The sequence below is a fragment of the Paenibacillus sp. RS8 genome (assembly GCF_041956825.1).
Classification (GTDB): Bacteria; Bacillota; Bacilli; order Paenibacillales; family Paenibacillaceae; genus Paenibacillus_AQ.
The window spans coordinates 6044416-6102086 of record NZ_CP168131.1 but is presented as its reverse complement, the minus strand read 5'-3'; the positions used below and the strand labels follow the sequence as shown (position 1 = coordinate 6102086).

General features: G+C 41.6%; 60 protein-coding genes (2 of these 60 only partly in view). 47 read left to right on the top strand and 13 right to left on the bottom strand.

Annotated features, from left to right (window positions below):
* The 5 genes from ACDZ28_RS28765 to ACDZ28_RS28745 form a co-directional block, all read left to right on the top strand.
* Nucleotides 1-1516, top strand: the 3' portion of a protein-coding gene (locus ACDZ28_RS28765; protein WP_339287362.1) for a methyl-accepting chemotaxis protein. 593 nt of this gene lie to the left of the window's left edge; the window shows 1516 of its 2109 coding nt (coding positions 594-2109); its start codon lies beyond the left edge, outside the window; the stop codon is at nt 1514-1516.
* Between the two features lie 286 nt (nt 1517-1802).
* Nucleotides 1803-2003, top strand: a complete 201-nt coding sequence (locus tag ACDZ28_RS28760; RefSeq protein WP_036685790.1) for a cold-shock protein — start codon at nt 1803-1805, stop codon at nt 2001-2003.
* Nucleotides 2004-2124: 121 nt separating this feature from the next.
* Nucleotides 2125-2352, top strand: coding sequence for a helix-turn-helix domain-containing protein (locus ACDZ28_RS28755; RefSeq protein WP_042129374.1), 228 nt, complete (start codon nt 2125-2127; stop codon nt 2350-2352).
* 201 nt (nt 2353-2553) lie between these two features.
* Entirely contained in the window at nt 2554-3645 is a 1092-nt protein-coding gene (locus tag ACDZ28_RS28750; RefSeq protein WP_339287361.1) for an LCP family protein, read from the top strand.
* 44 nt (nt 3646-3689) lie between these two features.
* Entirely contained in the window at nt 3690-4175 is a 486-nt protein-coding gene (locus tag ACDZ28_RS28745; protein WP_339287360.1) for a DinB family protein, read from the top strand.
* Between the two features lie 18 nt (nt 4176-4193).
* On the opposite strand, the gene ACDZ28_RS28740 is transcribed toward ACDZ28_RS28745, so the two are convergent.
* The gene (locus ACDZ28_RS28740) at nt 4194-4403 is read right to left on the bottom strand and encodes a hypothetical protein (protein ID WP_339287359.1); all 210 of its coding nucleotides are present in this window, start codon (nt 4401-4403) and stop codon (nt 4194-4196) included.
* Nucleotides 4404-4537: 134 nt separating this feature from the next.
* On the opposite strand from ACDZ28_RS28740, the gene ACDZ28_RS28735 reads away from it, so the two are divergent.
* The 3 genes from ACDZ28_RS28735 (at nt 4538) to ACDZ28_RS28725 (ending at nt 8577) form a co-directional block, all read left to right on the top strand.
* Entirely contained in the window at nt 4538-5083 is a 546-nt protein-coding gene (locus tag ACDZ28_RS28735) for an HAD family hydrolase (protein ID WP_339287358.1), read from the top strand.
* Nucleotides 5084-5106: 23 nt separating this feature from the next.
* Nucleotides 5107-6264 carry a GntR family transcriptional regulator gene (locus tag ACDZ28_RS28730; protein WP_339287357.1) on the top strand — a complete coding sequence of 386 codons (1158 nt, stop codon included), beginning with the start codon at nt 5107-5109 and terminating at the stop codon, nt 6262-6264.
* 204 nt (nt 6265-6468) lie between these two features.
* Nucleotides 6469-8577 carry a DUF5054 domain-containing protein gene (locus tag ACDZ28_RS28725; RefSeq protein WP_375103414.1) on the top strand — a complete coding sequence of 703 codons (2109 nt, stop codon included), beginning with the start codon at nt 6469-6471 and terminating at the stop codon, nt 8575-8577.
* Nucleotides 8578-8654: 77 nt separating this feature from the next.
* On the opposite strand, the gene ACDZ28_RS28720 is transcribed toward ACDZ28_RS28725, so the two are convergent.
* Entirely contained in the window at nt 8655-9962 is a 1308-nt protein-coding gene (locus tag ACDZ28_RS28720; protein ID WP_076120755.1) for an ATP-binding protein, read from the bottom strand.
* A complete protein-coding gene (locus ACDZ28_RS28715; RefSeq protein ID WP_042129365.1) occupies nt 9955-10692 on the bottom strand; it encodes a LytTR family DNA-binding domain-containing protein in 738 nt (245 codons plus the stop codon). Before ACDZ28_RS28715 ends, ACDZ28_RS28720 begins: the two co-directional genes overlap by 8 nt.
* A 199-nt stretch (nt 10693-10891) precedes the next feature.
* On the opposite strand from ACDZ28_RS28715, the gene ACDZ28_RS28710 reads away from it, so the two are divergent.
* From ACDZ28_RS28710 to ACDZ28_RS28700, 3 genes are all read left to right on the top strand, one after another.
* The gene (locus ACDZ28_RS28710; RefSeq protein WP_076120753.1) at nt 10892-11803 is read left to right on the top strand and encodes an ABC transporter ATP-binding protein; all 912 of its coding nucleotides are present in this window, start codon (nt 10892-10894) and stop codon (nt 11801-11803) included.
* A gap of 3 nt (nt 11804-11806) precedes the next feature.
* The gene (locus ACDZ28_RS28705) at nt 11807-12604 is read left to right on the top strand and encodes an ABC transporter permease (RefSeq protein WP_042129360.1); all 798 of its coding nucleotides are present in this window, start codon (nt 11807-11809) and stop codon (nt 12602-12604) included.
* Nucleotides 12605-12706: 102 nt separating this feature from the next.
* Nucleotides 12707-13066 (top strand): hypothetical protein, encoded by a 360-nt coding sequence (locus ACDZ28_RS28700; RefSeq protein ID WP_042129358.1) that lies wholly within the window; start codon nt 12707-12709, stop codon nt 13064-13066.
* Nucleotides 13067-13123: 57 nt separating this feature from the next.
* On the opposite strand, the gene ACDZ28_RS28695 is transcribed toward ACDZ28_RS28700, so the two are convergent.
* Complete coding sequence (locus ACDZ28_RS28695) at nt 13124-14386, bottom strand: serine hydrolase domain-containing protein (RefSeq protein ID WP_375103413.1); 1263 nt, start codon at nt 14384-14386, stop codon at nt 13124-13126.
* A 66-nt stretch (nt 14387-14452) separates the two neighbouring features.
* Between ACDZ28_RS28695 and ACDZ28_RS28690 the strand changes: the two genes are divergently transcribed.
* From ACDZ28_RS28690 to ACDZ28_RS28675, 4 genes are all read left to right on the top strand, one after another.
* On the top strand, nt 14453-15136 hold the full coding sequence (locus ACDZ28_RS28690) for a response regulator transcription factor (protein ID WP_375103412.1): 684 nt from the start codon (nt 14453-14455) through the stop codon (nt 15134-15136).
* 2 nt (nt 15137-15138) lie between these two features.
* Nucleotides 15139-16407 carry a HAMP domain-containing sensor histidine kinase gene (locus ACDZ28_RS28685; RefSeq protein ID WP_042129354.1) on the top strand — a complete coding sequence of 423 codons (1269 nt, stop codon included), beginning with the start codon at nt 15139-15141 and terminating at the stop codon, nt 16405-16407.
* 142 nt (nt 16408-16549) lie between these two features.
* Nucleotides 16550-17353, top strand: a complete 804-nt coding sequence (locus ACDZ28_RS28680) for an ABC transporter ATP-binding protein (protein ID WP_375103411.1) — start codon at nt 16550-16552, stop codon at nt 17351-17353.
* A 2-nt stretch (nt 17354-17355) separates the two neighbouring features.
* Entirely contained in the window at nt 17356-19698 is a 2343-nt protein-coding gene (locus tag ACDZ28_RS28675; RefSeq protein WP_375103410.1) for an ABC transporter permease, read from the top strand.
* Between the two features lie 55 nt (nt 19699-19753).
* Here ACDZ28_RS28675 and ACDZ28_RS28670 read toward each other — a convergent pair whose 3' ends face one another.
* On the bottom strand, nt 19754-20182 hold the full coding sequence (locus ACDZ28_RS28670; RefSeq protein WP_042129347.1) for a VOC family protein: 429 nt from the start codon (nt 20180-20182) through the stop codon (nt 19754-19756).
* Between the two features lie 190 nt (nt 20183-20372).
* The gene (locus tag ACDZ28_RS28665; RefSeq protein ID WP_076120747.1) at nt 20373-20771 is read right to left on the bottom strand and encodes a DUF2871 domain-containing protein; all 399 of its coding nucleotides are present in this window, start codon (nt 20769-20771) and stop codon (nt 20373-20375) included.
* A gap of 346 nt (nt 20772-21117) precedes the next feature.
* Between ACDZ28_RS28665 and ACDZ28_RS28660 the strand changes: the two genes are divergently transcribed.
* Complete coding sequence (locus ACDZ28_RS28660; protein WP_375103409.1) at nt 21118-21333, top strand: hypothetical protein; 216 nt, start codon at nt 21118-21120, stop codon at nt 21331-21333.
* 84 nt (nt 21334-21417) lie between these two features.
* Here ACDZ28_RS28660 and ACDZ28_RS28655 read toward each other — a convergent pair whose 3' ends face one another.
* Nucleotides 21418-22383 carry a nitronate monooxygenase family protein gene (locus tag ACDZ28_RS28655; protein ID WP_042129339.1) on the bottom strand — a complete coding sequence of 322 codons (966 nt, stop codon included), beginning with the start codon at nt 22381-22383 and terminating at the stop codon, nt 21418-21420.
* 208 nt (nt 22384-22591) lie between these two features.
* Here ACDZ28_RS28655 and ACDZ28_RS28650 point away from each other — a divergent pair, with 208 nt between their 5' ends.
* The 12 genes from ACDZ28_RS28650 to ACDZ28_RS28595 all read left to right on the top strand — a co-directional run bounded on the left by ACDZ28_RS28650 (nt 22592) and on the right by ACDZ28_RS28595 (nt 36189).
* Nucleotides 22592-23254, top strand: a complete 663-nt coding sequence (locus tag ACDZ28_RS28650; RefSeq protein ID WP_042129338.1) for an MgtC/SapB family protein — start codon at nt 22592-22594, stop codon at nt 23252-23254.
* 509 nt (nt 23255-23763) lie between these two features.
* Nucleotides 23764-24921: an ROK family transcriptional regulator gene (locus ACDZ28_RS28645; protein ID WP_042129336.1), complete on the top strand. Its 1158-nt coding sequence runs from the start codon at nt 23764-23766 to the stop codon at nt 24919-24921.
* A gap of 28 nt (nt 24922-24949) precedes the next feature.
* Nucleotides 24950-25954 (top strand): asparaginase, encoded by a 1005-nt coding sequence (locus ACDZ28_RS28640; RefSeq protein ID WP_042129334.1) that lies wholly within the window; start codon nt 24950-24952, stop codon nt 25952-25954.
* Between the two features lie 89 nt (nt 25955-26043).
* On the top strand, nt 26044-27648 hold the full coding sequence (locus ACDZ28_RS28635) for a glutathione ABC transporter substrate-binding protein (protein ID WP_042129332.1): 1605 nt from the start codon (nt 26044-26046) through the stop codon (nt 27646-27648).
* 114 nt (nt 27649-27762) lie between these two features.
* Nucleotides 27763-28686, top strand: a complete 924-nt coding sequence (locus ACDZ28_RS28630; protein WP_042129331.1) for an ABC transporter permease subunit — start codon at nt 27763-27765, stop codon at nt 28684-28686.
* Nucleotides 28687-28753: 67 nt separating this feature from the next.
* Nucleotides 28754-29665 (top strand): ABC transporter permease, encoded by a 912-nt coding sequence (locus ACDZ28_RS28625; RefSeq protein WP_042129329.1) that lies wholly within the window; start codon nt 28754-28756, stop codon nt 29663-29665.
* A 13-nt stretch (nt 29666-29678) separates the two neighbouring features.
* Nucleotides 29679-30680 carry an ABC transporter ATP-binding protein gene (locus tag ACDZ28_RS28620; protein ID WP_339287351.1) on the top strand — a complete coding sequence of 334 codons (1002 nt, stop codon included), beginning with the start codon at nt 29679-29681 and terminating at the stop codon, nt 30678-30680.
* Nucleotides 30677-31669 (top strand): ABC transporter ATP-binding protein, encoded by a 993-nt coding sequence (locus tag ACDZ28_RS28615; protein ID WP_042129325.1) that lies wholly within the window; start codon nt 30677-30679, stop codon nt 31667-31669. Before ACDZ28_RS28620 ends, ACDZ28_RS28615 begins: the two co-directional genes overlap by 4 nt.
* Nucleotides 31670-31710: 41 nt before the next feature.
* Nucleotides 31711-33165 carry a M17 family metallopeptidase gene (locus ACDZ28_RS28610; protein WP_042129323.1) on the top strand — a complete coding sequence of 485 codons (1455 nt, stop codon included), beginning with the start codon at nt 31711-31713 and terminating at the stop codon, nt 33163-33165.
* A 24-nt stretch (nt 33166-33189) separates the two neighbouring features.
* Nucleotides 33190-33882: a copper homeostasis protein CutC gene (locus ACDZ28_RS28605; RefSeq protein ID WP_076120742.1), complete on the top strand. Its 693-nt coding sequence runs from the start codon at nt 33190-33192 to the stop codon at nt 33880-33882.
* Nucleotides 33883-33909: 27 nt separating this feature from the next.
* On the top strand, nt 33910-34860 hold the full coding sequence (locus ACDZ28_RS28600; RefSeq protein WP_375103408.1) for an ROK family protein: 951 nt from the start codon (nt 33910-33912) through the stop codon (nt 34858-34860).
* A gap of 51 nt (nt 34861-34911) precedes the next feature.
* Entirely contained in the window at nt 34912-36189 is a 1278-nt protein-coding gene (locus ACDZ28_RS28595) for an alpha-L-fucosidase (protein ID WP_375103407.1), read from the top strand.
* 186 nt (nt 36190-36375) lie between these two features.
* On the opposite strand, the gene ACDZ28_RS28590 is transcribed toward ACDZ28_RS28595, so the two are convergent.
* Entirely contained in the window at nt 36376-37371 is a 996-nt protein-coding gene (locus tag ACDZ28_RS28590; protein WP_042129316.1) for a hypothetical protein, read from the bottom strand.
* Nucleotides 37358-37705: a PadR family transcriptional regulator gene (locus ACDZ28_RS28585; protein WP_042129314.1), complete on the bottom strand. Its 348-nt coding sequence runs from the start codon at nt 37703-37705 to the stop codon at nt 37358-37360. The genes ACDZ28_RS28590 and ACDZ28_RS28585 overlap by 14 nt, the downstream gene beginning before the upstream one ends.
* Nucleotides 37706-37916: 211 nt before the next feature.
* On the opposite strand from ACDZ28_RS28585, the gene ACDZ28_RS28580 reads away from it, so the two are divergent.
* The 7 genes from ACDZ28_RS28580 to ACDZ28_RS28550 all read left to right on the top strand — a co-directional run bounded on the left by ACDZ28_RS28580 (nt 37917) and on the right by ACDZ28_RS28550 (nt 43637).
* The gene (locus ACDZ28_RS28580) at nt 37917-38825 is read left to right on the top strand and encodes an aminoglycoside phosphotransferase family protein (protein WP_042129312.1); all 909 of its coding nucleotides are present in this window, start codon (nt 37917-37919) and stop codon (nt 38823-38825) included.
* 96 nt (nt 38826-38921) lie between these two features.
* The gene (locus tag ACDZ28_RS28575; RefSeq protein ID WP_375103406.1) at nt 38922-39389 is read left to right on the top strand and encodes a MarR family winged helix-turn-helix transcriptional regulator; all 468 of its coding nucleotides are present in this window, start codon (nt 38922-38924) and stop codon (nt 39387-39389) included.
* A 96-nt stretch (nt 39390-39485) separates the two neighbouring features.
* Nucleotides 39486-40457, top strand: coding sequence for a ring-cleaving dioxygenase (locus tag ACDZ28_RS28570; protein ID WP_375103405.1), 972 nt, complete (start codon nt 39486-39488; stop codon nt 40455-40457).
* Between the two features lie 32 nt (nt 40458-40489).
* Entirely contained in the window at nt 40490-41551 is a 1062-nt protein-coding gene (locus ACDZ28_RS28565) for an LLM class flavin-dependent oxidoreductase (RefSeq protein WP_375103404.1), read from the top strand.
* Nucleotides 41552-41566: 15 nt separating this feature from the next.
* The gene (locus ACDZ28_RS28560; RefSeq protein ID WP_375105431.1) at nt 41567-42133 is read left to right on the top strand and encodes an NADPH-dependent FMN reductase; all 567 of its coding nucleotides are present in this window, start codon (nt 41567-41569) and stop codon (nt 42131-42133) included.
* Between the two features lie 250 nt (nt 42134-42383).
* Nucleotides 42384-43478, top strand: coding sequence for a winged helix DNA-binding domain-containing protein (locus tag ACDZ28_RS28555; RefSeq protein WP_375103403.1), 1095 nt, complete (start codon nt 42384-42386; stop codon nt 43476-43478).
* Nucleotides 43479-43502: 24 nt separating this feature from the next.
* Nucleotides 43503-43637, top strand: a complete 135-nt coding sequence (locus tag ACDZ28_RS28550; protein WP_283936266.1) for a hypothetical protein — start codon at nt 43503-43505, stop codon at nt 43635-43637.
* A gap of 64 nt (nt 43638-43701) precedes the next feature.
* Here ACDZ28_RS28550 and ACDZ28_RS28545 read toward each other — a convergent pair whose 3' ends face one another.
* Nucleotides 43702-45627, bottom strand: coding sequence for an FAD-dependent oxidoreductase (locus ACDZ28_RS28545; RefSeq protein ID WP_375103402.1), 1926 nt, complete (start codon nt 45625-45627; stop codon nt 43702-43704).
* A gap of 176 nt (nt 45628-45803) precedes the next feature.
* Between ACDZ28_RS28545 and ACDZ28_RS28540 the strand changes: the two genes are divergently transcribed.
* Together ACDZ28_RS28540 and ACDZ28_RS28535 are read left to right on the top strand one after the other, a co-directional pair.
* The gene (locus ACDZ28_RS28540; protein ID WP_375103401.1) at nt 45804-46337 is read left to right on the top strand and encodes a PadR family transcriptional regulator; all 534 of its coding nucleotides are present in this window, start codon (nt 45804-45806) and stop codon (nt 46335-46337) included.
* A gap of 86 nt (nt 46338-46423) precedes the next feature.
* Nucleotides 46424-46954 (top strand): hypothetical protein, encoded by a 531-nt coding sequence (locus ACDZ28_RS28535; protein ID WP_375103400.1) that lies wholly within the window; start codon nt 46424-46426, stop codon nt 46952-46954.
* 103 nt (nt 46955-47057) lie between these two features.
* Here the strand turns inward: ACDZ28_RS28535 and ACDZ28_RS28530 are convergent, their stop codons facing one another.
* Together ACDZ28_RS28530 and ACDZ28_RS28525 are read right to left on the bottom strand one after the other, a co-directional pair.
* Nucleotides 47058-48323, bottom strand: a complete 1266-nt coding sequence (locus tag ACDZ28_RS28530) for an alkaline phosphatase (RefSeq protein WP_375103399.1) — start codon at nt 48321-48323, stop codon at nt 47058-47060.
* A gap of 122 nt (nt 48324-48445) precedes the next feature.
* Nucleotides 48446-49054, bottom strand: a complete 609-nt coding sequence (locus ACDZ28_RS28525) for an isoprenylcysteine carboxylmethyltransferase family protein (protein ID WP_339287344.1) — start codon at nt 49052-49054, stop codon at nt 48446-48448.
* A gap of 106 nt (nt 49055-49160) precedes the next feature.
* Here ACDZ28_RS28525 and ACDZ28_RS28520 point away from each other — a divergent pair, with 106 nt between their 5' ends.
* Entirely contained in the window at nt 49161-49694 is a 534-nt protein-coding gene (locus tag ACDZ28_RS28520) for a peptidase M56 (protein WP_375103398.1), read from the top strand.
* Here the strand turns inward: ACDZ28_RS28520 and ACDZ28_RS28515 are convergent.
* Entirely contained in the window at nt 49664-50212 is a 549-nt protein-coding gene (locus tag ACDZ28_RS28515; RefSeq protein WP_375103397.1) for a MepB family protein, read from the bottom strand. The genes ACDZ28_RS28520 and ACDZ28_RS28515 overlap by 31 nt on opposite strands.
* Before the next feature lie 209 nt (nt 50213-50421).
* Here ACDZ28_RS28515 and ACDZ28_RS28510 point away from each other — a divergent pair, with 209 nt between their 5' ends.
* From ACDZ28_RS28510 to ACDZ28_RS28470, 9 genes are all read left to right on the top strand, one after another.
* Nucleotides 50422-50631 (top strand): cysteine-rich CWC family protein, encoded by a 210-nt coding sequence (locus ACDZ28_RS28510; protein ID WP_139328600.1) that lies wholly within the window; start codon nt 50422-50424, stop codon nt 50629-50631.
* 74 nt (nt 50632-50705) lie between these two features.
* Nucleotides 50706-51275: a hypothetical protein gene (locus ACDZ28_RS28505; protein WP_341113901.1), complete on the top strand. Its 570-nt coding sequence runs from the start codon at nt 50706-50708 to the stop codon at nt 51273-51275.
* 139 nt (nt 51276-51414) lie between these two features.
* Nucleotides 51415-52038: a TetR/AcrR family transcriptional regulator gene (locus ACDZ28_RS28500; RefSeq protein WP_076120727.1), complete on the top strand. Its 624-nt coding sequence runs from the start codon at nt 51415-51417 to the stop codon at nt 52036-52038.
* Between the two features lie 45 nt (nt 52039-52083).
* Nucleotides 52084-54423, top strand: a complete 2340-nt coding sequence (locus tag ACDZ28_RS28495; RefSeq protein ID WP_375103396.1) for an FtsX-like permease family protein — start codon at nt 52084-52086, stop codon at nt 54421-54423.
* Between the two features lie 15 nt (nt 54424-54438).
* Nucleotides 54439-55203 carry an ABC transporter ATP-binding protein gene (locus ACDZ28_RS28490; RefSeq protein ID WP_042129292.1) on the top strand — a complete coding sequence of 255 codons (765 nt, stop codon included), beginning with the start codon at nt 54439-54441 and terminating at the stop codon, nt 55201-55203.
* A gap of 62 nt (nt 55204-55265) precedes the next feature.
* On the top strand, nt 55266-55838 hold the full coding sequence (locus ACDZ28_RS28485) for a DUF305 domain-containing protein (protein WP_076120724.1): 573 nt from the start codon (nt 55266-55268) through the stop codon (nt 55836-55838).
* Between the two features lie 132 nt (nt 55839-55970).
* Entirely contained in the window at nt 55971-57002 is a 1032-nt protein-coding gene (locus tag ACDZ28_RS28480; RefSeq protein WP_042129290.1) for an aminoglycoside phosphotransferase family protein, read from the top strand.
* Between the two features lie 14 nt (nt 57003-57016).
* Nucleotides 57017-57505 carry a GNAT family N-acetyltransferase gene (locus tag ACDZ28_RS28475; protein ID WP_042129288.1) on the top strand — a complete coding sequence of 163 codons (489 nt, stop codon included), beginning with the start codon at nt 57017-57019 and terminating at the stop codon, nt 57503-57505.
* Nucleotides 57502-57671: the beginning of a hypothetical protein gene (locus ACDZ28_RS28470; RefSeq protein WP_042129286.1), read on the top strand. The gene runs 583 nt beyond the window's last position; only the first 170 of its 753 coding nucleotides appear in the window; it begins with the start codon at nt 57502-57504; the stop codon falls past the right edge of the window. Before ACDZ28_RS28475 ends, ACDZ28_RS28470 begins: the two co-directional genes overlap by 4 nt.

Here is a 57671-nt window from a genome sequence, read left to right as displayed (position 1 = left end):
TTTAGACAAATCGGGTACTTTTCTTGGGACGGTAGGGTTTGATGTATCGTTATCAAAGCTCCAGGAGGATGCTGATAAATATAAACCTATGGGAGGATACGTTTCTCTAATCACGGGTAACGGTAAATATGCAGCTAATCCAAATGATCCAGCAAGTGTACTTAAAGATTTTGGTGATACGGAGCAGAAAGCGGCACTCTGGAAACAAGTGAAGAATGGAGAGACGGTTCAGGGGTACACGCATAATTCCAAAGGAGAAAATGTACTCCGAATTTTTGTTCCAATTCCTATGCCGGAAAGTGATCAGGTATGGTATACGCAGACAGCGATTCCTAAAACTACAATCATGGCTGACTACGAACAAGCTAAAACAGAATCTTTTATTATCATGCTTGTTGGGATGTCGATTCTAGGAATAGTTATAGTCGTTCAATTATGGTTTATGGTGATCAAACCACTTCGAGTGTTATCTGAGAAATTGCAGCTTATGGCTCAAGGCGATTTAACACAAACCTTGCAGATTCGGAATAATGATGAATTCGGTAAGATGTCCACACACTTTAATCAGATGACACATAAGCTTCGAGAAATGTTTGGACTTGTGGCTGATTTATCGATGTCAGTGGGAGCTACTTCCGAAGAATTAACAGCTAACGCTGAACAGACAGGGAAAGCTGCTGAACAGATCGCTGTGTCTATTGGGCGAGTAGCCGAGGGAGCGCAGTTACAGAATGATTATGCGGGAGAATCTTCTCTGGCCATGAGCGATCTTAGCGTTGGAGTGCAACGTATTGCTGACTCTTCATCAGCGGTGTCTGCATCAGCAGATGAAGTAACCGATCAAACGCAGAGAGGCAGTGCGCAGCTGCAAATGGCGGTGAGCCAGATGACAGAGCTCAAGCAATCTGTTGACGAGACCAGTCTGGCGATCGAACGATTAGGTGAAAGATCTGTCCAGATTAGCGGGATTATTGGTTTGATCTCGAGCATTAGTAAACAAACTAATCTATTGGCATTAAACGCAGCGATTGAAGCCTCCAGAGTGGGTGAGCATGGTCGTGGATTTGCTGTAGTGGCATCGGAAATACGGATGTTGGCGGATCAGACGAAACAAGCTGCCGAACAAGTTACTGAATTAGTCGAACATGTGGTCAAAGATACAAATCAAGCCTCACAGGCTATGGCCGTTGGTAATGAGCAAGTACGTATTGGTGTGCAGAGTGTGTCTGATAGTGATCTTTTGTTTACATCGATTCTTGCTGAAATGACACAGGTTACAGATCAAATTCAGGAGGTATCTGCAGCCGCACAGCAGATGACTGCTGGTACAGAGCAAATTTCAGCTAGTGTCAAAGTATTAGCCGAACTTGCCTCAGAAGCGTCCGCGGATTCACAAAGTGTAGCCGCAGCCTCTGAGGAGCAGCTTGCTTCTATGGAAGAGATCTCTGCTTCGACGGAATCCCTCAGCTCGATGGTGCAAGATTTGCTGGACAAATTGTCTTATTTTAAAATTTAGAATGCATGTGATGTCGTGATTACAAGCGGGAAACCCTGTCCTTTTCTAAAGGATCAGGGTTCTTCCATTTATTACATCATGCAAAAGTGTATCTACATGACTTCAGATGTGCTATAATCAATTTATCGAAAGCAGTTACCTAGCGAATTCACATAGCGTAGAGGGTTATTCTTTAGATGACAATAACCTTGTACCATATGTGAATTTTTATTTTTTTAGAGATTTTGTAAGAGATTTTTTTGGGATAAGAATAACATGTAAATTAAAAAAAGGTGGTAATTATATTATGCAAACAGGAACAGTGAAATGGTTTAACGCAGACAAAGGCTTTGGTTTTATTGAGGTTGAAGGCGGAGAAGACGTATTCGTACATTTCAGCGCAATCACTGGCGACGGATTCAAATCTTTGGATGAAGGACAACGTGTAGAATTTAACGTAGTTCAAGGCAATCGTGGTCAACAAGCTGAGAATGTTGTAAAACTCTAAAGTTGTGAAAAAAATCCCCAAACTTCTAGTTTGGGGATTTTTTTATATATAAGAAATTATAAGTTTCACACAATACTTTATGTCTTATATTTCTCGCTTAGTAGAAAGGTGGCGGATGTAAATGCAAGTGTTTGAAGACTGGAATTTAAAAGTGAAGAAGACCTTTAACGCTACAAGTAACAAGGAAGTATTGACGGTGTCTGAAGCCGGTAACTTGCTCGGTCTGTCTAAAGATCAAATGAAAAGCTATGTTGATCAGCATAAGTTAACTAAAGTTCCGATCATGAGAAGTGTTGTCAGGTATCTTTTACTGAAAAGTGAGATCGATACGATTCTGAACAAAATCTAGTAACCTCAATAAACATGGTAGACCCATCCTTGTTAGGATGAGGTCTTTTTTTTGCCTTAAAAATTTCTTATAAAAAGAAACTTATCGATCCAAAGATCGTCTATAATAATGGGATATTTAGGTAATGGAGGGTAGGCACAAGTAAAAAGTGATGTTCATTAATGGTGAGAAGTCGCATGTACAGAAAGGGTAATTCATCCAATGAAAAATAATCAGAGTACGCCTCCACCTGCTTCATATGCTTTAAGTAGAATCGAGAAAAAGAAGGTAAAGAAGAATAAAATCAGCAAGAAAATGAAGATCTGGTATTTTTCGCTTGCGATCGTACTTATTGTTGGGTTGGGAAGTTTTATTTTCCGTAAAGAATTAATGATTTTTGGGTTTGATAATGTTGTAGTACCAACTATAGAGCACACTCTTGATGAATCTTATGTACCGTTAAAAGAAACAGAAGACGATGGAATTCAGGCAATGACAGAAAATAAAAATCGTCCTTTTTCTATCCTGCTGCTAGGCACCGATCAGAGTGGTAAAGAGAATGGACTTTCTGACTCCATTATTTATACTGTCATTCGACCTGAGAACCATAAAGCACTGCTCGTCTCTATTCCCCGTGATTCATATGCAGAAATAATTGGAGCGGAAAATATCAAAGGTGCAAGAAAAGAAACCAAGATTAATGCGGCACATTCCTACGGTGGTCCTCAGATGAGTGTAGATACTGTTAAGAATCTGTTGAATGCGCCAATTGATTACTATGCTACTATTAATTTTAACGGGCTTGTTGGCGTGACGGATGCGCTAGGGGGCGTGGTGCTTCCAATCACCAAGGTGATCGAGAATAAGAGCCCTGATCATGAGAAATTAAGAATTGAGCCGAACAAACCGATCTATTCCGGTAAGGAAGCTTTAATGTATGTAAGATATCGAGAAGACTCTGACTTTAAGCGAACAGAGCGACAACGGATTTTCCTAAAAGCAGCGCTTGATCGGATGAAGAGAATCGATAATATTCTTAATATCCAGAACATTATCGAAATTGCTGGCAGTAATTTTAAAACCAATATGAAGTCAGATTTTATTCTGGATTTGGCTAAGAAGGTAATTCTTGAAGGTGGAACCCCTGAAATAACGAGTCATATGCTGCAAGGGGAAGGAAAACATACGGATCAATGGTATTATATACTCGATGAAAATGATGTAAAGCGTACCCATGAGATGATTGAGATTTGGCTGAATCCAGAATCTACTGAGGCTGATCTCATAACTGCTTCCAAGGATGAAGCTGCATAATCTTTTTGTCAGACTATTTTATATTCACATGGAGGTTAGCTTCTATGGCAGTAAGAACAAAAGAGCAGATGCTATTCGAATTTAAATCCCTTATTCCATTCGTAGAATCTTTAGAAGAGGTGCCAGATAAACATTGGAATATGCCTATAGCGACTGGGAAATGGACCGTAAAGGATATTTTATGTCATCTTATGCTTTGGGATAAGTATTTCTATGAAGGTGCTATAAAGAAGATTCTTTTGAAGGAACCGTTAACAACGAAACATCTGGATTTTAACGAGTTTAATGCTAACGCTGTGGAGTATGCCAAATTGTTATCTAAACAAACATTGATTGAACAATTTCTGCTCTACAGAACTAGGATTTTAGATGCAGTATCAGGATTAACTGATGAAGAATGCGATGTGGAATATAAGGATGCAGACCGGAAAAAATTCAGTATTCGTAAGTATTTGAGAAGTTTTATTCCACACGATAAGCATCATAAAAAACAGATTGAACAATTCCTTAAATACATACAGCAAGGTTGAACGCTTGTCATACATGGCTTAAGCTTTAGCACGGTTTCGAACGATTTTCATGGATTGGCGAATGAGCATAGGGCCGAACATGCTGCCAGCGTATGCGGCTATGAAAGAATGGAAAGGGAATTTAATCGCAAAGTAAAAGACCGATCCGGCGACAAAATCAAAAATGATATATTTCTTGATATCAGATAATGGAATCGTTACGATTATAACAGATTGCTTGTTTCTCAAGTGGTGATCTCCTATTGATAATGCAGCTTATAAATCCACTGTTCATTCTATTTTGAGAACAAGATGTCCCATTCGAAAAATTTAGAGCGGGATTTGAAATGTGAATATTTGGGGATGGAGATGTGATGTGAGGGATGGAGCAGAAGAAAATCATTGTTTTTTTGGATAGTGGAGATACGATCGTGGATGAATCCACGGAGATTAGAGACGAGGACGGAATCGTGCTTACAGCGGAGCTTATTCCAGGTGCGGATGTCATGATCAGATCTTTGCATGAGAAGGGCTATACATTGGCGTTGGTCGCTGACGGGGACACGCAATCATTCAAAAACGTATTTAATCAGCATGGGCTTAATGAATATTTTACGGCCATGATTATCTCAGAGAATATTAAGGCGGTTAAGCCTAGCTCTCGAATGTTCAAAGCCGCTATCGGCGCTCTTGATTTATCTGAAGCAGACTTTTCACGCACTGTCATGGTAGGAAATAACTTAAGTCGTGATATGAAGGGGGCGAACGCGCTCGGCATTACGAGTATTTTTCAAAGCTGGACGACGCGTTATCCACACACCCCTGCCGATGAATCCGAACAACCAGACTATACGATCAGTGAGCCGATTGAATTGATAGAGCTAATCGACAAGCTCAATGAGGAACTACATACAGTAATAACGGTATAGAAGCGTAAAGGGTGAAGGCTCGAATGGACAATCAGGATCATCAAAAAGAGCGGAAACCGCTATTGTATATACAGACTGCAAATCATGTGATGGAAGAAATCCGGAAGAGAAAGCTTCAGCCACATGATCTCGTCCCATCTGAAGGGGAGATTGCCAAGTTGTACGGGGTCAGCCGCATGACAGCGAAGCTTGCTCTGCAGATCTTGGAGAAAAAAGGGATCGTTTATCGCCATGCCCGTCGCGGCACATTCGTATCTGCTGATTATCAAGCACATTCTGAGGAACTGGTGCTAAAGGCAATAGAGGAGAAGAAACCGATGCGAAGGATTGCATTGGTAATTCCTAACATAGACGATTATATCGGGAGAATCATTGCTTCCGTTGAAAAAGAAGCGCGTGAAGCGGATTGTCATTTACTCATTCGAATGACTGCGGATAAGGAAGACGAAAGTATATGCTTGCAAGAACTGTACGACGATCAAGTAGAGGGTATTATTTTTTATCCGCGTGGGAGTACGCAGTGCAGTGAGAAAGTGTTAGAGCTGAGTCTACTTAACTACCCTCTAGTGATTATCGATCGTATCTTTCGAGAGGTACAGCTTGATTGTGTTTACCATGATCATTACCATGGGGCTTATAAGACCACCCAGTATTTGATTGAAAAAGGTCATCAGGAAATCGGATATATTTCAATGCCATTTGACGGTGTGACGAGTAGAGAAGATCGGTATAGAGGTTATCTTCAAGCGATGCTGGATCATGATCTGCCGGTAAACAGCCGTAATTTATATTTGAATTACTTAGAAGATTATATGCATCAGTTGAATGCACCAAATGTACAGTTAGCGTCGTTCTTAGGTAATAATTCGATGCTATCGGCAGTGGTATGCGCAGACGACTATATCGCTACATCGTGCTTGTACACGGCAATTTCCATGCAATTATGGGTTCCGGATCAATTATCCATCATAGGATTCACAGATATTCAATTGGCGAGCTTGCTGCCAGTTCCATTAACTACTGCGAGACAAGCGACAGAGAAACTCGGACAAGCTGCTGTACAACGAGTTGTTAAACGGATGGAGAATTCACGTGAAGGTGCGCTAACGATTAAAATCGATACCACCATCGTCGAGCGGAGCTCCGTTCGACCCTACGGCGTTGATAGATTTAGGTGTTAATTACCATTGAAGCTCTTTCCTCCACTATTTTGGTAGAGGAAAGAGCTTTTTCGTATCAGTGATATAGATGTTTTTTCAATGAAATTATCATATTATTCTAGATTATTCGATTGTATAGATCAGTGACATATATTAGTCTGAAAATAGATTATTCCGAATTTCAGTTTTCAATAAGCGATAACCTAACGGAGGCAGGGTGGGAAAATGAATAACACTAAGAAGGTCCATGTTGTATTTAAAACACATTTGGATATCGGATTCACGAATATGGCTGCACATGTGTTAAGACAATACATGGAGGAATATATACCGAAAGCGATTGCTTTGGCTGATACACTTGAAGCTGAAGGGGGCCGCGCACAATTTGTATGGACAACCGGCTCCTGGCTGATTCGTTATTATTTAGATCATGCACCTGCTTCGGAAAAAGAAGCGATGGAGCAGGCGATCCGTAAGGGACATATTGTGTGGCATGGATTACCGTTCACAACCCATACTGAACTGATGGATATGGAGCTTTTCCGATATGGACTATCGATCAGCCAAGCGCTTGACCAACAATTTGGAAAACAAACGATAGCCGCCAAAATGACAGATGTGCCTGGTCACACACTTTCCATGGTTCCATACATGTACAAAGCAGGTATTCAGTATATGCATCTCGGAGTAAATCCAGCTTCTATGCGTCCTGATGTACCCAAGCTGTTTCGATGGCAGGCGGAGGATGGCAGTGAACTGATTGTGAACTATGCTGGAAGCTACGGTGAGCCGGTAGAGGTTGAAGGGATTGACGATATATTGCTATTTGCGCATACGGGTGACAATTGTGGGCCGCCAAGCGCTGAGGAAATCGAGGAGCAATTCCGTGAAATCCAAGAACGATACCCTGACGCTGAGATTATAGCATCTTCACTGGATGAATTCGCGAGAAGTCTTTTGAAGGTTCGCGAACAACTTCCTGTAGTATGTGAAGAAATCGGTGATACTTGGATTCATGGTGCAGGTACGGATCCGTTAAAGCTTGCCAAGCTTCGGGAGCTTCAGCGCTTGAGAAGTAAATGGCTGTCCGAAGGAAGCTTAGACGAGCATAGTGATGCCTATAAAGGGATGAGCGATGCTATGTTGTTGGTAGTAGAGCATACATGGGGATTAGACGTAAAGAAGTGGCTTCCTGACTTTCGGAACTATGCGAAAACAGATTTTAATGCGGCTAGAATCAAAGACTTAATTAATGTAGATGAGATCCCGGCGAAATTCAATTATATAGGTGCCTTTGCTATGGATGAATTCGATAAGCATTCTAGTGGCCTATTTGCATCTGAGCAGAGCGTCCGAACATATTCGATGATCGAACGTTCTTGGGCTGAGCAACGGGGCTATCTGGATCAGGCCGTCGCTTGCCTGGATGAAGATAAACAAGCGGAGGCAAAGGAAGCATTCGGTAGATTAGAACCTGCTAGGAGAGATATATCCGCTGATGCTAAGCAGGCTGGTGTCCAAGAAGTATATGCGGTTGAAGGTTATAAATTGTCCTTTGGTGTGAACGGCGCACTTATTCATTTATCGGATGCCAATGGAAAAGTATGGATTGATGAAAGCCATCCCTTCGGCGTTTATACCTATGAGACGTTTGGAACGGAGGACTACGCCAGATACTTCCGCACCTATATGCAAAATTTAGGCTTGACCCACCCATGGTCCGATGCTGACTTTAACAAGCCTGGCTTTGAATTCGTTCGACCATTGCCTAGTCATCAACTTTATGAGCCCTTCGTGACTGATATGAAGCGAATAAACAGTAACCAATTCGTGCTTCGTTTACGCATGCCAACACAAGCGCATGAAGGGTATGGCGCTCCGAAGGAACTCGAAATAATGTATGATTTTGAGCATGAAGGTACGGTTGACGTATCACTGCAATGGTTTGGGAAAGATGCCAACCGTCTTCCGGAAGCAAGTTGGTTCGGATGTGCATTGAATGTCGATAATCCTAATCTTTGGATGATGGAGAAGATGGGCTTGCCAGTCTCACCTTTGCGTGTAGTGAAGGACGGGAATCGTAATCTTCATGCCATTGGACGTGGCGTTAGTTATCAGGGTGCAGATGGGAGCGCCTTTATCGAAACTATGGATGCTGCTTTGGCTGCACCGGGTCAAAAAAGACTGCTGCAATTCGATAATTCTTTTGTCTCCTTAGATAAAGGATGGCATTTTAATTTGCACAACAATATCTGGGGCACGAATTTCCCTATGTGGTACGGTGAAGATGCAGTATTTCGTTTTCGTCTAAATTTGCAATCGAACCGTAAGTAAAATAATAGAAGTATACTTGTGACTAAAATGCACCCCTTAGAATAAACATTGGAAAACCCTCTGGGTCCGATATCTTTCTATGAGGTGCATTTTTGCTCCGTTTCTGCAACTGATAAGACCTCAATGTTAAAGAGACAAATTTCCACTTGGAAAATATGGTTTTCATAGGTGATATCCCATATTCCGCCGGTTTCCTCAACCGCCTTTTTTACGCTTTGCAGACCGATACCATGAAAATGCTTGTCTCGTTTTGTTGTGGCTAGTTCTCCGAAATGATTGGTACGTATTGAATGTTGATATGGATTCTGTATTCTAATAAATAACGTACCCTTATGATAATGTAGTTGGAAATTAATATAGGGCTGAGTCACAGCTGGATGTCTGCACGCTTCGATGGCATTATCGAGAATGTTCCCTAGAATAATGCTAAATGCATAAGTATCCAGGTTAAGCTGAGGTGGAATCTTAATGTCTGTTTGAAAGGAAATCCCCAGCTTTTTAGCGAATTGCTGCTTGTCATTAATGATGGAGTCGATAAGGATAGAGCCGGTATTACAACCCCCTGATGAGAGTTCGAGTACTCCAAGCAGCTTATCCACATCGTTCAGTCCTGCTTCTTTCTCCCCGGCTTGTAATTGTGACCTCAGACCCAGCAAGATATTCCTGAAATCATGTTGAAACGTAAAGACTTCTTGCTGCCTTTCCTTTGTGAGCAAATACTGGTTCATATAGTAGGTGTTTTGTTGTTCCAGCAAGTGGTTTTTATTCTGTGCCGAATGTATGGTTAGTACGCGATCGCATAAAAGAATGATCAGGAAGTTGATCAACAGCATTCCACCGGACAAAATCGGATACAAGATCGGATATTCCCGTAAGGATAGCTCGCCCGATAATTTTGCAATACTGAAAATGCTGATAAATGGAAAACAGAACAGCCCGATCCAATACCAGCTCCCTAAATTCCCCTCGCCAAAGGCCTTAGTGAAACGAAGTGTGATCTTCACCAGTAAAAACATCAAAAGCTTAGACAAAAACAAGGTAAAGATGTATCCGCTGGTCGTATACACAGGCGCAGTAGCTGCATCTGATAGCATAATGAGTGCGACGATGAATAAAGCGGCGCCAAAACGCCATTGTATTTTCCCCTTGTACAAAAAGGACAAAAGTACGACTCCCGCTATATTGAGCCCAAGCATCCATAATCCAGGGAGTGGACTATAATGCAGTAGGAGTACGAAAATATAATAGGCAGTGTAAACGGTATAAAGGATCATTTTGGATTCCAAAAGTCGTGAGAAACAATGATTATAGAAATAATGGATGATAAATGGGAGAGCAGTTAGCGTAAGAGCGTAGAACAACTCATCCAGAACAATATTATTCAAGTAGACTCCCCCTGAATTGCAAATAACTCTTTTTCACTACAATGCTTTGCTTATCACTGATCGGAAGTTCTTCCCCGCTCGTTAACACAATTCTTTTTCCCTGAATTTGTTTGATGTAATCGAAATTCACAAGATAGGATTGATGAATCCGCACAAACTGCTTCGAAGGGAGCTTTTCTTCTTCTATTGACAGAGTACTGTAATATTCCGTTTGATCTTCCGTTGTTTGCAGAATAATTTTTCGACGGTCACTTGCCAAGTACATAATATTACGGATTGGAATAAGTATTTTAGTTCCACTTTGGTGTACAGGCAGTAATTTTGGTTGGTTTTGTTGACGCTTAACCTTTATTTGCTGAATCATGGAGAATAGTTTTTTTTCAAAAGATTCGTTATGTATAGGTTTCTTTATAAATCCCGAAGGCTGAACATCAAATAGCTGAACATGATACTCTTCGTGGCTCGAAACATAAATCAGCCGAACCCAATCGTTATCATAATCCCCCCGTAGCACATGGCCCGCTGTTATTCCGCTTATTCCTTTCATTTCTATATCCATAAAAACAAGATCAAATGGACAGCCAAGCTGAATGGCTTTCGTGAAGCTTTCACCAGAATAGAATATGGATACCTCTATGTTTTCAGATCGATAAACTGGATGGTTAATGATCAATCTCTCAATACATTCAGTTGTCTTGAAATCATCATCACAAATGGCAATATGTATCATGCGATTTTCCCCTCCTGTACATAAAGCAATAATACATTATATGGGATTAGAATCAACTGTTATCCTTTTAGGAATCACTTGGAAGTGTTGAAAGTTACATTTATTTCAGTGTTTTTTACGAACCTAATTATTAATTCTAGTAAACGTGCTAATTTGATATCAATTAGTAGGAGTAAATATGCTATGGAGGAGTTGAACAATGAATACAATAATCTTTGAAGCTGAGGGATTAAGTAAACAGTATGGTAGGGCAGCTGCGCTTCAAAATATAAATATGCAGATTCAAAAGGGAGATATCTATGGCCTAGTAGGAGAGAATGGGGCAGGCAAAACCACACTCATGAAAATAATCAGTGGATTAGTGTATCCAACAAAAGGGACCTTTCAATTGCTGGGCAAAAGTAGTGAGAAGGACATCGCAAGGGTTAGGAGAAAAATGGGGATTTTAATAGAGCACCCTGCTCTCTACCCCCATATGAATGCTGCTGAGAGTTTAAGTTTTTATTGCAAGATTTATGGGATTACGGATTCCGACAGAATTAAAAATGTACTGAATCTGGTGGGACTTACGGATGCTGAGCACAAAAACACATCGGATTATTCTCTGGGCATGCGTCAACGCTTAGGACTGGCAATTGCCCTTCTCAACGAACCGGAATTTATAGTTTTGGATGAACCGATTAATGGACTTGATCCTACGGGAATTGTAGAGATGAGAAAATTATTGACTAAGCTGGTGCATGAAAAAGGGGTTACCATCTTGATTTCCAGCCATATTTTGAGTGAACTCCAATTGCTCGCTACCAAATTCGGGTTTATTCATAAAGGGCAGTTCATTAAGGAAGTCTCTGTGGAAGAACTCATGCAATCAGCCGAAACGCAAATTTGTATTAAAACGGTTGAAGTAGAAGCAGCCATAAACGTACTTAAGAACGATCTTAATATTCATTCGAGCACATTATCAGCTTCCGGAGAAATATTGATTCCCAAGGATTTGATCGATCTTGAACAGTTAATGTCAACGTTAATTAGAGAGGGTATCCCGCTTGAAGGAATCAGCCTGTCTACTGCGAATCTTGAGCACTATTACATGGATCTGATAGGAGAATGAGCGATGAGGAATTTACTGAGAGCTGAGTCTTACTTTATAAAAAGGGATACCATGTTTAAGGGGATATCTCTGCTGTTTCTTATAGCGAGTCTGGTATTAGCGTTCTGGATTGGCAGTAAAGGTGGTTTTGAAGTCGCTAATCTCGCGGAACCCTTAACGATTGTAATGCCTTTATCCATATTTTTTTATTTTATTATTCCAATATACATATGTTTTTTTTCAACCGAAGGATTTGAATATGGGTCTATCAAAGTTATCCTTGCTTCAGGACAAAGTAGATTTATTTACATCACAGGGAAATATCTTTCTGCCTTAAAAATTATAGTATGGTGGATGTTGCAATTTACAGGAGTATTTTATCTCACGTATATGATAGCTGCCTTGATAATTGGGAATGACATCGGTAATCGGAATTTAAATGCTGACTTGATTCAGGTTTCTCGTGTACTGGGATTAAATATCCTTTATTTATCAGCTTATGCCACTCTAATTATTATGGTGGGCCTTATTATTAAAAGAACAGCCTCTGCGGTAGTTGCAACCTTTCTAATTATATTCGGAGACTTCATGATATCCGGTTATTTCCGTGATGCTTCCTCAACATGGCTAAGGGCGGTTTCAGACCATGCTTTAACGACGCAGGTTATGAAGTTTTCTGGAATCTACGTCGTTAACTCACAACATATAGTCTTGACCGGAGCAAAGGATTTTATGGAAGTGTTGCTGATCCCTGTGATTATCATAGCTATCAGTTTGTCTGTCACCTATATTTCGTTTGGAAAAAGAGATATTCATGCGTAGATTCGCAAGAGTACTGAAAGTCACAGAGGATTACTGAAATTATCGATATAATGTAAGCGTTATCTTTTATGGCAGTTCACTTAAATTAAAAGGAGATACGCTATGAGGGTGAGCAAAGTTTCTTTTAACCAGCTAGTGTTTATTTGTTTGGGGATTCAATACACGTTAATGCATTTGTTCTCTGCAGGCGAGGCGATTGTCATCACATCCATAGAGCTTGCTATATATATGATTTTTACAGTCGTTGGCCTAGTAGGATTTTTTATGAAGAGTAGAAAAGTGGACAGTGAGGCTATTTCCGGATTGGTCGCGTTATTCTTCAGTGTATTATGGATGGTGTCTTTGTTCTCACAATTTAAGAAAGAAAGCTACCCAGATGCCTTAACTGTAATTAATTCGCTTGGGGTAACTACCGCATTACTTGTTCTTCTCGCTGAGTTTATCATGATAGCCAAGGCCTAGCATGAACATGAACCTGAGTCTTTATTACTTATAAAAAGAAAAACAAGACATGTCTAATTAAGACTTGTCTTGTTTTTTACGCATCCCCAGGAATGAAAGCTCACCTTGAGCATTTCGTTTAAATTCATATTCGGTATCATGCTTGGTATGATGGAATCTTGTTTCCGAGATCGGATAAAACGGAGTGACTTCTACATCATTCCAGATAAAATAGTAGTCTTGGCCACTACGCTCTACACTTGCTTTGCAGCCAAAACCCTCGTAGGTTCCCATATATTCTGCATAAAGGCTATCCTCAAGCGGAAAGGCTTGCGGAGAGGTCGGCACCCATACAGGTTCGCCAAATACTAATCCAGCTAGCGATTCCGTTAACTTAGTGACAGGGACGCAATCATAATTGGTCAACATGATGACGCTCGTTTGATCTTCCGGGTATCGATGCAGTTCACTTCGAAAGCCGCGGTAGGCACCGCCGTGATACATTCTTTTTCGATCAAGGCGTTCGTCCAAGAACCAACCAAATCGATATTTAAGATTACTGGAATGAAAGGCCATTTCCAAGGTGTCATGAGATACTAATTGATCGGAGTACAAGGCTTGATCCCACAGAAAAAGATCTGCAGCCGTCGAATACATCGCACCAGCAGACTGGATAGAGCTCATATCTATGTATTCTCCTTGAGTGTACTCTCCCCAAGAGGAATGATAAGGTGAGGCTAATTTTGAAATGATTTGATAATTGTTATAAATTCCTGTATTTACCATACCCAAAGGCTGTAATATAAAAGTAGTGATATAATCTTCAAAGGTCATCCCTGTAATCTTCTCAATAATCATCCCAAGTAAATAATAACCTGAGTTGTTATAGGCAAATGATGTGCCAGGCATAAAGGCAGGCGGCTGACTCACAAATAGCTGTAACATTTCCTGTGGAGTTAGCTTTAGCTTATTTAATTTTTGATTATATTCGGGTATGGAAGTGTAGTTGGCTATACCAGAGGTATGTCCCAGCAGATGAAGAATGGTGATCCCCTCTAGTGCATGGTGCTCAGGAAGATACTTTAGGATGGGATCATCCAGTCTCAGACGTTTTTGTTCTTTTAACATCAGGATAGCCATGCCAGTAAAAGATTTGGTAAGTGACCAGATCCGGAATTTGGTATCTAATGTGTTCGGGACCTGATGTTCAAGATTTGCATATCCGTAGGCTTTATGTAGCTTGATTTCTCCACGCTGAGCTATTAAGACTGTGCCGCTTAATGGCCAGCTTTGTTCGTATTTATCTAAATAGTGCTCCAGACGCTGGAATTGTATATCCACAGGTAACCCCTCCTTAAAGGCATATTCTAACATAATAATAAATTCTGTTGAAGCGGAGAGAAATCCATGAAATATGATTGTTTGATTATTGATGATGAAATTGAGCTTGCGGAGACCACCTGCGAATATTTTAATTTGTTTGATGTTCAAACCGCGTTTGTTACAAGCGCTGATGCTTGTCGGAGATTTTTAAGTGAGCATCAGGTGTCGATGTTACTCCTAGATATTAATCTAGGTGGTGAATCCGGCTTCCAGTTATGCAAAGAGCTACGTCAAACGACTGGAATCCCCATTCTATTTATTAGTGCCCGCTCCAGTGAGGATGATGTATTGATTGCGCTGGATATTGGGGGAGATGATTATATTCATAAGCCGTATACCCTTAGAGTGCTGCTCGCTAAAGTGAAGGCGGTGCTAAAGCGGTACAACAACGGCGTTGTAGCGGAGGTTTCTCTTCTTGAATCCGGACCCGTTCAAATTGATCCTGAACTCCGAAGGGCTACACTTAACGGTGTACCCCTCAAGCTGAAAACAATGGAATATAAATTACTTAAGTATTTGATTCAGCATAAAAATCGGGTAATCCCCAAAGAGGAGTTATTTACAGGGGTTTGGGGAGATGTTTTTGCGGGAGATGGCACCTTAAATGTACACATACGTCATCTTCGTGAGAAGATCGAGGAGAATCCTAATGACCCACAGTTCATCCGTACCGTATGGGGTATCGGTTATGCTTTCGAGGGTAAATAGCTATGACTAAAAAATTGCTGATAACGCTACTCCTCATTATTCTCGCTGCAAGTATAACTCTCTTATTCCTGATTGTTAACTTGAAGGTGGAGACATCAACGGATCGAGTAGCTATCAATACCATCGTTAAGATTACGGAGCAGAATTGGGACAAGCTTGAACCGAAACTGTACAAGGAAAGTCCTTATGATTTCGCCATCATCGATACTTCAGGAGCACTTAAATATCAAACTGAAAATGCGGTTTCCGTTACGATTAACGAAGCTATCAATAATCGGGACACCGTAGTCGATGTTGTTGAGCAGGATAAGATAGTGGGTAAAGTGATTGTTAATAATGATTATCGTACGGTTTTTATACATATGAAACAACAATTTATACAAGTTTCTGTTGTGATGTTGCTTCTGCTTACAATTCTAGGCATCCTCTATATTTGGTTCCTGAATCGATCCATTCTTCGTCCGTTTCGTAAAATGCAGCTATTCGCGAAGCATATTGCAAGAGGTGATCTTGAAGTTCCGCTTGCGATGGATCGTAATCATCTATTTGGTGCTTTTACCGAAAGCTTCGATATGATGCGGGAAGAGCTTGCGGCGGCTAGGCACAGCGAATATCTGGCGAACAAGAGTAAGAAGGAACTGGTTGCTAGCCTAAGTCATGATATTAAGACACCTGTCGCTTCGCTAAAGGCGATTACGGAACTGATGCTATTAAGTGCTAGGGATGAGAAGACAAGCAGACAATTGAACACCTTATATTCCAAAGCAGATCAGATTGATCGTCTGGTCACAGATATGTTCCATTCCACCTTGGAAGAATTGAATGAACTAAAAGTCAGCTTAACGGAGGAGCATAGTCACCTACTGACCCAAATTATAAATAATGTAAATTTCTATGAGCGGATTTCAGCAGCAGCAGTGCCAGACTGTATCCTGACGGTGGATCCCCTGCGTCTGCAGCAGGTTATAGATAATGTGGTGAACAATTCCTATAAATACGCCAATTCCGAGACCCCCATCGATATTAAATTCGAGATTAGGGATCATTATCTGGAGGTTGATATTCAGGATTATGGTCCGGGTGTTCCTGAGGAGGAGCTGCCTTTAATATTCAATAAATTTTTTCGGGGCAGTTTGGCAATGAGCCAGAACGGTGCAGGTCTAGGTCTGTACATTTCTCGTTATATGATGCAAAAAATGCAAGGCGAAATTGTGTGTTCCAACCGGCAGAATGGATTTACTGTAAAGCTGTTGATTCCTTTAGCTGGATAGAATTAAGAATTCGCTAAGGATTGCACAAAGACATGTTAAGAACATTTAACGTACGATAAGGTTGCAATTACGAATGAGCCTGTGATTGCAGCCATTAAATTTCGCTTAGGTCTTTAATTTCTGTTATTAGTCAGCGTAATTAATGAGCATGAATGTAAATGGAGTGTTCAAGATGAGCGAAGTGAATCATAAAGTGCTGATGCAGACCCATAAGCTTGGAAAAACCTTTTCCCATGGAGGGACTCAGCAGCATGTTCTAAAAAATCTAGATCTGACCTTATATCATGGTGATTTCACGATTATTATGGGCAGCTCTGGATCTGGTAAATCAACACTGTTGTATGCCATTTCAGGAATGGATAAGCCGACACTCGGAGAGGTTTTGTTTGAAGGTCAAGAGATAACAGCGATGAGTAATGATCAGCTGGCGATATTCCGGCGAAAGAATTGTGGATTTGTGTTTCAGCAGATCCATCTGCTTGATTCGATGAGTGTCCTCGACAATGTATTATCAAGTGCTTTTCTTGTGCAAAAGGATAGGGTGGGGGCGGTGAAGAAAGCCAAAAAACTTCTCTCTGATGTGGGTCTGGATGATTCAGTTTGGGGCAAGTTTCCTGCTCAAATTTCTGGGGGCGAAGCTCAGCGGGCGGGAATTATCCGGGCCCTGATCAATAGCCCAAAGGCGGTATTCGCTGATGAGCCGACTGGAGCGCTTAATAGCTCAGCAGGAATAGGGGTACTGCGCGTCCTGACAGAGGTGAATAAGCAGGGGCAGAGCATAATTATGGTAACTCATGATCTCAAGACTGCACTGCGTGGTAATCGGATCTTGTACCTGCGGGATGGAATAATTGTTGGAGATTTACGTCTTTCCCCTTATAGCGAAGATAGTGGACCAGAACGGCAGCAGCAATTACAGTCCTTTCTAACCGAATTGGGGTGGTAGGGATGAGAAGCCTAATAGGAAAGCTTGCTTGGTCCAATATTCGCAAAAGAAAGAGTGCAACGATTACGCTCTTCCTTCTGATTATGATAGCTGTGCTGCTGCTGAATATTGGCCTAACGGTCAGTTTGAAGCTTAATTCTTTTCAGCAAGAGAAAATCTCCAAGCTAAATACACCTGATATCACCGCTTACTTTCCTGTAAACGAGCATGTGAAGGAATATGAGTCTCTGGTGGAAAGTTATCCTTATACTGAAGCATGGGAGAATGAGTCGGCTCTTCTACTACCTGACGTAAAGATAAACTACGGGGGAGACAATACAGCTATCGCGTTCTTGATTCTTAATATGGATTCGCAGCGATCCATGGGACTTTTTAATACAACCTCTCGGTTGGAAACTGAAGATCAAAGTACAATTTACCTACCGTATATTTTCCACGGGGGCTCAGGGTATAACCTTGGGGATACGTTTTCGTTTGAATACGACAACAACAAATTCACTTACACCATCGGTGGCTTTACGGAGGAACCCCTGTTTGGGACATTGACGAATGGGGCTTTAAAAATATTTTTAAACGATGAAGGTTATAAGCAATTGGAGGCACGGCTTGGGAAAGAGGTTCAATTTAATTTTTTGTCTGTGCAACTTAACGAACGGGCGAAAGAGGTCAAGCTAGAGCAAAAGCTAAGTGAACAGATATTTGGCTCTGGAACCTCTAGTTCATTTTTAGTCATGCGTACCGATGTGGGTCTGGAGGGCAACCGTGTTTTTGTGAATATTTTAGCCGCCATCCTGATTGTGTTTGCACTGATTATGGTTGTCATCTCACTGATTGTGATCAGGTTTCAAATCTTCGGAAATATTGAGGATAACCTAACTAACATCGGGGTTTTGAAAGCGAACGGTTATACGTCAAGGCAGATCATATCCTCATTTCTGTTACAGTTCGTCTCAGTGTCTATAATGGCTTCCATACCGGGGAGTTTGATTTCCGTTCTAGTTATGCCCTTAGTAGGCAATATGATCTCGTCTTCGGTTGGACTGTTGTGGCCGACAACCTTTGAAGTATTTAGTGCTTTGTATAGTTTGCTTATCGTTACGGTACTAATTCTATTTGTTGCCTACCTGTCCAGTAGAAAGATTCGTAGGATTACTCCGATAGCAGCGCTTCAGAGCGGACTTCTTACCCACAATTTCAAGAAAAATCATTTTCCATTAGCAAGTACTTCATTGAATTTGCAATTTGCCTTAAGTCTGAAATCTTTATTTAGACAGACCAAACAGAATTTTATGATTGTGCTGATCGTTGCAGGCTTGACCTTTTCTAGTATATTTTGCTCCATCCTTAATTTTAACTTTAAAGGGGATACTTCAGCCGTTTTAGATTTAGTGGGTTTAGAACGTACCAATTTGCAACTTGATCTAAAAAAAACTGACCATGCTCCGGGAATAATTGCTGAAGTTGAAGCTATGTCTGAGGTTCAAAAGATTTCCATATTGGAAGGTAGAGTAGCCTCTACAGATGATTCCAGCTTTATGCTCCGTGTATCAGATGATTATGCCAAGCTGGAAACACAGACGGTCTACAAAGGTAGACAGCCCATTTATGATAATGAAATTGCGATATCCGGCGTAATTGCAAAAATGAAAAATAAATCGATTGGGGACGAGATTCCAGTTACGTTTAATGGGGTAACCAAAAATTATTTGGTAACTGGTCTTAGCCAGCAGATTAATCAGTTAGGTATGGTTGCTACCATAACAGAAGATGGAATGAGGAAATTACAGCCGAATTATTCCGTTCAGTCCATTAATGTGTATTTAAAGGAAGGGGAAGATCCTCAAGCGTTCATTCAAAAGCTCGAAGAACGTTTCCCTGGACAATGGAACGTAACGAACATTTTAGACATGTTAGAAAGCACACTCAGTACATTCACAGCAGCAGTATCTTCTATGACAGCAGTCATTTCGGCAGTCACAATTATAGTAGTCAGCTTAATCTTGTACTTGGTGATTAAGACTTTGATTATGAAGCGCAAGCGAGAGTTCGGTATTCTTAAGGGTATCGGATACACCACCTTTAATCTGATGACACAAATTACGTTCAGTCTTTTTCCGGTGATTGTAGTTGGAGTAGTATTGGGGAGTTTAGCGGGTTATTTTTACTCGGATTCAGCATTTGTGTTATTGCTTTCAAGTCTTGGCATTTATAATGTTCAATTGGCGGTTAGTTTGCCTCAAGTGCTTCTACTGTGTGCGGTCATTCTAGTGGTTGCTTATGTGGTCTCTATGCTAGTTGCAAGGCGAATTCGAAAGGTCAGTGTATATGATTTGATTATGGACTAAGTATTTGAACAAGAAAACAACGAGTTGGAGATTGTCCATACTCGTTGTTTTTTTATTACATATTCATTCGTCCGTCATCATAATTGAATTGCCAATCGATGCCAAACTTATCTTTTAGACTACCATAACAGGAGCTCCAGAAGGTTTCTTGTAATTCCATACCTACTTTACCGCCTTCTTTTAGCTTATGAAAATAGTTCTTTATACCATCCAAATCCTTACTAACTACCGAAAGACTAATGTTGTTTCCTTCTACAAAAGGCATTCCCGGAAAAACATCAGAGAACATTACATTACTGCCTTCGATATTTAAGCGAGTGTGCATAACTAAATCTTTGGCTTCTTCAGGAAGAGTGAAATTGGGATCGGGTGGTGTTTCACCAAAGGTCATGATTTGTGGACGTTCAGTGCCAAAGACCTCTGCGTAAAACTCTGCTGCCTCACGACAATTTCCATTGAAATTAAGATAAACATCAATAGACATTTTTTCACTCCTTAAAAGTTTTATTGGCATCGAAAGCATAGATTAAAGTTAAAATTCAAGATATCTCGCGACTTCCATATTGTATCATTTACCAGTCTATAAACAAATATACTTATAGTCTCATTTGGTATGAAGTTAAATATGACTAATCAAAAAAAAGGCGCTGGAATATGATCCAGCGTCACTTTCCCTATGATTTAATTCGTTTACCGAGCAGAATTTGCAGCCATATGATACCGGCTCCTACTATAGTATGACCGAGACCGGCGATATGCGGTAAGAAGCTAATATCAGTCCCGTTAATTTGCAGCATCCCACGAGTAGCCATAGCACCGATTGTGATCAGGAGACCAATGTTATAGACAATATACCATGCATTAAATGATTTGGCCTCATGGATATTAAATAACTTGGCTAGAATCAAAGCAATAATAAAGAAAAAGAAGCCCAGTACAAGGATATGAGTATGAAGTGCAACTAAGATGGTGTTTCCTTCGAAATCATTCATTTTGGTAATTTCACGATAAGCAACACCTGCTATCAACCCAAGAATTGCATAGAAAAATGACGTGTAATACAATTTTTTCATGATCATGACTCCTTTGTGTTTATTGTTATATCGAAATAATATCATGGAAATAAGAACGCAATATGAACGAATGATGACATAGTGAATAATTTCACGGAATTGTCAAAAATGAATTTCTAACATGACCCACATAGTTTCTACACAATATTTATCTATAATAATTAATATGATTGAACCCACTGTTCATTGGAGTCAGGGTGTTCGATAGCACGGGAGGATGAATATGAGAAAAGCGGATTGGATCATAGCCATTCTAGTTATGGGAATGGGTCTGATGTGCATGTTGGTCTCAGCAAATTTTTTTCGTATTGATTTTTTCCGTATTATTAAGTAGGAGATGATTTTTTTGAAAAGAGGAGTATTTTCAGTAATCTGTGTAGCTATTCTGTCATTTGGAATTGGGACAGCGGTGTATGCTGCCGGAGTAGGTCCTAGCACTTTTAAAGAAATGTTGCCATTTATGAAAGAAAGACACCCTAACTTAGGTGATTCCGAGCTAGAGCAAATGTATAAGAGCTGCCATCAACAAGAGGGCGTTTATAATACTCGTGGAATGATGTGAGGCAATGTTGATGTAAATCAACTATAATGAACGTTTTTTTAACAAGAACCCTTTGTTGCATACAACAAAGGGTTCTTGTTTATCTTAAGTTACGGGGTTTAATGCCCCTTGATATTCATACATTAAATTATCGATAATCTGCTGTACGGACAATATCTCTTTAATCTCGTGAACCCTGGACCCGGCAAAAACCAATCCGTTCTTAACATCTCCTCTAAGGGAAGTTAAGAGGGATTCCATGGTACAGAAGCGGTGCGAACATACCTTTAGACAATTAGAGCATTTGGCTATTTTTAATTTGGCATCATCACTGATACGATCTGTGAATTCATTGCGAATCGCTCTGCCATCTAGCCCCACTGTAGACTTAATTAGAATAGTATCACCTTGTCGAGCATCTACATACTTTTGCTTAAATGACAAAGGAGCATCACATTCATGGCTTGCTACGAAACGAGTCCCCATCTGAACGCCGGAAGCGCCCATTCGAAGGGCTTTTGCGATATCATCTCCGGTCAGAATCCCGCCTGCAGCAATAACCGGTATGGAAACGGCTTCTACAACTTCTGGGAGGATATCAAACATGGATCGTTCAGTGCCTAAATGGCCCCCAGCTTCAAATCCTTCCACGACGACTGCAGAGGCACCAAGTCTTTCGGATATTCTGGCCAATTTGGCGGAAGAAACAATAGACACCACAGGGGTGCCATATTCTTTCCCCCAAGCATAAATATCTCTGGAAATTCCGGCTCCGGAAATAATAAAGTCCACTTTTTCTTCCAAAGCAACCTTCATTTTATCGGCAAAATCCTTCATTGCGAATAGTACGTTCACACCGATATATCCAATCCCTTTAGAGAGCTCTCTTGTTTTGCGAATATGCATTCTCAGTTCATCAGTGGTGATTCCTGTACCGGAAATGGTGCCGATCCCGCCTGCATTGGCTACAGCAGCAGCTAATCCACTTAAGGATATACCTACGCCCATACCACCTTGAATCACAGGAACCTTGGATTTAATATGCCCAAATTGGATTGTTGGCAGCTTCATATACGCACCTCTTTCACAAGTTGTAGATCGTTATACAATGTCTACTGGAGTAACAGCTATAAAGGTATCACAGTTAAATCATTGCAGATGTGACTGTGCGCATGCTCAAACTATGTTAAATATCATGTCCACCTTATTGGAAGGAGAAATATAGAAACCCGTTTATGATACAATAAATAGCAATATCATAAGGAGAGAAGGACAATGTATGGAGTTTGAATATTTACTTCGTGTAGTTGGAGCTGGAATTTGTGGAGTATTAGTAGGATTTGAACGTAAAAGCCGAATGAAAGAAGCGGGAGTTAGGACGCATTTTATTGTAGCTTTAGGTGCTGCACTTATGATGATCATCTCCAAATATGGATTTCAGGATCAAGCTTCTTGGTCCTATGTTAAACTCGATCCCGCACGTATTGCAGCGCAGGTAGTAAGTGGAGTGGGATTCCTTGGCGCAGGAATGATTTTCATGCACAGACACACCGTTAAGGGGCTGACAACTGCTGCGGGGATTTGGGCAACGGCGGGGCTAGGTCTGGCGATTGGTTCAGGGCTTTATATCCTTGGCGGAGGAGCAACGGTTATTATCTTACTCGGGCAAAAGATTTTGCACGGTCGATACAGTTGGCTGGCCTCACCGAAAACCCAACAGATTGTGATCTGTCTGTCTAATACAGAAGGAGCCGTCAGTCGAATCCAAAAGATACTCGAAGAAAAGAACATTACTATACTAAGCTTTCACGCTGAAAATAATAGTCTTGCCTCTGAGTTGAATTTAGAAATTATCGTAAAATATCCTGAATCCTTTAATTCTGTGAATTTGTTATCCCTAATACAAGAAGATGCATCTGTTAAGGCAGTAGATTTTCAATAACGGCTCAAGATGCTCCGTATCAAAGGTTGGTTGCTATAAAAAACTTACTTTTGATGCGGGGCAATTTCCATTTCACTATCAATCCGCGCATGATCCTACCCCTTTTTTTATATTCATATATACAAACCATCTGCTTTGATTGTTTATCTCAAACCTCTTGCTATTCTAATTTATTTTCCCTTTGAAATCAGGTTCTTCCTATTTATAGTTTTCGCACGGTCTATTACGAGATAAGATTTGGTTTTTCGTGTTATGTTTATGTTATGCATTGAATGATATTGTTAAATATTTCACATATTAACCGCTTTCATTTATTTCGAATAAAAAAATATGTCATTTATATTGACATACATTCAATGAGCCTTTATTATTAATCCCATCACTGGAGAAACTAAACTAAAATTAAATCAAATAATACATTATCGTAGCTTAATTGGCAAATTTTTTCTTATTTTTATAGTTTTATCAGCTTGATTAATGCACTGGAGAAAATAATTAGGAGAATGTCTGTGAAAAAGCACGATCAGGATTTTATGAAGCGACAAAACCGATTAACGGTCTTCGAAATCATTAAAAATCAACAGCCGATTTCTCGGGCTTCCATCGCCAAACAAACGGGTATGAGTCCTACGACTGTAAGTCGAATTGTTGGGGAATTAACTGAACAAGGATTTCTACTCGACTCGGATCAGGTATCGTCAGGATTAGGTCGAAAATCAACGTTGCTAGCTATGGTTGACGCTTCTGTGTTGTCAGTTGGGGTTGAATTGGATCGTAGTCTTATGATTGTAGGGATCGTAGATTTGCAAGGCAAGCTGCTCTGCAGCAGGCAATACCCGCGTACACCGGATGAGAGTCCTGACAAGACGCTGGAACGAATTAATGAAGCGATTGAACATCTGACACAGCAGCATGTGATTGACAGAACACGTATCGTCGGTATTGGAGTTGGACTTCCTGGCATTGTAAATAACGAAGAAGGTATCGTCGTCTTCTCGGTTCAGCTTGGATGGAAGAATGTGCCCTTAGCTAAACGTCTAAAGGAACTTACCGGTTTTGAAATTGCTGTAGATAATGAGCTGAAAGTAAGAGCTCTTGCAGAACACCTTAAAGGTGCTGCAGTTGGTTCCATCCGTACCGCACTATTGGGCTTCGGTCAAGGTGTTGGCTCGGCGATGATCCTCGAGGGAGAGATCTACCGCGGGGTGATGAACAGTGCTGGTGAAATTGGGCATACAACAGTGGATCCTAACGGAATGATGTGCGAGTGCGGGAAAGCGGGTTGCTTACAGACCTATATAAATATTAGCTCATTGTTGTCAGAAGCCAATCGGATTCGTCCGATTCGCACGATCGAGGAGTTATTTGAAGCAAAGGATGCAGGAGAGCATTGGGCGGTTCATTTGATCGAACGTGCACTCATGTATATGGCGATTACGATCAACAATGTCGTATGCATGTATAACCCGGATAGTGTGATCTTGAGTGGAGAACTCGTCGACAAATTCCCAGACGTTTATGAAGAAGTCGAGAAGCTCTATCTTTCACGCTTCACTTGGGAACCGCTTCGTGGATCTTTCTCCATTCATCGTTCGATGTTGAATGAGAACGGTGTAATTATCGGATCGGGCCTACTATCGCAGAATCGTTTTTTCGCATTGGATTAATAGAATTACATCGAGGGAGGTTGTACAGATGGGATTTACAACACTGGTAGAAGAATATCGCGGTGGCTTACTAGAGAATGTGCATTATGGTGCAGTTAGCGTAGTCGATGAGAAAGGTAACATCTTGTACAAAACAGGAAACCCGGAGCATATGACCTATCTTCGGTCAGCTGCTAAGCCGTTCCAAGCTTTACCGGTTATGAAGCGACGGATCGACGAAGTGTATGGTTTGACAAGTAAGGAAGCCTCACTCTTTACTGCTTCGCATCGGGGAGAGGCCTTCCACATTGAAGCGCTTGAATCTCTTTTTCAAAAAATGGGATTAAAAGAAGAGGGACTTCATTGCTGTTCTACATATCCATTGAATGAGGAAGCCAAGGCGGAGCGTCATCGGGCGAATGAGCCTACTCGCAAAATCTTTCATAATTGCTCGGGTAAGCATGCCGGGTTAATGGGTCTCAGCAAATATATGGGTTGGGATATAGATACTTATTATGAACCTAACCATCCTGTACAACAGGAGATCCTTGAGACCATGGCCTATATAGCTGAAGTACCGAAGGAATCCATTCCTCAAGGAATTGATGGTTGTGGTCTACCCATTTTCGCACTTCCGCTGCACAAAATCGCTTATTCATATTTAAAGCTAGCCTGTCCTGATTTGATCGAGGATATTGAAATACGCAACGCAGCTGCTGTGACTGCAAAGCTTATGAATGATAATCCGGTGATGATAGCAGATACGAAATTCGTCTGCTCAGAGCTTTTAAAGGATGATAATCTGACGGCCAAGGGCGGGGCTAAAGGTGTATATGGTATTGGTCTTCGTAAGGAACGAATCGGTATATCACTAAAAGTATCCGATGGCTCTGAGCAAGTCTGGCCTTGTATCATCGCATCGATTCTGGAACGTTTAGGCTATAGCAATCAAGCTACAATTGATCGTTTATATGCGCTCGTACCAAATACCATCGTTAATGATGGCGGTACTATTGTAGGCGAACGCCGAGCTGTATTCCAATGGGAAGTTTGATTATCAGGATCGAGAATAATCTTCAAGTCTCATGAATAATCGGACTGGGAGCTTTTCTAATACATCGTTTCTAAAGGGGAGTGTATAACATGAAAGTAAAAGGAAAAGTATGGTCAATGTTCATGCTGCTGCTTATTACAGTAGTAGTGACTGCAGGGTGCGGCAACAAAGCGAACAACGAGGGACAAGGTGGCAATACAGCTGGCGGCACGGAAACTAGCACCCCAACTACAAAAAATGATAAAGACATTGTAATTGCCATCAATTCTAACTTTATTACGCTGGACCCTCATAACGCTAGCGATACACATTCAATAAGCGCTGCCAGAACGATGTACGAAGGTCTAATGGGTTTTGATGAGAATATGAATGTAGTTCCTGTTCTTGCCACAAGCCATTCCATAAGTGATGACGGTTTGGTCTACACGTTCAACTTGCAAGAGAATGTTAAATTCCAAGACGGCACTGACTTTAATGCTGAAGCGGTTAAAGTAAACATCGCCCGTATTCAAGATGAGAAGAATAATCTGAGACTGCGCAAAAGCTTCGCAAAGGTAGCTAAAGTGGAGACTCCTGATGCTAAAACCGTGGTTATTACACTGAGTGAGCCGTACAACGCCTTTTTAAATAAGGTTGCCATGGCGCCGATCATTAGCCCGAAAGCTCTGACAGAAAACGGTGCCGATATTTCAAAAATGCCTGTAGGTACTGGTCCATTTAAGTTCAAAGAGTGGGTACAAGGTGATCGTCTAGTTGTTGAGAAGAATCCGGATTACTGGCAAAAAGACTTGCCGAAAGTGGATAGCATAACCTTCAGACCCGTACCAGAGAATGGATCGCGGATTGCGATGCTAAAAACTGGTGAGGCTGACTTCATTTATCCTATGCCAACCGAGCAAGTATCCGAGGTTGAAGGTCTTGAAGGAATTACTGTAGATACGATCGATTCAACCATTGTTCGTTATGTAACTTTGAATACGATGAAGAAACCTTTCGATGATGTTAAAGTACGTCAAGCCATTAACTATGCTATCAACAAAGATGCTTATATCAAGGTTGTGAAATCGGGTCTCGGCGCTAAGCTTGATTCCACAATGTCCTCCAAAACACAATATTACTCCCAACAAACAGGTTATGACTATGACATTGAAAAAGCTAAACAATTGCTTGCTGAAGCGGGATATCCTGACGGATTCGAAACCGAAATCTGGGGAGAAAACGAATCCGAAACGATGAAGGGTATGCAATTTATTCAACAACAGCTAGCGCTTGTAGGCATTAAGGTAGAAGTGAAGTCTATGGAGGGCGGTACATTGTCCGACCAAATTAACTCTGCGAAAACGCCTGAAGAAGCAAAAATTCAAATGTGGTATGTCAGCTGGTCTCCATCCTCCGGTGATGCAGATGGCGCAACTAGAGGTTTGTTCAGTAGTGAAATGTTCCCACCTGCAGGCTCGAATACAGCTTATTACAAAAATGAAAATGTAGATAAATGGATTGCTGAGGCGAATAAAGCGGTTGATCCTGAAGCGGCTAAATCCATTTATGCCAATATTCAAAAAACAGTATGGGAAGATGCTCCGTGGGCCTTCATGGGCGTTGACCAAATTATTTCTGGCAAAAGATCTTATTTGGAAGGTGTAAAAGTCTTCCCGGACGGTTCCATAAATGTCCTCAATGCAGAAGTAAAATAATGATGTAAAACAAAAGTAAGATTAATATCCCAAGAATTGAACGAGGCCGCTTCTATAGAATGGTAGGAAGCGGCCTCACTAAATCATTTGTCGATACTGAAGGGGGCTTATGAGTTGGGTAGATATGCTTTACAAAGACTCCTCGGGGTTATTCCGCTGTTGTTCATTGTATCGGTACTAGTCTTTTTGTTTATTCACTTAATTCCGGGTGATCCGGCCCGACTTATTGCGGGTAAGGACGCCACACTTGAAGAGATTCATGGTATTCAAGAGCAACTGGGTCTCAATCTGCCCTTGTGGAAACAATACATAAACTACATGGGTGATCTACTAAGTGGTAATCTAGGTAATTCGATCCGTTCAGGGATTCCGGTCACTGATATGCTGGAGAGCAGAATAATGCCTACTTTATGGCTAACATTTCTAAGTATGGCTTGGGCGCTTGTCATTGGTCTTCTAATCGGTGTTATTTCGGCGGTTTACCGCAATAAATGGCCGGATCATTTAGGTACATTGACAGCTATTTCAGGGATGTCTGTTCCTGGATTCTGGTTAGGTTTAGTACTCATTCAAATTTTCTCGGTAGAGCTGGGCTGGTTTCCGACCGGCGGTGTAGATTCCTGGAAATCCTATATTCTTCCTTCCATTACACTTGGAATGGGGATTATGTCGATGTTGGCCCGTTACTCACGGTCATCGATGCTAGAAACGTTACGGGAGGATTATATCCGTACTGGACGTGCGAAAGGCTTACGCGAGTATGTTGTTATTAGCAGGCATGCGCTGCGCAATTCTCTTATACAGGTCGTTACTGTAGCTGGACTTCAATTTGGGTTCTTGCTTGGTGGATCGGTAATGGTTGAGACAGTGTTCAGTATTCCTGGCCTTGGTAGACTGCTGGTGGATTCCATTTTGTTCCGGGATTATACAGTTATTCAAGCTTTGCTGCTGCTGTTTTCAACACAATTTATCCTTATCAATTTAATTGTAGATTTATTGTATGGCGTACTCAATCCGAAAATCAGGTTTTCTCAGTAGCTAGATTGCTACAGAGAAACAATACGATAGTTTTATTTAGGGAGAATTTAGGATTAGGAGGGATATCATGAGCGACAATTCTGCAGTTATGGGAACTAATTCTCCTATACCCGGAGAGGTAATAGCCCCGGAGAAAACGAAAGGCCGCGCGGGTGTTTTTATTCGCAAGTTCAGCAAACAAAAGATGCCTCTATTGGCTGCATTTTTTGTCATATTGCTTTTTTTGATTGCAATATTCGGGCCTTTTCTGACCCCGTATAATCCTGAAGCTACGAATTACGATGCACTAATGGAGGGACCCTCTGCCGCGCACTGGGCAGGAACGGATGAATATGGCCGTGATATTCTAAGCCGTTTAATTGACGGAACAAGGTTGACTTTAGCGGTCAGTCTAAGTTCCGTATTAATTGCGGGTGTACTTGGAACCATTCTTGGTCTTGTCAGTGGATATTATGGCGGTTGGCTGGATCGGATTATTATGCGGGGGAGTGATGTACTGTTCTCATTCCCGGATTTACTGCTTGCCATTGGGATTGTCGCCATACTCGGGCCTGGTTTATCTAACGTTGTCATTGCCGTTGCAGTCTTCGGCACACCATCGTTTGCCCGAATTATTAGGAGCGTTACATTGTCTGCGAAGGAAACATTGTTTGTTGAAGCCGCCCGTTCTATGGGTGCGAAGAATCGCCGAATTATTTGGAGACATATTTTTCCGGAAACAGTTCCTAGCATTATTGTTAATCTATCCATGAAGATTGGCGGGGCAATCTTGGCCGCTGCGTCACTGAGCTTTCTAGGCATGGGCGCGAAGCCAACAGAGCCCGATTGGGGCGCGATGCTAAGTATGGGCCGTGATTATTTAAGTATCGCTCCGCATATCGTGTATTTTCCGGGGATCGCTATCTTTTTGACTGTACTTGCATTTAACCTGGTCGGGGACGGACTGCGCGATGCTCTTGATCCCAAAATGAAAAACTAAGGAGGGACAAGACATGACTCAAAATTTGCTGGAAGTACAAGGGCTGAAAACGGAGTTCAAACGCGGCGATGGAAGTATAACGGCCGTTGCAGGTGTTGACTTTGTGATTAAGAAAGGTGAAGTGCTGGGTCTAGTTGGAGAATCCGGCTGTGGCAAAAGTGTAACCTCACTGTCCATTATGCGGCTGCTTAAGGATACGCCAGGTAGAATCTCCGGTGGCTCTGTTCGCTTTGAGGGGACTGATCTGACGAAAGTAACGGATAAAGAGATGCGTCAGATCCGTGGAAATGATATGGCGATGATTTTTCAGGAGCCGATGACTTCGCTTAATCCTGTGCTAAAGATTGGTTTGCAATTGATGGAGCCGATCATGCTGCATTTGGGCTATGGCCGGAAGAAAGCTCGTGAGCATGCCATTCATATGTTGCGTCTTGTGGGTATCCCACGTGCGGAAGAATTGGTGGATGATTATCCGCATCAGCTCTCTGGTGGTATGAGGCAGCGTGTCATGATTGCGATGGCGATGTCTTGTCACCCGAAGCTGCTGATTGCAGATGAACCGACAACGGCGCTGGATGTAACGATTCAAGCACAGATCCTTGATCTAATGAAGCATCTGAAAGAAGAACAGGATATGGGAATGCTGCTCATTACCCATGACCTTGGGGTAGTAGCCGAACTATGCGACCGTGTAGTTGTTATGTATGCTGGTCGTGTAGTAGAAGAAGCTTCCGTACAAGAACTCTTTGCAAGACCGCAGCATCCATATACGAAGGGATTAATTCAATCCGTTCCGAAGCTGCGCCAGAATGTACGCCGTTTGGACTCTATTAAAGGAAATGTACCTGACCTTTCACAAATGCCAGCAGGTTGTAAATTTGCCCCACGCTGCGAGTTTGTCACAGAGCGTTGTCTCACGCAGGAGCCTGAGTTACTTCCGATTGAGGGACTTGAGCGAAAGAGTCGTTGTTGGCTTACACAGCAGGAGAACATGGAAGGAGGGGAACGTTTGTGAAGGAGACTCCACTAATTGAAGTTAAAAGCCTGAAGAAGTTTTTTTCAGTGAAGAAGGGCTTTTTCGGAACTACAAGATATTTGCACGCAGTTGATGGGATCTCATTCGCTATACGTAAAGGAGAAACGTTCAGCCTTGTGGGTGAGAGTGGCTGTGGTAAATCCACTACAGGTAGACTTGTGACTCGCTTGCTGGAACCAAATGACGGTGAAGTGTGGTTTAAGGGTCAAAATATTAGCCATATTTCAGACAATCAAATGCGGCCTATTCGTAAAGATATGCAGATGGTGTTCCAAGATCCCTATGCTTCACTTAATCCACGGATGAAGGTGAAGGATCTTGTCGCTGAACCGCTGCTCATTCATACAAAGCTATCCTCCAAAGAACGGGATAAACTAGCATGTGAGCTGCTAGAGACAGTAGGACTGAACAGTTTCCATGCCGAGCGCTTCGCTTTTGAATTCAGCGGTGGACAGCGCCAACGGATTGGAATCGCCCGAGCATTGTCTGTTCGACCAAGCTTAATCGTGGCGGATGAGCCCGTGTCTGCACTGGATGTATCGATTCAGTCACAAGTGCTGAATCTATTGCAGGATCTGCAGGAAGAGTATGGTCTGACCTATTTATTCATTTCTCATGATCTAAGTGTTGTTGAACATATCAGTGATCGAATCGGTGTCATGTATCTTGGTTCCCTCGTAGAGACGGCGGATAAAGATACTTTGTATGATCGTCCAATGCATCCTTACACGCAAGCGTTGCTATCTTCTGTACCTGTACCCGATCCTACCTTAAAGAAGGAACGCATTATTCTGAAGGGAGATCTCCCAAGTCCGGTTGATCCACCGTCGGGATGCCGTTTTCATACAAGATGTCCTTCCTGTATGGAAATCTGTAAGCAGCATGTACCAATATTCCGAGAAGTTGAACCAGGTCATGAGGTTGCGTGCCATTTATTTGATGAAGAAATGCTGAAATTAGAGCGATAACGGAAATTGTGAGATAACTTTACGGAAAAGAAGGGACAGCGATGAATATCTTATTCGATTCCGCTAACGTGGCGGATACTATTGTCTATTTAGCTTATGACGAGGAGTCATTTCCTTTTAAACTGGGAGCGGCTCACAAACAGTGCAGCAGTGTGACTTGGTTACATGCCCGCACTGAGGAAGAGTCTGACGTATTAGCGGTAGGCATGGGAAAGCGCAAGGATATTACGCTTGAGAAGATTCGCCGAGCAGGAGGAGCTGCTGCTCGTTCTATCTTGAAAGAAAGACGCAGCAGTGCTTCACTAGTGAGATTAGCCTCTGAGGCTGTAAATAGGAACAGTGATATTTCTGCTGCTGATGAATTACAAGCTTGGATGGAAGGCTGGATTCTCGGGTTGTACCGTTTCCAAACTTATCGCGGAACGACCAAGGTTGAAGGCTCTGTTGATTTACAGCTTCAATCCTTAGATTGGCCTGAACTGTCTTCTGTTGAAATAGAAGCTGTACGGGTTTCTGCACAGATACGTGCTGAAGGAGCAATCGTTGCTCGTGATCTTGTGAATGAAGTGCCCGGGACACTAAACCCTGATCGTTTCGCGGAATGGATGGCTGAATTTTTTGACCGTGATGATGCTGCATTAAAAGTTCATATCTATCGAGGGCAGGAGCTTGTGGATCTTCAGATGAATGGACTGATCTCTGTTGGAGCAGGGAGCAAGCATTCTCCAGCTCTGGTTGAAATTCGTTACGAGAGCAACCCTGAATTACCGATGTTAGCACTGGTAGGTAAAGGTGTAACCTTTGACTTAGGTGGCATGAACGTGAAGACAGCCAGTGATATTAGCGATGCACGCATGGATATGGGCGGTGCGGCTGCTGTAATTGGGGCTATGGATATTTTGATACGGAAGCGTGCCAATGTAAATGTGACTGCACTTATTCCGGTTGTTGATAATGTGCCGGATGCTGAGGCGATGTTGCCTTCATCTGTTATCCGCTACCCTAACGGGTTAACCGTTCAGGTTGCAAATACAGATGGTGAGGGTCGACTTATCATAGCGGATGCGCTTATTCATGCCGCGAATATCGGAGCGAACCAAGCGATCGATATCGCTACCCTAACTGGAAATGTCGGTGCGGCGCTGGGATTAGGTATCGCAGGTATATGGGGCGATGCTGATATAACGCAGAGCCTGGTAGAGATTGGTGAGCGAAATGGGGAACGCTTGTGGCCCATGCCGCTAATGGATGAATATGAAGCAGATTTGCGGAGTAATTACGCTGATCTGCGCAATGTTAGTACGTCCCCATTTGCAGGTGCGATAACAGCAGCCCTATTTATTCGGCGCTTTGTAGCAGAGTCGATGAGCTGGGTTCATATTGATATGGCAGGGACGGTACAGTACAAGCAGGATGTGGGGTATTCAGAAGCTGGAGCGACGGGATATGGTGCACGCCTGCTCGCCGATTATGTCATGAAGCAAATACATCAATAACAACTGGAAGAGTGGGGGGAAGTTATGAGATTGGAAGTCATCGCTACTTGTATGGATGATGCTCTGACGGCTGAGGCGAATGGGGCAGATCGCCTTGAGCTCATTACTGCTATTACAGAAGGTGGATTAACACCGGGAATAGGATTGGTGGAGCAAGTAGTCAAATCGGTTCGTATTCCTGTCTTTGTTATGGTCCGTCCACACAGTAGATCATTTAACTATTCCAAGTATGATATTTTGACTATGGCCTCAGAAATCAGACAGATTGCAGCCAGCGGTGCGTCGGGTGTTGTTCTCGGCGCACTAACAGCGGAAGGAACGATCGATGAGCGAGCGCTTGAAACATTATTGCCGTTGACAGATGGCTTACAAGTAACCTTCCATCGTGCTTTTGATGAGCTGGGGGATCAAATTGCAGGTTATCGAACGCTTTGTAATTATCCGCAAATCACACGTATTCTTACCTCTGCTGGACCTGGTCCAGCACCTGATGCCATTCCCGCTATGCGTAGGCTAGTAGAGGAATCTAGAGGTAGTTCGATTAATATATTGGCTGGAAGCGGTCTGAAGCCAGAAGGTATTACATCCTTTATTCAACAGACAGGAGTCACGGAAGTACATTTTGGATCGGCTGTTCGTTATGGCAAAGACGCTTTGTCTCCAATCGATCCAGTAGCCCTGCGGGCGTTAGCTGAGAATATTCATTCTAACGGCTAATATTTGATGGTGAAAAGGTGAATGGTTATGCATAAGGTAGATAGTTACGTAGTGGGAATTGATTTAGGTGGGACAAAAATTGCCGCAGCATTATTCGATTCAAAAGGTGTTTTGTTGAATCGAGAGTTGATGGAGACGGCCGGGGCAAGCACTGCGGAAGAGGTAGTACAGCGAATGATCGGAATGATACGTTCCGTATCCGAAGGACGACCGCTAATGGGGGTCGGACTTGCTTCTCCCGGAGCAGTGAACAGCCAGGATGGAATTGTTATTCACGGTACCAATCTTCCTGAATGGGACAATGTTCCACTGAAGCGTTGGATGGAGTCAGAACTTGGTGTTGAAGTGAAAGTGGTAAACGATGCGAATGCTGCAGCTTGGGGTGAGTATGTAAGAGGAGCTGGCAAAGGTTCAAACAACATGGTATATGTTACCTTCAGCACAGGAATTGGAGCTGGCATTGTCATGGATGGTGAGCTATTGCTCGGCACGAACTCATTTGCAGGAGAACTCGGTCATAATATTATTGACCCGAGCGGAACGGAATGTAGCTGTGGAAGATATGGATGCTGGGAAGTATTTGCTTCGGGTACAGCGATTCGGGACATGGCACTGCGGAAGATGGAGAGCAGAACGTCGATGATTACAGAGCTTGCTAGTAGAAGTGGTGAAAAGATTAATTCTCGACACGTCTTCGAAGCGATGGCACTAAAAGATCCGGTAGCTGTCGAGGTGATTGAGCGAACAATTCATTATATGGCGATTGGATTAGCTAACGCGGTACATACGTTTAATCCAGATCGCATTGTAATTGGTGGAGGCGTAAGCAAAGCTGGTGAACTACTGTTTCCGGCGCTGAGAGAGAAAACAGAGGAACTTGTCATGAAGCCGTATAAAGGAACTTATACTATTGAGTCAGCAGGTCTGAGGGATGATGTAGGTCTTATAGGCGCTGCAGCATTATTTCATACCGTCTAGATGATGGTAACTGTTTATCAAAGCTATCGAAAACGGAGGGGCTGAAGAGAGATGGGTACAAGAGAAGAAAGAACGAGATGGTTCTTGCAGGATAGATTCGGCATGTTCATTCATTGGGGATTATATTCAATTCCTGCACGCGGTGAGTGGATACGTGGGAACGAGCGAATGAGTAGAGAGCACTACATGACGTATTTCGATGAATTTGACGCATCTCGATATGACCCGAAGAAGTGGGCCAGCGCAGCCAAAGCAGCGGGGCAGAAGTATGCGGTTCTTACGACCAAGCATCACGACGGATTCTGCTTGTTTGATAGTAAGCTAACAGATTTCAAGGCGACTAACACGCCCGCTGGACGTGATCTTGTACGAGAATATGTAGACGCTTTCCGGGCAGAGGGTATTGCTGTAGGTTTGTACTACTCTATTATTGATTGGCATCATGATGATTACCCTGGATATGGTGATAAAGCGCATCCGGATCGGGACAATGAAGCGGCTAAAGACAAGCCGATTGATTTTGATAAATATTTGGAGTATATGCATGGACAAGTGAAGGAACTGTTGACGAATTACGGCAAAATCGACATCATGTGGTTTGACTTCTCCTACGATAATATGACCGGAGAGAAATGGAAAGCAACGGAGCTAATCCGTATGATTCGCTCTATCCAGCCGGATATTATTATCGACAATCGTTTGGGTGGGAATATCCGCGCGGCCGAGCCAGAAGAATATGCTGGAGATTTCTTCTCTCCAGAGCAAATCATTCCTCCAGGCGGCATCGTTGACGTGAATGGTCAATCAATCCCTTGGGAAGCATGTATTACGCTAAACGATAACTGGGGTTATCATTCCGAAGATAAAAATTATAAATCAACCCAGCAGGTCATTCGCTCGATGGTCGAATGTATCAGTAAGAACGGTAACCTGCTCCTTAACATTGGTCCAGATGCCAAAGGTGAAATGACAAGAGAATCGCTTGTCATCCTTGATGAGGTGGGCGAATGGATGCGTTTGAATGGTGATAGTATTTATGGCTGCGGTAGTTCTTTGCTTGCTAAGCCGGAGTGGGGCCGTTATACGCAAAAAGGGAATAAGTTGTATGCACATGTCTACGATCGTGGAATTGGTCCGATCTATTTCCAAGGCTTGAAGGGGAAGATTAAGAAGGCTAGATTACTACGAGATGGCACAGAATTGAAGGTAGAAGCACCTTGGATGGCTGAAGAATATTCAGATGTTAACGGTGGAGCGTTTATTACATTAAAAGGGGCCAAACTGCCCGACGAAATGGATACGGTTATTGAGCTAGAACTTTTTAATTAATACAGATAGAGTGTCCCAAAAGTCATGAATGGCTGCTGGGGCACTCTATTGTTTTTCGTTAACGGACCTGATAAACCCCAATAACGTTATTTAAGTCCAAAACTATTAGTGGAGGATGATACTGTTAAAAAAGGAGTCTAATCTCTACAATCACCGATCAGTGATATTGCATTAATAAATAAAATATTAAATTCTAGCCTTACGGAAGCCTTCGTATATATTGAGAGCTGCAACTAAAATGAACAAGGAAATTCCACCGCCGACTAGCCCGGTTTTAAATTGATTCGTCGTAATGTTAAATAGATCAGACATATACGTTATGAATTCTTGGTTGAATACATTTGGATTCCGTAGGATGATAGCGAATACAATGATCACAAGGAGCTCGAGAGCTGTAGCACATAATGCCAGTCCCTTTGTCCATTGTTTCTTAATTAATTTATAAATAGCTAATGCTGCTTCAAATCCGATCACTACAAGAACAATAGGCCAATACTGAAGCAATACATCCTGATTAAAAACGGGTGCGACAAAATCAAGTACACCTGTCCCCCCTTTATATACACCGATCAAATGCTCAGCATTAAAATATAAGGTAGCCCATATCGCAATCCAGAAAAAACTACTGAATACTTCAAAATTCTTAATCGCTTTTTTCTTATGAATAGGAGTGATGTCCTTCAAATCATCAGGTGTCCATTTGCTCATTTTTGTTGTGAAGGGGTGTTTCTCTTTTCCGTTATCCGTTCGTTCGATGATAGCAAAAACTATAGTTATCCAAAAAAAGACTTGGATTCCTACCTCAAGGATACTAGCAATACCTTTGCTTATAACAGTCGTAACAATCCCCGCCACTGATTGATCGCCGCTATACCCGATCAAATATTCGGCAGTCATCGCGATTAAAGAAACCACTACAGCAATCGGTATTATCATTTTTAATAAGGTAAGATATAACTCATAATAACGTGGTCCGATGAGATGCATGGGCTGGTCTCGATATTCACTGGCTAATACTGCAGGATTCCCCAACTTAGCAAGTACAGCCTTGACCTCTTGTTCATCAGGATCATCCGGTAACATATCCTCTATGGTTGATCGTAATTCGAGAGCGATATCCTCCCGAGTTTGTTCTGGTAGCCTCCGAGTCACTTCATGGATGTAAATCTCAATCAGCTTCATGGTCATCCTCCCCTTGTAATAGGCCGTAGAGTTCTTTCGAATTCTTAAGCCATTCTTCCTTTAGCTGCAAAAAAATTTCTACACCATAGTCACTTAAGACATAATACTTACGGGGTCTGCTCTCGGATGTGTCCCAGCTACTCGTCACTAGTTCCTGTTTCTCTAATCGGCGAAGCAATGGATACAAGGTGCTTTGATCAATAGCGATGCTGGATTCCTCCAGTAATTGAACGAGCGAGTATCCATACTGTGGTGTTCGTAATTGACTTAAAACAGCTAGTGTTAACGTACCTCTCCTAAGCTCTGTAATTAAGGAGTTTAATAAAGTACTCATTCACCCACCTCATTATATTTCTCATTTAAATACTTGCCGCCATTGTATGGATACTAAAAATGATATTAATGTATGTCATACAGTATATGTTTTATACTATGTATCATACACTATTGTTGCTTCAGTATCAATTGAATTAGAATATTCTTCTAGGAAATAACAAGGAAATTTTACTAATCAATCAAAAAAAGTAAAAGGAGGGTGAAATGAAATGGATTCTTTCTATAAAGACATACCGGAAGCCGCTACATGGGTAAGTGTTGAGCCTGTTCATAAAGGTTGGTCAAAGGATAAGAAATACTACATAAAGACCATTAGTGGCAGCGAACTTTTGCTGAGAACATCAGATATTTCTCAATATGATCAGAAAAAGCGGGAATACGAAGCAATTCTACGGCTGGTTGATCAAGATATTTTGATGTCAAGGCCGCTACAGTTTGGGGTATGCAATGGTGGTCAGAGTGTATATTCCTTATTGACTTGGATTGATGGGGAGGATGCGGAAAAGATTATCCCTACGCTAAGTGTAGAAGAGCAATATCAATTGGGTGTGAAAGCGGGACAATACTTACAATCTATACATCAAATGCCTGCGGGGAAAGATCAAGTGCCGTGGGCTGATTATTATAATCGGAAGATCGATAAATACATTACCAACTATAAAGCATGCGGCATTGTTCTAAAGGGAGAAGATCAAGTCATTCAATTTATAGAGGCGAATCGATACTTACTTGACGGACGCCCTCAAACTTTTCAGCATGGTGACTACCATGTGGGAAACATGATCGTTACGAAGTCGGGTGATTTGGGGATTATTGATTTCAACAGGTTTGATGATGGTGATCCGTGGGAGGAATTTAATCGAATTACATTTTGTGCGATGATAAGTGCAGAGTTCGCTTCGGGTCGTATTCATGGATATTTTAATAACAATGTCCCGGACTTGTTCTTTAAAATGATGGCTTTATATATTGCTAGCAACCAGTTATCAAGCATTTATTGGGCCATTCCATTTGGGAAAGAGGACGTTGCTGATATGCTGAGCAGGGCGGAAAGTGTTCTGAAGTGGTATGATGATTTTCAAACCTATATTCCAAATTGGTATTTGGCAAGCAAGTAGGATTCCTGCTATGCTTGACTCCTTGTCAGTTTACTAGTATACTCATATTAACAAATCAAATCACAAACAAAATAAACAAATGATGGGCGTGACCAAATGAGGAATAATGGATTCACTGAAGATAACCAGTTAAGCTTATTGATCTGGTTACGGCTGGTAAGGATATATGAGAATAGTAACGATCTTTCTAATGAGTTCTTGAAACAATTTGGCTTAACTGTCAATCAGTTCGATACATTGGTACAAATATTAATACATCAACCTGTGACACAGATGGAAATCGCCGAGCATCTAACCATTACTAAAGGCGGAGTATCACATATGTTAGGCCGATTAGAGAAGGAAGAGTTCATTGAACGCAAACAGGATTGGAAAGTGAAGTACATTACTTTAACGGAAAAGGGTCAAACACTTATCGAGAAGGTGTTGCCTTTGCAATCAGACTTCCAAGCTTCGTTATTCGATCCATTGACTGACGAGGAGAAGAAAGTATTTTACAGCATGCTTAAGAAAATTCATCGGCATAGTCAAGATGTGAATCGGCTCCCGCGAGGGGTCCAGTAGTAATGACAAGCTTTATTAATCATAAAGCTTACTTTTTTCTCCGTCAGTATACTAGTAAACTTAAATTCAATACAATTCAACTAGGAGGTTTTTAAAATGAAACAACAATCCATAAACGGACAACATCATGTGTCCATGATTACTAAAGACGCTAAACAAAACTTGTGGTTTTATACAGAGGTACTGGGCCTCAGACTTGTAAAGAAAACAGTCAATCAGGACGATCCTTCCATGTACCATCTATTTTACGGCAATCGCAATGGCGCTCCAGGCACCGAGGTATCTTTCTTTGAAATGCCAAATGCAGGTCGGACTCGCAAAGGGACGAACAGTATTAGTTCTTTCTCCCTTCTTGTTCCTAGTGATGAAGCCTTGTCATATTGGGCTAGTCGATTAGATTCTTTTGAAGTACCTCATGAAGCTATTGTAAGTATAGGGGAGCGCAAGTCGCTTACTTTTTATGATAGGGATGAATTGATGGTCCATCTAGTATCTGCTGAAAAAGATAACGGAATCGAGCTCGTTGAACCGTGGATTACAGAAGATATCCCTCCAAAGTATGCCATCGTGGGGTTAGGACCCGTTGAATTGACTGTACGTGAGGCTAGCCGAACAAAAGCGGTTTTGGAAGATATTTTAGGCTATACACAAGTTCGGACAGTGCCTTCCATGGGTGATTCGAAGGCTATGGTGGATATTTTTGAAACAGATAAGGGTGGTTTGTACACTGAACTTCAGCTCAAAGAAATAAATGACAAAGATCGGGAGAGACCAGGTAGGGGCAGTATTCATCATGTGGCTATTAGAGTGAAGGATGTTGAAGAATTAACCGAATGGGCCGCCAAAATCACTGCTGCAGGGTTTAAAAACACGGGGGTCATTGATCGTTATTACTTCCATTCCTTGTATTTCCGGGATCCGAACCATATTCTCTTTGAGCTTGCTACAGATGGCCCAGGATTTGAGATTGATGAAGCTTTTGATGCACTAGGAGAGAATTTGACCTTACCTTCATTTCTGGAAGAACAACGTGAAGAGATTGAATCGAAGCTTCATCCTATCCGCTAAACCTAATATAGCTATGAAAGGAGGACATTATCATGATGGAACAATATAGAAACGACGAGAGAAAAGGGTTGGAGCTAGGTTTATACACGTTAGGTGATCACACCACAGACGCCTTAACAGGTAAAGCAATTAGTGAACGACAACGGATTCAAGAGATCGTATCTGCTGCCAAATTAGCTGAGGATGCTGGATTAGATGTATTTGGAGTAGGTGAGAGTCATCAACCGAAATTCATTACCTCTGCAGCCTCGGTTGTCCTTGGAGCCATAGCAAATGCTACCGAGCGTATAAAGCTTGTAAGTTCAGCCACTGTGCTAAGCACTGCAGATCCTGTACGTGTATATGAGGACTTCGCAACTTTGGATTTATTATCCGGCGGTAGAGCAGAGATTGTTGCTGGACGCGGATCGCGTCTTGGTGCTTATGAACTCTTTGGTTATGACGTAAGAGATTACGAAGAATTATTCGAAGAGAAAATTGAATTACTTATGAAAATAAATGAGTCTGATCGTATCACGTGGGAAGGGAAATACCGCCCTGCTTTAAATGATATGGAAATCTTCCCTAAACCTTTGAATGGCAAATTGCCAATCTGGCGAGCCGTTGGAGGACCCCCAGCAAGTGCAATTAAAGCAGGAAGAATGGGGATTCCGATGATGCTGACCACCCTTGGCGGCCCGTCATCTGCTTTTAAGGGTTCGGTAGACGCGTATCGTATGGTTGCAGCGCAATCAGGATTTAATCCAGCAGAGCTTCCAGTCAGCACTACTTCATTAATGTATATTGATCCGGACTCACAAAAAGCATTCCGCAATTACTATCCTTATCTCAATCACTTGATGAAAGAGCTTCGCGGATCGAGCTATCCGAAGGAACAATTTGCGGAAGCGATAAGTGTGAGAAATGCACTGCTTGTGGGTAGTCCTCAACAAATTGTAGAGAAGATCCTCTATCAGCATGAGATGTACGGACATAACCGTTTTCTAGCTCAAATTGATGTTGGTGGGTTACCTTATCCTCAAGTGGAACAAATTATTGACTTGTTCGCATCTGAAGTAGCACCAGCCGTAAGACGCGCTACAGCTAAGAAATAAGAAGGAGGGGTTATGTTGAAGATCATTGGGATATCAGGGTCTATTGTTGGATCGAAGACTAGAATCGCTGTACAGCAAGCACTTAATAATATTATAGACAAGCATCCGGATTTCCAAGTAGAACTCATCGATCTAGGCGATTATAAGCTTGAGTTTAGCGATGGACGAAGCTACATGGACTATACAGGTGATACAAAAGTCGTTTTGGAGAAAATGATGGAGGCAGATGCGTATATCATCGGAACCCCTGTTTTTCAAGCTTCGATCCCGGGAACACTTAAGAACTTATTTGATTTACTCCCGGTTAATGGGTTCAAGGATAAAGTTATCGGAATTGTGGTAACAGCCGGTTCTTCCAAACATTATTTAGTAGCAGAACAGCAGTTGAAACCGATTCTTTCTTATATGAGAGCGGTGGTGGTTCCTAAGTATGTTTTTATTGAAGAGAAGCAATATGATCGGAAAAAAATTGTGGATGATGATATTCTTTTTAGACTGAATCGACTAGCTAACGAATTGGTGAATACTACTAAAGCGATGCAGGTTGTGAAGAAAGAAGAAGAAGCAGCGTTTTTCTTTTAAAAATGTGTAATATAAAAGAGCAATTTAACCTTTACGTTGTACTTCGTGCAACAGAATGGATCCGAAAAAAAGCGGATCAGAATTCTGTTGCATTTTTTACAAATAAATGTAGCTTGAAACTCTTTTTAATCTCGTCATTCAATGGAATCAATAGTAATATCGAACATAGGCATGAGGCATGAACTTAACTATTTTGTTAGATAACTGGAAGTATATAATTAAGGGTTCATTTCTGAACAGGAGGAACGATGTGACGAATAACCGTATTGCTAATAGCAGGTTGTATAATCAAATGATTTCAGGGTCTTTACATCACACACCAGAGCAGGTTGTGAAAAAAATGGGAGCTATGCAAGCGCAAGATTATATGCAGGCGGTTTGGGCTATCGGATTACGTTCTCCAGCTTCGAAATTAGCAGATGTTGAGCGTGCAATTGCTGAGCGGAAGATTATTCTTACTTGGACGCTGCGGGGTACGCTTCATTTCGTCCCAGCAGAAGATGTGAAGTGGATGCTTCAGCTATCCGCACCGCGTTTAGCATCACAGACAAAGCGGCGAATGGTGGAGCTCGGACTTGATGATCAAACACTTGAGAGCTGTAGGAAAATTATTGTCGATGCTTTAAAGGGCGGGAAGCAAATGGATCGTTCGGTCCTACTTCAGCTAATAGAAGAGGAAGGTATCCACACTGGGAATCAACGAGGTTATCATATGCTCTGGAATTGCGCCTATCAAGGGTTAATTTGTTTTGGACCGATGAATGGTAAACAGCAAACGATTGTGTTATTAGAGGAGTGGGTGCCGGGTTGCCGAGAGCTATCCTACGAAGGAGCATTGCAAGAACTCGCCTTACGGTATTTTACTGCCCGTGAATTGGCGACCGTTCAAGACTTCGCTTGGTGGGCAGGTATAACTCTTACAGATGCTAGACGTGGGTTAGAATCTGTGAATAATGAACTTCAATCAGAGGATATAAACGGCAGCGAGTATTGGATGACTTCCCATCGACCAGCTCCTGCGGATGAAGATTCTGGAGTTTATTTACTACCGGGTTTTGATGAGTACATCCTTGGATATAAAGACCGGAGCGCTGTACTTGAGCCAGAGACGGCTCCTTTGATTGTCCCTGGAAATAACGGTGTTTTCCTCCCGATGATTGTTGTAGGTGGCCAAGTTGTAGGTACATGGAAACGAACAATTAAGAAAAAAGGGGTTGAGATTGTCATCCATCCTTTTGGAGAGCTTGGGAATGCTAAAGAAGCGGTGTTTAAAGCTGCTGAAAAATATGCTATATTTATTGACCTACCGATACTCAATATAAGTGTGTACTCTCCATTGACATGAGGACAATTGTTCTATGGAGTAAACTTGAGCAAATTCAAATATCGTTCAGGGATGAATATCATGTTCATGAATGAGGACGAGTTAATAAGCTTTATTGATCAAGTGAAGACGAATACATATGCTATAAGGGACCGTCGCATCACAGAAATGAACAATTAATAATGTAACCCGGCGGGCGCGGCCTGCCGGGTTTATTTTACATACATTTATTTGATCATATAAACTAGATTCGTCTAGCTAATTCTGCACCCTCCCAAATCGCATTAAGCGCTCTGCGAGCTTGCACAGCGTCACCAATTACATGATAAGGAATGGAATTTCCCTCCAAGAAGTCCTGGAGGGTTTGCTTGTTGAGGGCACGTGAACCTACTGCAATTACTACATAATCGGCTGGCAAGCTGTGAAGCTCCCCATCTTTTTCAACCAGTACACTATCCTTGTGGATCGCCATACACTTACTGTTAGTCATTAATGTAACGCCATGGCCATAGAGACTTTCCATTACACAGATTTTACGAAGGATTCCCAGATCATTTGCTACATCGGCTTGCATTTCAACAACAGTGATTTGATTTCCACGTTCAACCAGCAGCTCAGCGACTTCAAGACCGACTAATCCCCCTCCAATAATAACGACTCGACCTTCAGGATGGGCTGTTCCCCATAATACATCATGTGAATTCACAACATGACCACTCAGAACGCCTTCTACTGGAGGAATAACAGGGGCGGATCCGATTGCAAGAATGACTTCATCCGGACTAATTTCTTGGATAAGTGCTGGAGTAACCTCTGTATTCATTCGAATTTCCACACCTTCACGTTTAGCGGCTTCTCCCATATTTAGAGCGGCGGCGGCCATTTCTTCTTTACGCGGTGCGGCACCGGCGATATAAAGCTGTCCGCCAAGAATGTCATTCTTTTCGCATAATATCGGAGAATGCCCACGCCGTTTCAAGGTGACTGCTGCTTCTAATCCGGCTGGTCCACCACCGGCAATAAGCACTTTCTTAGGCGTGCTCGTTGGTTGCAATTCATATTCACTTTCCCGTCCGGTTGCAGGATTAAATACACAGCTGATGAAAGGCACTTTCGGATTCACGAATCCATCGAAGCAGCCTTGATCACAGCCCACACATTTAACAATCGTGTCCGCACGTCCAGCTAATGCTTTATTACAGAATTCAGGATCTGCCAATTGAGCGCGGCCTATGGCTACGAAATCAGCTAGTCCTTCGGCAATAATCCGATCCGCAATCGCTGGATCATTAATACGTCCTACAGCGATAACTGGGATGCTAACCACGGATTTAATTTGTGCGGCATTATCTACATTGAAGCCTACGGGTAGATCAATTGGAGGTACTTCATATTTAATAGCTGTGCCTGCTGGAACGCCGCGCGATACATTAATCGCATCAATACCAGCTTCCTCAGCCAGCTTCGAGAAGAGCTTCATATCTTCCAGTGTTAGTCCGCCCGGTAGATCCTCGATCGCTGAGATTCTCATCAAGATAGGGAACCCGGGTCCAACCGCTTCTCGAATGGCACGGATACACGCGAGCGGAAAGCGACAGCGATTCTCCCAAGAACCCCCGTACTCATCCTGACGGAAGTTCATAGCTGGGCTTAGAAATTGTTGCGGCAAATAACCATGACCGGCATGGAATTCCACACTGTCAAAACCAGCTTTTTTCGCACGTGAAGCAGCCTCTGCGTAAGCTTGAACCATCTCGCTAACTTCGTGAAGCTCCAGCTCTCGGGGAATATGAGTGACACCCTCGAAAGGAACAGGAGACGAGGAGACTTGAATCAGGTTAGGAGTTACTTTCCCTCCATGCCATAACTGAAGACAGCTTTTGCCGCCTGCATCACGAATAGCTTGAGCTAATAGGGTCATGCCAGGAATGAATTTATCATCATAAATGGCTGGAGCATCATCAGAAGCAGCCGTTGGGTGAATAGTTGTTACTTCAACTGTATTTAAGCCGTTACCGCCTTTTGCGCGTGCAACATGGTAATCAATCAAGCGTTCGCTGACATAACCACCCGGAGCGTTCATTTTTGTTCCCATGGCAGGTAAAATGACCCGGTTCTTGAGCTCCATATTTCCGATCGTACCTTTGCTGAACAAATGTGCGAATTCCATGAAATAACTTCCTCTCTACACTTAGGTTAAAAAAAACTAGGTTATTTTAACCTATATTATCGAATGGGGTGATAAAAGTATGTGCATAAAATCACGAAGTATTTGGCACAAATGCAGTCCTTGAGGTAAGATAAGAAAATGACCGGAAATGAAGTCCGGTAGTTCGGAGGATGAACATGGATATTGAAGTCTTGATTCTGGCTCAATTAATGAAAGGGTCAAAGCATGGTTATGAGATTAAAAAAAATATTATTTTCGTAATGGGTAACGATAAAATCGTTAATAATAATTCGCTGTATCCGAAGCTGAAATTGTTTGAAAAGCGAGGTTGGGTAATTAAAAAAACGGAAATGCAGGAAAACCGGCCTAAACGGCATGTGTATTCGATCACAGCCGAGGGTGAGGAGCGGTTTCATATCTGCTTGAACGAATTTACGCTGGAGACTATTCGTATTGATAATGAATGGTCTATTCGTCTTGCTTATTATGAGCTACTGGATCAGGAGGCCCGCCGAAGATTACTTGATTACAGAGAGACTTACATGAAAGAGAAGCTGGAACATTTACAACAGCTATCCCTAGTGCTTGGGAACGGTGAAGATTTGGTTTACTCTGAAGAGCTATATTTTTATACCCGTAGTATGGTATTACATGAGCTAGAGTTAATTCATATGCTTTCCCATAAACTTGACTCCTTGGATAAGCATTGATCCGTATGACAGATATCTTACATACACACCTCGATAACATTGTGAATGAATGGTACATTTGATATTGGGATAGAAGGGGGCTTTCCATGAGAAAAGTATACTTATTAACCCTTAGTCTTGTGCTTCTGTTTATTTTCCCAGATTGCGATCGAGAACAGGCCAGCGATACTGTAATTAAGGAAGTAACGGTTACATCTAAAGGGAGAGTAATTCAATCTATCGTGATGCCACTTGACAAGAACACTGATTTAGAAGAAGTTAGTGCATCTTTCCAAAGCCTTACGGCTGACCCGGATGTTTTAATTCCCTATGTGAAGTTTGGAGAAATCATACAAATCGAATTTAGCGATACAGCTCCAGACAGCTACAATTTGACAGAATATATTTTGAGAGATGATGGCACTTTTAAGTATAAAAAAGAAACAGCAGCGCCGGTAAATGTTGAATTAGAGGATAAGACAGCTACTTTTAAGCTCGATTCAAATATGGCGTCTTTTCTTAGTTCAGATAGTAAGGATTATGAAGCAGGGGCAACTATAAGGGGATTTCGACTGACAGGTGAGTGGGTAGACCAGACCAAGGAAATCACGTTTGTTGTTCGGACAGATGCTAAGTAGTTGTGGAGATCATAGAGTGTAAGGGAAAACCCAGGATTGTGGTTCATCAATGAAAAAAGACTAACCAGAAAGTCTGGCTAGTCTTTTTTTCTGTCCGATCTTATTATTTCACTTTAAGGCCCATGGCTTGGGCGACCTTAGTAAATACTTCAGTGTTTTCGTAGATTCCAGTAAACAACTGAGCATTTTTACCCATGGCTGTAATAGGAATATCTACTGCTGTATGACCCGAGGTCGTCCAGTCCACCACAAAATTCTGTTTGGAATTAGCGATGGCAAACGGACCATCCTCTTTAGAAATACCGTCGCCTGACTCATCTTCAGCATCCACAGCTTCAATAGAGAACCCACCTGTTTCATGGTCAGCGAGAACTAAGACAAGGGTATCGGGATTTTTTTTAGCAAAATTTTTGGCGACCTGTACGGATTTATCCAACTCTTGCCCCGCTTTAATTGTCATCTTGGCGTTGTTTTGGTGTGCAAATTCGTCAGTACCTTCTTCTTCAACCATCAGGAAAAATCCATTTTTATTTGCTGCAAGCGTGTCTATCGCTTTTTTCGTCATTTCAGGCAAGGATACAACCGGGTTGTAGATATCTCCTTCACCCTCTGGTTTTTGCTGGAACATTTCCTCATTTGCAAATAACCCGAGAAGCTTGCCGCTTTTCGCCTTTTGCATATCGGTTTTGTTCGTTACGTAGGAGTATCCAAGCTGTTTAGCTTTTTCTACAAGATTCCCTTGCGTTCCTTTGCTCTTCTCTGAAGGATCTTCAGCTGGCTCATCTGCGAACTTACCTGGATTTCCAGCAGGATACCAGAAGTCTTCGCCTCCACCGAGAAGAACGTCAACTTTGCTCTTGGTCAGAAGCTGCAGAGCAATATCACTTTGTTTGGAACGATCTTCAACATGAGCACCGAAGGCAGCGCCTGTAGCGTCTGTAATTTGACTGGTAGTTACAACACCTGTAGATTTTCCTGCTGATTTTGCATATTCCATAATGGTTTGGACGGACTTTTTATCTGCATCCATCCCGATGGCTCCGTTATAAGTCTTGACTCCGCTGGCATAAGCTGTGGCTGAAGCAGCTGAATCTGTAATAGGGACAGTGGAGCTTGTATGAATGAGTCCGGCATATGGCATAGAATCCATCGCTAGATTTCCTTTTTCACCTACTGTAGCTAGGCGGATGGCATTGCGCTGGGCAGTTCCCATCCCGTCTCCGACAAACAGAATCACATTTCGTGTGTTTGATGAAGCTGCATTCGCTTGATTAGGGGCATGCGTAATGACTACGTTGGAAACGAAGAGAGCAGTTGCTGCAGTTGCTACAATGGCCGTCTTAACGCCGTACTTTTTCGGTGATTTCATAATTTCCCTCCTAATGTATGTTTACAACCTCATACTATAGTAATTACATTAAGAGAATGTTTTCGTTACTTGTAAAAAATGTAAAACGCGCTTGAACATTTGATTTTGCAGTAGGTATGGTTTCAAAATAAAATATATCTAGGTGTACGATTACAATATTTAATATATTCAGCTCCGAATACGGACTTTAAGTGCTGTTCTTCCTGAAGTATAAGTAAATGTATGGCGACAATGTTAAGTAGGAATATAATTAGTGTTAATAGATTTGGGTACATAAGATATAATCCCAGAAACATGAGATCAAAACCGACAAATGCGGCGTTTCTGCTAAATTTATATATACCATGCGTGATGAGTTTTGTTACAGTAGTCTTATCTATCCCAACTCTCCATGAAGTGCGCATAGCAATCATTGCTTGAATAAAAATGAAACATCCGAGGGCCGCTACCCCAACCCCGAAAAAGTGAATGACGGGATTATCAAACTGCTCACCGACTAGTGTAACTATGTATGACTCAGCTAAGGAGAACGCAAACCACGTTGCACCCCATACAAAAGTGGTAATCTTAACGAATAGCTCGGTATAATGAATCTTGGCTAGTTTTTTACCTTTTGCTAATACATTTCCTTTAATATGGTTCTTCTTGTATAGGATAACGAGCTTCATAAGGTAAGAAATAAGGAAAATGCAAAAAAGAATGAGAGATAGGATATTTTTTAGATTATTCAATGTATTTCCTCCTCACTAATACATATGAATGATTGCTCATATGTTTATCTATATCTTATTTCTTCATGCTGTGCGTGTCAACCCAATATTACTTCAGGAGGATAACGTGTTAAGAACAGTGTATAAGAAATGGTGGTTATGTGTGTTGGTTATAGCGGTTATTGCATTAGGAAGTACTGGAATCGGAATGCTTGTCAAGCGAGCGGGGGTTTCAACATATACTTCAAAAGAGTATAAGGTCACTTTGAAGTATCCTTCCGATTGGGTAAAGAATCCAGAATATGATGAAAAATATCAGGGGGAAAACGGATTCTTTCAATTATCCGCTTTTTCTGGTGAGAGGTTATCCATTGATGATGTAGCAAACATGGATGCATTTCATCAACTGAAGCCTTATGGCTCCGATCCACAAATCATTGAGATGAAAATGCAGGGGCAGAAAGAAAAGGAAATAGAGGCGCGTTTGATTGTGCCTTCTGCTGATCAGGTAGAGGAATGGAACCATCAGGCCGCTATTATCATGAAATATCCAGAAGCTGTGAATATAGGAGACGCCTTGTATAACTATTTTATTTTATGGGCCGATATAAAGCATGTGGAGGATATAGGTCAGACTGTACGATTTTCTGGGAAACCGTAAAGCATTTGCGTACGAAGAAAGTCCAGTGGCTTATCTGCTGGGATCTCTAAGAAATATTCCAACTGCCATTTTTGTGTCTTTTGAGCCTGACGACTTGTGGGAGTATCCCATGGCGGGTACACACGTATTGCTCTTTTTCCACCTTCGCCTTTATTAGATAATATATCTTGGTTAGCTAGGGCTGCTTTTGGAAATACAAATTGACCAAAGTGATTTTCCTTGCGTGTACTTATAACGAAGAGATCGGCAGGATCAGATATGTCATAAGGTTGAATCGGCCCATCTCCAGTTCTCTCCCATAACGTCACAAACTGCCCGATCTTTGTAGGTGTGATTTTTGCAACACGGAATCTAATGGATAGCGCGTTTAAATTAAACATATACGCACCATATTCAGCATTGTGTGGTTCATGAATGAGATCAGAGCAATCAAGATTGCAAGGGTTATATACAAGTTCCTGGGTAGCAAGTAGATCACTATGAATAATATCTGAAGAGCTTTGTTTCTTAAGTCTCATCTGTTCAAATCTCCCGGTTGAGTCCCATTGAAACTCCTAATGCTCACTATCTTAATGCAAGAATAGCGAGTTCACAAGCGTGAACAGGGCAGATGTTCCGGAGTCGTTTATTTTTGAAGTATACTCAGATAATTGTAGAGGTATTGCAGAGAGTGAGTTTTTTTAATATAAAGAGCGCTATTTAAATGATCTATGGGGGAGTATAGGCTTTGGATATAAAGAATAAACAAGTTGAACAACGGTATTGTCCATTATGTAAAGAATTAAATTATTGTGGTGCTGACAGTGGTGGTTGTTGGTGTTTTCATACGGAAATTCCTGCAGAACTACTAGAACAGGTACCTTTAGAACTGAGAGGCAAAGCCTGTATTTGTCAAAGATGCGTAGAGGCGTTTAAAAAACATCAACCGGAAATTTAACTAACTCAAGACGAAAACAGTAATTATATTGTGTATACTTAAATAGTAATATAAAAAACATATGGGGGACACAGATGAGAAAGCCTATAATTGCAGTTGATATGGATGACACGATATGCCATCTAGTCAAACGAGCTATATACCATAACAACAATGATTTCCCCACTCATGTACTGAAGTACGAGGAGATGCTTGATTGGAATACGGACCATTTACGTCATCCAGATTGTACACAAGAGGTATTCTATGGGCGGCCTGGTTTATATGAGGAGCTTGAATTGTTCGACGAACATGTTGTAGGTGAAATGGAGAAGCTTCACAACGCTTATGATGTTATTATCGTTACGGCGGCCCAGCCCCAGGCAGTTGTTGAAAAATGGAACTGGCTGCAGAAGCATATGCCGTTTATTCCCCTAGAAAATTTCTTCCCTTGTAAGCGAAAGAATCTTATTAATTATGATCTTCTGATTGATGATGGGGTTCACAATTTGGTTCCTGCATTGCAGGACGGAAGGAAAGTACTTTGTATTCCACATCCATGGAATTTGAGAGCTCGTGAACAATACGGATTTCCGTTATTGACCTCATGGGAAGGTGCAAAAGAGAAGATTGATGAAATATTGGGAACTCAAGAGAATCGTTGAGCTGTGGAGAGTTGTTCACTTAGAACAATTCTCTTTTTTTATGTTGTTATTCAAGAAAAGCAGTATTGACACGATAAATTAATTGTATATAATTGGAATAGACCGACGGTCGGTCTACGAAGAGGAGGACTCGAAATATATGAGGATTTCAAAAGAACCGGAAGAACGCAGAAATGAAATATTAGATATAGCAGAAATGCTTTTTTTTACTAAAGGCTATGCGAGAACTACAGTGAACGACATCTTGCAGGAGATCGGGATTGCCAAAGGTACGTTCTATTATTATTTCAAGTCGAAGGAGGAGGTTATGGATGCGGTGGTCATGCGATTCATCGATGCTGGAGTGGACGCTGCCAAGATCATTGCTGCTGATTCAAAGCTCTCCGTACATGAAAAGCTGCTTCAAATCATAATGGCGCAGAAGCCTGATTCGGAGAGAAAAGGTCAGATGATTGAACAGTTTCATCAAGCTGAGAATGCACTAATCCATCAGAAAAGCTTGGCTGAAACTATTTTGAAGCTAACGCCTGTATTAACAGAGGTGATTGAGCAGGGAATCGAGGAAAACTTGTTCCACTGTCCCTATCCTAAAGAAACGATGGAATTTCTGTTGGTCGCCTCACAATTTCTGTTTGACGAAGGGATATTCAAATGGGAACCGGAAGAGATCATTCTCAAAATTCAGAGCTTTATTTATATTATGGAGACTACATTAGGCGCTGAAAAAGGAAGCTTTTCTTACGTAACGCAAATGTTTGAGTAAGGTTCGAACAAGGAGGATGAATGTGACGCAGGGGAGAGATCGTCAATGCTGCTACAAATTGTGAAAAAAGATTTTCAAAGAAATAAAATCATAACGATCGTCTTATTTATTTTTATGATGTTATCGGCGTTGCTTGCTGCCTGTGCTTCTCAAGTCATTATGGAATTGTCCGGTTCTTTAAGTCATTTGCTGGATAAATCAAAAGCTCCCCATTTTGTTCAAATGCATGCAGGACCTATAGATAACGCAGTTATTCAACAATTCACCTCTACAAATCCACTTGTTAAGAATCAACAGACAGTAGAAATGCTAAGGATAGATGGCTCGAAGATTGTCTTGGGTAACAGCAATAAGTCGGAAGAGAACAGCGTAATGGATATAGGTTTTGTTAAGCAGAACCCATCATTTGATTTGCTGCTGAATTTAGAGAATCAAGTGATTAGGGTGTCTGAAGGAGAAATCGCAGTTCCTATTTATTATAAAAAGCAGAATGATCTGAACATTGGTGATCAGGTTACCCTTTCCAATGGACAGTTAGATCAAAAATTTATTGTTACGGATTTTGTCCGTGACATTCAAATGAATCCAGCAATTGTTAGCTCTAAGCGCTTTGTTGTAAATGACACGGATTATTATGCACTTAAGAAGAATCATGGAGAAGTTGAATATCTAATTGAATTTCAAATCACCGATTTAAGTAGACTTAGCGAGTTCCGGAATACCTATCAATCCTCAGATATGCCCGGTAAAGGACCAATGATAGACTATCCTTTGTTTAAGACGCTGAATGCGCTGACAGATGGGATTATTGCAGTTGTCATTATTTTAGTAAGCATCCTTCTTATGATGATTGCCACCCTATGTTTAAGGTTTACGATGATCGCGACTTTAGAGGAGGATTACAGAGAGATTGGCGTCATGAAAGCAATAGGAATCTCGCAGCGAGATATTAGAAGGATCTATTTAGCAAAATATATGGTGATGGCAGCATGCGCCTCACTACTAGGATATTTATTATCTTTGGGTGTGGTGCGATTGTTTACAGCGAATATCACCTTGTACTTGGGGACTGCTCCGAAAACGATCCTTCAGCCTATTGTTCCCGTCTTAGCGGTCGGTTTGATCTTCGGGATGATTGTGTTCTTTTGCAGAGTTATTCTTAGAAGGTTTAATCGTATAACAGTAGTAGAAGCTTTAAGGTCAGGGACTGTGGGAGAGATGAAAGGCAATACACGTAGATTGGATCTGAGTAAGCGCAAGCATCTAAATGTGAATCTTTTTCTTGGCCTAAAGGATGTTTATGGACGCTTCACCATGTTCGGATTGTTATTCTTCGTATTTGTGATCTGTTTATTTATCATTCTTGTGCCAGTGAATATATTGAATACTCTTCAGTCCCCACGGTTTATTTCTTATATGGGTGTAGGTCAGAGTGACATGAGAATAGATTTGCAGCCATCTGATCAAATAGAGAAGCGATTTAATGAACTGATAACGACGCTACATAAGGATCCAGACATACTTAAGTTCTCACCATTAATTACTTCTCGATTTAAAGTGCTAGGCAGTGATGGGGTATGGGAGAACATCAATGTTGAAACAGGAGATTTCTCTATTTTTCCGCTCACCTATGTTAACGGAGGAACCCCTGAAAGTGGAGATGAGATTGCTCTTTCTGATCTGAATGCCAAGGAATGGAACAAAACGGTAGGGGATAGCGTTATTCTGGAGGTGGATGGCGCTTCGAAAAAATTGACGGTTAGCGGGATCTACCAAGATATAACGAACGGTGGTCGAACTGCAAAAGCCCGATTACCTTATAACCCGAAGTCCGTGCTATGGTATATCGTAGCTTTAGATGTGAATCCGAATGTTTCCGTTCAGGAGAAAATGGATCAATATGCAAAGTTATTTTATCCAGCCAAAGTTACTCATCTAGAAAGCTATTTATCTCAGACGCTTGGGAATACGATTCGCCAATTAAAGCTGGTCACTGGCTTATCCATAGCCATCTCGATATCAATTTCAGTATTGATTACAGCTTTATTTCTAAAAATGCTGCTAGCGAAGGACGCCTCACAAATTGCGATTTTGAGAAGCGTTGGCTTTACGTTGGAAGATATTCGAAAGCAATATCAGGTAAGGCTACTATTGGTTTCAGGTCTTGGGATCATTCTTGGAACCTTTGCAGCTAATACCATCGGTCAAAAATTCGTTCAATTACTCGGATCTTTTATGGGAGCATCCAAAATACAGTTTGTAGTTAATCCGGTTGTAGCTTATCTTGTACTCCCTCTTTTTTTCATGCTCATTGTAGCACTCACAACCGTAGTAAGCACGATATCGATGAAGAAATCCAATTTATCTAAACTGATTGTCGAATGAGGGTGAGGTGGTAGTATGTTCATATTAGAGACGAAGGGTTTAAATAAAACTTTTGTAACCGGGCAAGGAACCCCGCAAACGGTATTAAAAGATGTTCATCTACAGGTATCGAAGGGAGAATTCGTAGCTATAATGGGGCCTTCTGGCTCAGGAAAATCAACATTGCTCTATACGATCAGCGGTATGGATCGGATGACTTCAGGAAGTGTTGTTTTTAAAGGGCAGGACATCAGTGGTCTTTCTGAGCGTGAATTAGCTGAACTGCGTTTAAATCAAATGGGATTTATTTTTCAGCAGATGCATCTTTTAAAAAACCTGACTATTCGCGACAATATCATCTTATCCGCTTATCGAGCTAAAATTGTTAGTCGTAGAACCATCAATAACAGAGCCGCTGAGTTAATGAGAAAAACCGGGATCTCCGCACTCGCTGAGCGTGATATTACACAAGTGTCGGGTGGACAACTGCAAAGAGCGGCGATCTGCAGGTCAATCATCAATGAGCCTGATATTCTATTTGGTGATGAGCCGACAGGTGCACTGAACTCTAAAGCTGCTAGTGAAATTATGGAGATATTAATAGATATTAATCAGACAGGTACAACGATTCTACTGGCTACGCATGATGCGAAAGTCGCTGCTCAGGCAGAGCGTGTCCTATATATGCTGGATGGCAGTATAGCTTCTGAGCACAGGCTTGGAAAATTTAATCGATTAAATGGTGACTTAAAAGAACGGGAAGAGAAGCTGGCTGCCTGGTTGTTTAAATTAGGATTCTGATTGTTCTAGGATCATACCTATAATGCTTTTCATACACTATCCAAAAAGGAGTTATGCTCTTTATGGATAGAAACCCTAAACTAAGCAACGTGACCCAAGCTTATCTGAATGAATTCTGCAAGATACTCCAAACCATGATTAGAAGGATGACAAGTGTCCCCCTCTTATGTAGCATTTCCAATACCTTTATTCGGCAGATGATTCCACATCATCTAGCAGCCATTGAGATGTCTCGGAATATTCTTAGGTACACGACAAATCTGGAGCTGCAGAGCATCGCTACAAATATCATTTCAGCACAAACTAAAAGTATCTCCAATATGCAAGCTATTCAGTGTAAATGCAGAATGCTGACAAATACAGATTTCGAACGATCTCAGTATATGAAGAGGTTCGAGAAAATAGCGCAAACTATGTTCGCGGAAATGGGATCTGCAGCTGTAACCAACGGAGTGAATGCTAATTTTGTACGAGAGATGATTCCTCATCATGAAGGTGCTGTGCGAATGTCAAATAACGTTCTTCAGTTCAATATTTGCCCAGAGCTCAAACCAATTCTGTATGCCATTATAACAACCCAATGCGAAGGTATTAAGCAATTAAAAAATCTATTAAATCAACTCGATCATTGCTAATATAGCCTTATCCATTAAAGCGATTGCTTACCCCGGATCTCCGGATCAAAGCAATTGCTTCTTTAGTTTACGGCTCAGAGTTATAGAGATATACTTTATATGTTTTACTCTATCAGGAAAGGAATACATAACATGGGAGATCTGAATTATAACTTAAATTTTGAAATGCTATGTGCAAAATACAAGTTAGGTAATCTGAAAAATGAACCTGAACAGGTAACAGGCGGCCTTCTTCACAGAATGTATCGTCTACAAACGGACAAAGCGCTTTATGCAGTGAAAGCTCTAAACCCTCAAATTATGCAGCGAGATACTGCTATGTACAACTATACTCTTTCTGAAAAAGTTGCGAATATGGCTTATCAAAATGGAATAAATGCGGTACCGGCGATTGTAACCAATGATTGTTTTATGCATGAAATTGAGGGTCAATTCTATTTATTGTTTCCATGGGTCGAAGGTAAAGCTTTGTCATCAGGAGAAATTGATATGGAGTGCTGCAAAGTGATTGGCGAACTCATTGCAAAACTTCATAAGATCGATTTCTCTACACTTCTTGATCATCATCCTAATGTGAATCTTGAGCCAGTAAATACATCCACCGTTCTTTGGAATAAGTATGCTCTACAAGCAAAACAGGAGGGTGTGGAATGGTCTGCCTTGCTATTAGATCACTTGAGCCAAATAAATCATTGGGAACAACTAGTAGATTCTTCAGCGGAACAATTATCGAATCATATGATAATCAGCCATAGAGATTTAGATCAAAAAAATGTACTATGGGATGAGCATCGCGTACCCATTATTATTGACTGGGAAGCAGCAGGGCCTATCCATCCAACACAAGAGTTAATTGATGTAGCTCTTTATTGGTCAGGTTTTGAATCGGGAAGTGTAAGCAAAGATGCCTTCTGCACACTTATTAGTACCTACCTGGGTCATGGTGGCGGGATTTATGCTAACTGGTCCGATGTTCTCAACTATGGTTTTCATGGGAAGCTAGAATGGTTAGCTTATAATATCAGACGATCACTTGGAATAGAGAGTACGGATGATACGGAGCGAGAACTTGGAACCCTTGAAGTAACCAGAAGTATATTAGGGTTAAAGGACTACGCTGATTTTATTCCAGAGTGTATTGAATGGTGTAATCAAGTCTACTAAAGGAGAACTTATATATGAATGTAGTAAACGCTACCATGGAAGATATAAAAGGGTGGCTGGAGCTGGCGGCAGAGGTGGAGTCTCTTTTTGGACCCATGGTAGATGATCCGAATTTCACGCTAGCCTTAGAGAAAAATATCAGTCGACAAAGTGCTTTTTGCATACGAGAGAATAGTGGTTCATCAGGTTCTCGATTACTGGGTGGAGTGTTATTTTCTTTGTCCAACGCCCCGAATTATAAGATTGGTTGGTTGTCAGTTTCAAAGCAAGCAAGAAATAGAGGAGTAGCGACAGCCCTACTTAACCATATTCTACAAAGTGTTGAAGCTCCCTCAGAGATATTGGTTACTACTTTTGGCGAGGATCATCCAGAAGGTCAACCTGCTAGAAGATTTTATCAGAAGTTTGGTTTCGTTCCTATGCAGAATAGAGTTCCAAATGGCCCCGAAGGCGGTTCAAGACAAAATTTCAAGCTGACGATCGCTCACGAGGATTCATTATGAAGAAAATAATGTATTTATCGACGATTTCATTTTTCTTGTTAGCGATTTCTTTTAGCCCGTTGTTCAACTATATCCGTGAGTATATAATTTCAGATCAGATCCAACAGCGTTATAAGATAGACCATGCTGAAAAAGGGTATAACACTTTAAACGTTCAAGAACTAGT

Bases quoted from the DNA above. Each gene is read 5' to 3' on its own strand.
- ACDZ28_RS28760 (WP_036685790.1), top strand. From the start codon at position 1,803: ATGCAAACAGGAACAGTGAAATGGTTTAACGCAGACAAAGGCTTTGGT.
- ACDZ28_RS28755 (WP_042129374.1), top strand. From the start codon at position 2,125: ATGCAAGTGTTTGAAGACTGGAATTTAAAAGTGAAGAAGACCTTTAAC.
- ACDZ28_RS28750 (WP_339287361.1), top strand. From the start codon at position 2,554: ATGAAAAATAATCAGAGTACGCCTCCACCTGCTTCATATGCTTTAAGT.
- ACDZ28_RS28745 (WP_339287360.1), top strand. From the start codon at position 3,690: ATGGCAGTAAGAACAAAAGAGCAGATGCTATTCGAATTTAAATCCCTT.
- ACDZ28_RS28735 (WP_339287358.1), top strand. From the start codon at position 4,538: ATGGAGCAGAAGAAAATCATTGTTTTTTTGGATAGTGGAGATACGATC.
- ACDZ28_RS28730 (WP_339287357.1), top strand. From the start codon at position 5,107: ATGGACAATCAGGATCATCAAAAAGAGCGGAAACCGCTATTGTATATA.
- ACDZ28_RS28725 (WP_375103414.1), top strand. From the start codon at position 6,469: ATGAATAACACTAAGAAGGTCCATGTTGTATTTAAAACACATTTGGAT.
- ACDZ28_RS28715 (WP_042129365.1), bottom strand. From the start codon at position 10,692: ATGATACATATTGCCATTTGTGATGATGATTTCAAGACAACTGAATGT.
- ACDZ28_RS28710 (WP_076120753.1), top strand. From the start codon at position 10,892: ATGAATACAATAATCTTTGAAGCTGAGGGATTAAGTAAACAGTATGGT.
- ACDZ28_RS28705 (WP_042129360.1), top strand. From the start codon at position 11,807: ATGAGGAATTTACTGAGAGCTGAGTCTTACTTTATAAAAAGGGATACC.
- ACDZ28_RS28700 (WP_042129358.1), top strand. From the start codon at position 12,707: ATGAGGGTGAGCAAAGTTTCTTTTAACCAGCTAGTGTTTATTTGTTTG.
- ACDZ28_RS28690 (WP_375103412.1), top strand. From the start codon at position 14,453: ATGAAATATGATTGTTTGATTATTGATGATGAAATTGAGCTTGCGGAG.
- ACDZ28_RS28685 (WP_042129354.1), top strand. From the start codon at position 15,139: ATGACTAAAAAATTGCTGATAACGCTACTCCTCATTATTCTCGCTGCA.
- ACDZ28_RS28680 (WP_375103411.1), top strand. From the start codon at position 16,550: ATGAGCATGAATGTAAATGGAGTGTTCAAGATGAGCGAAGTGAATCAT.
- ACDZ28_RS28675 (WP_375103410.1), top strand. From the start codon at position 17,356: ATGAGAAGCCTAATAGGAAAGCTTGCTTGGTCCAATATTCGCAAAAGA.
- ACDZ28_RS28670 (WP_042129347.1), bottom strand. From the start codon at position 20,182: ATGTCTATTGATGTTTATCTTAATTTCAATGGAAATTGTCGTGAGGCA.
- ACDZ28_RS28665 (WP_076120747.1), bottom strand. From the start codon at position 20,771: ATGAAAAAATTGTATTACACGTCATTTTTCTATGCAATTCTTGGGTTG.
- ACDZ28_RS28655 (WP_042129339.1), bottom strand. From the start codon at position 22,383: ATGAAGCTGCCAACAATCCAATTTGGGCATATTAAATCCAAGGTTCCT.
- ACDZ28_RS28650 (WP_042129338.1), top strand. From the start codon at position 22,592: ATGGAGTTTGAATATTTACTTCGTGTAGTTGGAGCTGGAATTTGTGGA.
- ACDZ28_RS28640 (WP_042129334.1), top strand. From the start codon at position 24,950: ATGGGATTTACAACACTGGTAGAAGAATATCGCGGTGGCTTACTAGAG.
- ACDZ28_RS28635 (WP_042129332.1), top strand. From the start codon at position 26,044: ATGAAAGTAAAAGGAAAAGTATGGTCAATGTTCATGCTGCTGCTTATT.
- ACDZ28_RS28625 (WP_042129329.1), top strand. From the start codon at position 28,754: ATGAGCGACAATTCTGCAGTTATGGGAACTAATTCTCCTATACCCGGA.
- ACDZ28_RS28620 (WP_339287351.1), top strand. From the start codon at position 29,679: ATGACTCAAAATTTGCTGGAAGTACAAGGGCTGAAAACGGAGTTCAAA.
- ACDZ28_RS28610 (WP_042129323.1), top strand. From the start codon at position 31,711: ATGAATATCTTATTCGATTCCGCTAACGTGGCGGATACTATTGTCTAT.
- ACDZ28_RS28605 (WP_076120742.1), top strand. From the start codon at position 33,190: ATGAGATTGGAAGTCATCGCTACTTGTATGGATGATGCTCTGACGGCT.
- ACDZ28_RS28600 (WP_375103408.1), top strand. From the start codon at position 33,910: ATGCATAAGGTAGATAGTTACGTAGTGGGAATTGATTTAGGTGGGACA.
- ACDZ28_RS28595 (WP_375103407.1), top strand. From the start codon at position 34,912: ATGGGTACAAGAGAAGAAAGAACGAGATGGTTCTTGCAGGATAGATTC.
- ACDZ28_RS28590 (WP_042129316.1), bottom strand. From the start codon at position 37,371: ATGAAGCTGATTGAGATTTACATCCATGAAGTGACTCGGAGGCTACCA.
- ACDZ28_RS28585 (WP_042129314.1), bottom strand. From the start codon at position 37,705: ATGAGTACTTTATTAAACTCCTTAATTACAGAGCTTAGGAGAGGTACG.
- ACDZ28_RS28580 (WP_042129312.1), top strand. From the start codon at position 37,917: ATGGATTCTTTCTATAAAGACATACCGGAAGCCGCTACATGGGTAAGT.
- ACDZ28_RS28575 (WP_375103406.1), top strand. From the start codon at position 38,922: ATGAGGAATAATGGATTCACTGAAGATAACCAGTTAAGCTTATTGATC.
- ACDZ28_RS28570 (WP_375103405.1), top strand. From the start codon at position 39,486: ATGAAACAACAATCCATAAACGGACAACATCATGTGTCCATGATTACT.
- ACDZ28_RS28565 (WP_375103404.1), top strand. From the start codon at position 40,490: ATGATGGAACAATATAGAAACGACGAGAGAAAAGGGTTGGAGCTAGGT.
- ACDZ28_RS28545 (WP_375103402.1), bottom strand. From the start codon at position 45,627: ATGGAATTCGCACATTTGTTCAGCAAAGGTACGATCGGAAATATGGAG.
- ACDZ28_RS28540 (WP_375103401.1), top strand. From the start codon at position 45,804: ATGGATATTGAAGTCTTGATTCTGGCTCAATTAATGAAAGGGTCAAAG.
- ACDZ28_RS28535 (WP_375103400.1), top strand. From the start codon at position 46,424: ATGAGAAAAGTATACTTATTAACCCTTAGTCTTGTGCTTCTGTTTATT.
- ACDZ28_RS28530 (WP_375103399.1), bottom strand. From the start codon at position 48,323: ATGAAATCACCGAAAAAGTACGGCGTTAAGACGGCCATTGTAGCAACT.
- ACDZ28_RS28515 (WP_375103397.1), bottom strand. From the start codon at position 50,212: ATGAGACTTAAGAAACAAAGCTCTTCAGATATTATTCATAGTGATCTA.
- ACDZ28_RS28505 (WP_341113901.1), top strand. From the start codon at position 50,706: ATGAGAAAGCCTATAATTGCAGTTGATATGGATGACACGATATGCCAT.
- ACDZ28_RS28500 (WP_076120727.1), top strand. From the start codon at position 51,415: ATGAGGATTTCAAAAGAACCGGAAGAACGCAGAAATGAAATATTAGAT.
- ACDZ28_RS28495 (WP_375103396.1), top strand. From the start codon at position 52,084: ATGCTGCTACAAATTGTGAAAAAAGATTTTCAAAGAAATAAAATCATA.
- ACDZ28_RS28490 (WP_042129292.1), top strand. From the start codon at position 54,439: ATGTTCATATTAGAGACGAAGGGTTTAAATAAAACTTTTGTAACCGGG.
- ACDZ28_RS28485 (WP_076120724.1), top strand. From the start codon at position 55,266: ATGGATAGAAACCCTAAACTAAGCAACGTGACCCAAGCTTATCTGAAT.
- ACDZ28_RS28480 (WP_042129290.1), top strand. From the start codon at position 55,971: ATGGGAGATCTGAATTATAACTTAAATTTTGAAATGCTATGTGCAAAA.
- ACDZ28_RS28475 (WP_042129288.1), top strand. From the start codon at position 57,017: ATGAATGTAGTAAACGCTACCATGGAAGATATAAAAGGGTGGCTGGAG.